We start from the raw sequence: 43,324 nt of genomic DNA, 5'->3' as shown, positions 1-43,324 counted from the left end.
CAAAACGCTCAGGCAAGTGTGCTTCTTTCTATGGATGGAGGGCGCCGGCTCGATGAGGAAAATATCGCGGCAGTTGTTAATCTTGTCGCCGCAGCAGTGCCTGGATTGGATGAACATAATATTTCGCTGATAGATAATCGTGGTCATGTCCTTCTTAAACAAGGAGAAGGAAACGCAAATGGTGCTCAGTCTTTAGAAGAACAGCGTCAGATTATTGAGCAGCGCATTACACATGAAGTTGAGGATTTGTTGGGATCATCATTGGGACCTGGGCATGTTCGTGTGGAAGCGAATGTTACGATGAATAATGATCATATTCGTGAAACACAGGAAAATTATGATCCGGATCAGCAAGTTTTGCGCTCTCAGCAAATCAAAACAGAAAAAAATATTAATACTCAAGGAACTTCGAATACAACAGTCTCGAATAACCTTCCAAATGCGAATGCAGGCCAACAGCAAAATGGCAGCCAGAGTAACAGACAAGAACAAACTAACAATTACGAGATAAGCAAGACAGTTCGGACTTTAATTCAGGACCAACCACGGATCGCGCGTATTAGCATGGCCGTGATGGTCGATGGCATTAGTCAAACTGATGGGGAAGGTAGATTATCTTGGCAGCCGCGTAATGAAGAAGAGCTATCTCGCCTGACGGCATTGACTAAAAGTGCGGTTGGTTTCGACCAAAAACGAGGCGATGTTGTTACCGTTATGTCCATGAAATTTACGGATATAGGGACTGAAATGAAGCCTGAAATTTCTAATTGGGGTAGGTTTCTCGACCGCCCCCATCAGATGGCAGTTGTAAAATTGGGCTTATTTTTGGTTTGTCTTACAATGGTATTATTTTTTGTTGTTAGACCAATATTAAAACCTATTGAATATAGTACACCTAAGGAAAAAATAAATAGTTCTGGAGATTTTGATAATTTAGAATCAATAAATTTTAATAATAACAAACTAGATAATCAATCCGGAATGAAAGAAAAGAAATTTTTAGAAATTTCAGATGCTAGTTCGAATTCAGAGAATGAAGAAACCGTTTTTGTCAATGGTGTTCAGGGGAAAATTAGAGCATCATCTGTGCAAAAAGTTGTAGAGCTTGTTGGAACACACCCATCCGAGAGTATTTCCTTGTTAAGAGGATGGTTAATTCCAGATCAAGAGGGAGTATCTAGATAATGGATATAGAAAAAAATATCACAGGAATACAAAAAGCGGCAATTTTAATGATGGCTTTGGGAGAAGATAATTGTTCTAGATTGTTTGAACAAATGCACGAAGAAGAGATTAGAGAAATTTCTTTAGAAATGACACGGCTTGGAATCATATCGTCACATGTTGTGGAAAAGGTGTGTCACGAATTTAGTCAAGGATTAGGAGCAGTCGAGGGTGTAGTAGGAGACCTCGAGAGTACGGAAAGGTTACTGAAAAACACACTCCCTGCCAATCGAGCTGCAGCTATTATGGAGGAGATTCGTGGTCCTGCTGGTCGTACAATGTGGGATAAATTAGGGAATGTGTCAGAAGTAGTACTTGCCAACTACTTAAAAAATGAATACCCACAGACAGTATCCGTTATTTTATCTAGGATAAAATCTTCGCACGCAGCTAAAGTTCTGGCCATTTTACCTGAAGATTTTTCTTTAGATGTTATGGTGAGAATGTTAAAAACTGAAAATATACAAAAAAATACAATACAGAGTATAGAAAAAACTTTGAGGTTAGAGTTTATTTCTAATGTCCCTAAGGGAATTAATCGTAATAGTCATGAAGTTTTAGCAGATATATTCAATAATTTTGATAGAAAACTTGAGGGGCGCTTTATGAATGCCTTGGAAGAAAGAAGTCATGATGATGCTGAACAAATTAAGAGTCTTATGTTTACGTTTGAAGAGCTTACAAATTTATCCGGTGAGAGTTTAGTAGTGCTTTTGAATCAAATTTCACGTGAAATTCTTCCGCTGGCACTTAAAGGAGCAAGTGATAGGCTGCTCCAGGCGTTTTTGGCATCAATGTCTGATCGTGCAGGGCGAATTCTTTTAAACGAAATTGAAGACCTAGGGCCTGTACGGGTTAAAGATGTTGATATAGCTCAGAATGAAATTCTTGTTATAGCTAAGGATTTAATTGCTCGTGGAGAAATTGATGTGATCGATAAAGAACAGCCAGGGAATGAGATGATCGTTTAATGAGTAAGAAATTGTGGGAAAATCATAAAAAAACAGGAATTTTGTATTTTGAGAATTTTGAGGAAGTCCCAATAGAAAAAAACTTAAAAATTGAAAATGAATATATCCCAAGTAAGGAAAAAGAATTTGATGATAATGTTTTAAATTATTTTTATGAAAGGGGAATTTCAGAAGGAAAAAGAATAGAAAAAGAAGAGTGCAATAAAAATAAAGAGATAATTTACAATCGAAACAAATTGTTGTCTAATTCTCTATTATCTATAGAGAAACAAATAATTTCAGGAAAAAGGCAAATTTCTGAAGAGATATGTGGTATAATGATAAATAGTTTATCAAATTTATTCCCAAGTCTAATAAAAAAATATGGGGAAAAAGAATCAGAAATTATATTAAAAAAAATATCTAAAGTTATAGATCAAAATTCGTGTTTGAATTTAAATTGTTCTAAAGAATTTTTCTGTAGAATAAAAAAACTATCACCAATTTTTTCTGAAAAGAGGATAAATTTTAATTTGGATGAAAATCTAAAAAATGGAGATTTTGAGTTATTTTGGGATATGGGATCTCTATCCCGAAGCGCGAATAAAGAAATAGAAAAAATAATCTCCGAAATGTTTTTCTCAAATCAGGAATAGTAAAATGCCAGAAGAAAATAAAGGTATTTATGATCTGGAGCAGGACGATTGTTCAGCTCCAGATAGTATTGATTTTGATATTTCCTCCGATTTAGAAGCTATTTATAGTGTTCCAGTTACTATTAGTGCAGTATTGGGTAAGGCTGTTATGCCTATAAATCAGCTTCTTAGGTTGGGTCGAGGTGCTGTTGTTGAATTGGATCGCAAAATTGGTGATCCGATTGATATTCTTGTCAATAATCGCTTAATTGCGAGAGGAGAAGTCGTTATGGTTGATGAAACTCGTTTAGGGGTTACGATGACTGAAATCATAAAATCTGAAAAATAAAACTCATAATAATATGTATAGATTTTGAGAGATTTGGAAAGCGTGGATTATACAAATAAAAATTTTTCTATTAATTTAGAATCAATATTTAATTTCTTTAAAACTTCTCCATCCTTGACGTTTATGCAAAAAAAACTTCCAGGATCTGATGTGGGCCTTGCACTTTTTGTTGCAGGCCTTCTTTCAATACTTATTTTTCCTCTACCTACATTTGCTCTAGATATGGGCTTATCAATCTCTGTTACATTATCTATATTGGTTTTGATGGTAGCATTGTTTTTAAAAAAACCATTGGATTTTACGTCTTTTCCAACGTTGTTGTTGCTAACAACATTGTTACGCCTATCTCTCGAAGTGGCAACTACCCGCTTGATATTAAGCCATGGATACCAAGGCCTATATTCTGCAGGACATGTTGTCGCAGCTTTTGGTGGTTTTCTGATGGGAGGAGACGTAGTTATTGGAGCTATATTATTTTCGATACTTCTTGTTGTTAATTTCATGGTTATTACAAAAGGCTCAGGTAGAATTGCTGAAGTTTCTGCAAGGTTTTTTTTGGATTCTATGCCAGGAAAACAAATGGCTATTGATGCTGAGCTATCTTCTGGAAGTATTAATGATATAATTGCAAAAAAAAAACGAAAAGAACTTGAAGAAGAAAGTGCTTTTTATGGAGCAATGGATGGAGCATCCAAGTTTGTCCGTGGAGATGCTATCGCTTGTTTAATAATAACTGCTATTAATATTATTGGAGGGTTAACAATAGGCATTATCCGTCATGGAATGTCTGTATCTGATGCAGCCACAGCATTTACAACTTTGACAATAGGTGACGGACTTGTATCGCAGATACCCGCTCTTTTGGTGTCTGCTGCTTCAGGTATTGTTGTAACGAAGGGGGGGACAGAGGGCGGTGCAGATGTTGTTCTGATAGAACAATTAGGTGGAAATGCTAAACCGCTCGCTTTGGTTTCAGGTTGCTCATTACTTTTGGCAGTAATGCCTGGATTGCCAGCTTTCCCGTTTCTTTTTTTGGCAATTTTATCTGCTTTCGCAGCTTGGTTCAGGTATGCTTTTCCAGTTTCTTCTAACGAGAATGATTTGATCTCAGTTCCTGAGACAAATAATCAAATTGAAACTCCTATTTCCAGTATATTAAAAATTGATTTATTGAAATTGGAATTGGGATTTAATTTGCTTTCTATAGCCAACGTAGATAGTAGCATTTTAACGGATAAAATCAAACTATTAAGAAGAACAATTGCTTCTGATATGGGATTTGTATTGCCTCCTGTTCGGATTCAGGATAATTTACATTTATCATCTGATCATTATGTAATATGCATTAAAGAAATTCAAGTTGGAGGTGGTGAGGTTAGGGTCAATAAGCTTTTAGCTATGAACCCCCAAGGCGGAGATCCTAATATCGAGGGTGAAAAAACTAAAGAGCCTGCTTTTGGTTTGCCTGCATCGTGGATAGACCAAAATTTACGTGAAAATGCTATTATTCAAGGATATACAGTTGTAGATCCATCTAGTGTTATTATTACGCATTTAACTGAAATAATTAAAGAAAATATGGCGGATCTTCTTTCTTACTCAGAAACGCAAAAGTTGCTCGATGGAATTACTGGAGATCAACAAAAACTCATTGCTGACTTGGTTCCGTCACAAATTTCCGTAAGTAATATACAAAGAATATTACAATACCTTCTTGATGAAAGAATCTCTATCAGAGATTTGATTGGTATTTTGGAGTCTATACAAGAGGGATGTAGCCAAGGATTAAAAACGGTTCCATCGTTAGCGGCTCATGTCAGAATTAAGTTGGCTCGTCAAATCAGTTTCTGTGCTATGAATAGCCAAGGATATATTCCGGTGATATTACTTAGCCCTAACTGGGAAGAAATTATATATAATAATTTATCTTCTTCAAATGAAGGTGGTCAAATTAATTTTTCTCCGTCTCAAATGAATAAATTTATTTCTAGTTTGAGGGGCGCTTTTGATAATGTTTCTAAAAAAGGAGAGTTGCCTATAATGTTGGTTTCTAATAATATTAGAATTCCCATTAGAAGAATAGTTGAAAGAATACAGCCTTCTGTATCTGTTTTGGCTCAAGAAGAAATTTTCCCTAGAGTAAAAATTAAAAATATAGAAGTTGTACTATAGAACTATAAAAATAAATATCCCCTAAATACCTATAGCAATAGTATTTATTAAAAATATGTTATTTAGGATCTGGGATTATTTTTTATTTAGACTGATGTGTACTTGAAGGGCTCCAAAACCTATTTGTTTTGCTTGCTTCTGTGTGATTTCATTTCTCCTGTGTTGATTGGTTCTGAAGGAAGATGAAGCTGCCGCGTTTTTTTAATGCTGAAGAGCGCTTTGCTCGGTTGAGCGAGCTTGGTGACCAACTCGAGGCCTTTTCCCGAATTATGGATTTTAGAGTGTTTCTCTCTGATTTGACCAAGCATTGTTTTCTTCAAATGGGAGCCAAAGCGGCCGTCCGCCGTTTGATTCATTACGGTATACAGAATACTAGTGATCTAGATATTTAACAATCTGTCTGGCGGGCACATGGAATATTTGATCAACTACCGCCTATATTTCATGCGTTTCCTTGGTCTGGGCGAAGCCTGCAAGGTTCCGGCGAAACGTAGTATCGGTTGGATACAGGCGGAGGGCTGTCTGACTGCGGGTTAGATGCCAAAACTGTCTGGCTGTCTTGTGAGCGTCTGAAACAGGCGAGTGCGATTGATGCTATGTTCAACCGCTTTAATGTGACCCTGTAGAATGCCTGTTGTCTGCCGATATCAGACCAGATCTTGAACACGAAATTGGTAGCGGCTCCAAAGTAGCGCAACATCAACGCTGAGAAAGCGGATTCCTGGGCCGGATGTATCTCAAAGGACTGGCAGGGCCAGCCGTTGTAGCATTGGTTCTTCTTATGCTCCAAAGGAACGTATTCGAGTAACTAAATAAAGGATTTCAGTAAAATTTTTTGTCTTTTGTGTAGAACTTATGGGGTTCGTCGCATGGTGATTGGCGCATCAACAAGTAAAAGTGAGAGTAATCCAGATATAATCAACGCTGCTGAGCACATATACCATGCTATATCGAAACGTCCGGTGTAGGACACAATATAGCCTGTAACGATCGGTGCAAAAAGACCAAGAAAATTGCTGCAAGTTAGAGTTACGCCTGTCACCGTACCAATTTTGTCTCCGTCTTCAACCAGGTCTGTGAGCAAGGCTGTATTCGCGCCGTTAGCTGCTATTAAGCATGCGAGTGAGCCTCCGAGAATCAGGAGAATTGGTGTCATGGTATGAAATTTCGGCAGTAGGCCGATTGTGGCGGCACCCCCGAGGCAGATTGCAACGATTAATCTGCGACGTGACGGATGAATGTTATTTCGGAAGATGAACTGCTCGAGAGTGCGTCCGATGCCGATCGCGCCAACGGCAGCGGTAAGATAACAGAGGGCTGTACGCGTTCCTGTCCCAGTAATATCGATATGAAGTTCATGGATCAGGTAAAGTGGCATCCAGGACATTACCAGAAAATTCAGATAGTTCTGGGTACATTGAACGATAAGAATTCCCAGAAAAGACGAGGATCTGAAGAGATTCCTGATTGAACTGAACGAAAAAGGCACAGAGTTAGGGAGAGATGTCTTCTCGGCTGGAGCACGATAAACCATCCACCAGATTGCCGCCCAGACAAGCCCTATGCCTCCAAGCGCAATGAATTCGAAGCGCCAGCCGAAAAAGGCGATCAGATAAGCCCCGGCGATCGTGCCCCCAGCCAGTCCAAGCTGCATACCAGTCAGCAGGATCGTCATAACCGAGCCTCGTTCTTTTGGCAGCGCCCAGTTACGGACGACGGTCGCGCCGACACCAAAGGTCGGCGCTTCTCCGACACCGAGCAGAACACGCGTCATCAGGAATTGAGTGATGTTGTGAGCCATTCCTCCCAACAACATCGCAAACGACCATATCGAAACCGCCAGACTGCCGATCAGTCGCGCCCCTTTGCGGTCGAGGAGCATGGTTGAAGGAAGATTCAGCAGGAAATATGACCATAGAAAACTGGATGAGACCCACCCCATCTGTACGGGAGACAGCATGAATTCTTTCCCGAGCGTGGGCAGAGCGATGGAAAGGGCTGCGCGATCGCCGTAGCTGATGACGTACATCAGAAAGACGAGAAGAAAAAATATGTATCGAGGCGGAATGTTCCGTTTCCGGGACGTGAACGTTGTGGCTTGATCTTGAGTCATGCTGTCGTTCTCCGGAATTTCAGCTGTTGAGGATGATGATTGCTTTAAAAAGAACTGAAAATTCAGGAGCCTTCGGCGGTCTCAACCGTTGCGACGATCGCATCTCTGGCTTTCGAGGCCCGGTCATGGCGCAGCATCCAGACGCCTGATCCGATGATCAGAACTGCGCCAGCAGCCATGGCAGAGCTGGGAATTTCGCCAAAACCGAGCCAGCCGATCAGTGCGGCCCAGAGCAGACCCGTATAGGCAAATGGGCCGATGGCAGAGACCTGCGCCGAAGCAAAAGCCTCAGTTTGAAGAACCTGCGCGATACCGGCAAAACCGCCCACGATCACCAGACACAAACCGTCCTGCCACCCCGGTGTGACCCAGATGAAAGGGAGGGGCGCAGCGGTCATGACTGTCATGAGAATGGCCTGCCATAATGAAATCGTCGTACTGGCCTCGGTGGCCGAAAGTTGACGGATCTGCATGGTTGTCAGCGCACCGACTGCTCCTTGCGCCAGTGCCAGCAGATAGATGGCTGTGGACACCGATGTGGCGCTCGTATTGAGAAGCCCTTTTCCAAGTGCGACAACCACGACACCTGAAAATCCGATCAGAACTGCGATCCAGCGCTGAAGGGAGGGCCGTTCGTGCAGCAACGGGATTGAAAGCAGCACAAGAAATAGGGGTTGGGTGTAGGAAAGGACCTGCTGTTCTGCCAGCGGCAGACGTGTCACGGTGATGACAACCATGATCATGCTGATCAGTCCGACGACAGATCGGATCAGGTGACCACGAAAGTGATGCGTTCTGAGGATAATTCCTGTTCTGGAGGCGATCAGAAGTACAAAAGGCAGAGAAAAGAGATTGCGAAAAAATATGATCTCAAGAGCGGGAAGTCGTGTTCCTGTGAGCTTTTGAAGAGCATTGAGCGCCGCAACAAAAAACGTGGCTGATGCCAGAAGCAGGGCGCCACGTTTCAGATCATGCTTCATTTTAACTCATACCTCGATGCACGATACTGACGCAGCAATGTCTGAAGGACTGGTCAGAGGCATTATGATTGTCAGTCGTGAAGCCGGAACGCCGGTGTCAGGACTGCCCCGGTCGCTTCAATTTCTGAGCGGATGGCTTTTGCCAATTCCAGTGATCCCGGTGTGTCGCTATGCACCAGAATGGACTGTGCCTTGACCTGAAGCCTTGATCCCACAGAGGTCGTGACAGATCCGTCTTCCAGAAACTGTCTGACGCGCGCCCTGATGGCAGCCAGATCATGAATGACGGCGCCCGGCTGGTCGCGGGGAACAAGCGTCCCAAGGCTCGTATAGGCCCGGTCTGCAAGAAACAGAGTCTGAACACGAAGTCCTGCCGTCTCGGCTGCACGCTCCGTCAGCTGTCCGGGCATGCAGAAGACCGTCAGTTCACGATCCAGCGCGGCGATGGCGCGGGTAAGCCTCAACGCCAGACCGGCATCGGCATTGGCCATGTTTCCAAAGGCGGCGTGATAGCTGACATGGGTGACGCGATGTCCGTGCATGGCCGCCACGGCCTGAAGTGCGCCGATCTGGTAAACCATCATGGCTTCCATATCGGCGTCCGAAATGGACATGGAACGCCGGCCGAAACCGATCAGGTCCGGCAACCCCGGATGTGCCCCAATGCCGACGCCTTTTTCTTTCGCGCGCTGCACCGTCCGGTTCATGATGGCGTAGTCCCCGGCATGGAAACCACAGGCGATATTGGCTGACGAAATAACATCCATCAGCCCGTCATCATCAGCGATACGCCAACGGCCAAAGCCTTCGCCCATGTCGGAATTCAGGTCGATCTTCATGCTTTGCCTCGGGAGTTTGTGCCGTTTCGTGACTGACAGGAGGCGCGGTACTGGGCGACCATCAGGCGGAGATCATCAAGGTAGCTCTTGATGGGTTGTTCGGCCGCGATGCCGGTCTTGTGGTTGCATTCGACAAAGCGGATGGACGTTCCGATCCGGGCCTGTGCCAGACACCAGAGATCGGCCTCGATCACGGTTGCGATGCGCGGATAGCCGCCTGCGGTATTTGCGTCCGCGAGCTGGACGATAGGTTCTCCAGCCGGTGGAACCTGTATGATGCCCGGAATAATGCCGTATGATCGAAGTTCGGCCTGTTCGAGCATGGCGAGGGGTCTTCCGCTGAGACGATATCCTACGCGATTGCTCTGTGGCGTGATGCGCCAGCCCTGATTCCAGAAACGCTCGCGGGATTCAGGCGTGAAACGCGCGTAATCCGTGCCGGGAATGGCGCGCAGCAGAATGGTTTTATCGTCGACGGCATGATGATTGAGAACGCGCGCTGGCGGAACCGAACCATACCCTGAGAGCGGCTCGGTCGCAGGTTGAGTGGCAAGTTTATCCCCCGCTTCGAGAAACCGTCCGTCCATTCCCCCGAAACTGCCGCGAAGCTGGGTACTGCGTGACTCCAGAACCACAGGAACGTCAATGCCGCCTCCGACACAGACATATGCCCGGGCACCCGTTCTGGGAATGCCGACCCTGAGCATCTGCCCGGGAGCTGCGGTTTCCACGGACCATGCAAGAACGGGCCTGCCGTCCAGTGTCAGAGGTGCTTCAATTCCTGTAACGGCAAAGCTGGTTGGGGTGTCGAACCGGATTACGAAAGGATAAGTCTGAAGCTCTATGCAGGCGGCGTCCAGATCATTGCCCAGAAGAATATTGCCGATTTTCAGGGCGAGCGGGTCCATGACCCCCGAACTCCCGACTCCCAGATTGCGATAGCCGGGACGCCCCTGATCCTGAATCGTATTAAGCGGCGCGGTTTCCAAAATTGTGATCACAGCTCAATGCTCTCCGGGCGAAAACGGATACGATCGCCGATGGCGAACAAAGAGGGAGAGCTGCGATACGGGTCGAAAAGACAGATTTCGGTATAACCGATTGAATTCCAGCCATTGGGACCGGTCAGTGCGGAAATCCCGGCCTGCATCCCTCCGATCGTCACGGTTCCTGCTGGCATGTTGAGAGAGGGAACGGATTTTCGCGGCGTTGCGATACGCGGGTTTAGGCCGTGTAAATAACCGAAACCGGGTGCGCTTCCGATGGCGCAGACTGTATATTCACCCTCGTGATGAAGGCGGATCACCTCTTTGGGGGGCAGCCCAGTATGGGCGGAAACCGCTGCCAGATCCTCCCCCAGTGCGCCACCATAGCGAACATTCACTTCAAAGAGACGTCCCATGATCTGGCGCGGTGGAAGGCTTTCCCAGGTGTTGCGGAGCCAGTCAGCAATCTGTTCCAGATCTTCCGGGGAGCGATTGAAGATCAGGAGTAGGTTGGTAACGCCGGGGACGAGTTCCTGAATATCAGCGCGGTTTCCGGCATGATCCATGAGCGCCCAGATCCGCTGCTGTTGCTCCATGGTAAAGGCGCCGGGTGCTTCGAACAGTATGGCGCGTGTGCCCATCATGCTGATGACCGGAGCGTTGCTGGCGTGGTGCCGGTCAGAGGTGAGGAGCGTGTCTGCGGTCAAAACATGCAGTTCCCGGGCTGTGACGGATCCGTCTCATTGTCTCAAGAGCCGTTTTTGAGGCGGCATCGAAACGATATGACTGACATGGGAATGATGACCAGAGCAATTTGGCGTTTGAGGTCATTGGATAATCTTATGGCTGCCTCTTGGGGTGAGAGTGCCATCGGATAATGTTATGGGGCAAGAACGAACGGCTCTTGGTGTTTGCGCGGTAACTCCATTAGCGTCGGGGCTATATTTCTGTCTGATGCTCCGTTTCGCCGATGGGGCTGAGGGCGTTCTTTCATCATATTTCAGCAATGAGTCCCCTTCGCATGAGCAATACACCCTATCGCACAGCCCTCGTCACTGGTGCTTCCTCGGGCATCGGCGCTGCCATTGTCCGGCGCTTGAGCGAAAGCGGCATTGAAGTTCATGCTCTGGCGAGGGATGCGAAGCGCCTCGAAGCACTGGCAAGCGAAACGGGATGTGTCCCTCATGCTGTTAGCGTATCGGATCAGGCGGGCCTTGAAGCTCTGATCGCAGGGCTGGAAATTGACGTTCTGGTGAATAATGCAGGACAGTCCCGGACCGGCAACATCACCAACACGACGCCAGAGGATATCGATGCACTCGTGGATGTGAATCTGCGCGCCGTGCTGCAACTGACGCGTCTGGTGGTGCCGGGAATGATTGAACGTAACCGCGGGCATATCGTGAATATCAGTTCGATTGCCGGACATTACGCTTTTGCAGGGGGCAACACAGTCTATCATACGACAAAGGCTGGCGTGCATTCGCTGTCCCAGCAGTTGCGGTGCGATCTGTTCGGTCGTCAGATCCGGGTGACGGAAGTTTCGCCCGCTCGTGTGGAGACCGAGGTTTTCGGCCGTCTGATTGGTGACATGGCCGAAGCAAAGAAGCGGTTCTTCGACGAATATGACTCTCTGCTGCCGGAAGACATTGCCAACTCCGTGGCCTTCGCAGTTCTGGCGCCGCAGCGCATGAATGTCAGCTTCATGGAAGTGCTGCCGACGATGCAGGTCGTGGGTGGACTGAATTTTGCAAAGAAAACCTCTGTTTCGGGCTGATATCAGTGGATCTTTCACAGATCAGACGCCTGATCGATCTCATGGCACAGGCTCCGATTGCGGAGCTTGAGATTGAGGACAACGGCCGTAAAATCCGGCTTACAAGAGCCCGGAGTGATCAAGCGGTTCCGGTTATCTCTACCCCTGTAAAATCAGCGGAGACAGAGACGACAGGAACCTTACCTTCACCAACAGTCGTCGCAAACGCTCAGGAAACCATTACAGCGCCGTCTTATGGCGTCTTTCATCTGGCGCCTTCACCGGACGCACCGCCTTACGTGGCTGTCGGACAGCAGGTTGAGGCGGGGCAGCAGGTCGGGTTGCTGGAGGCCATGAAGGTTTTCAATCCAGTCCGTGCGAGCGTTGCAGGAACGATTGAGGCTGTTCTGGTGGCCGGTGGCACTGAAGTCGATATGGGAACGCCCCTGTTCCGTCTGGTATGAATGAAATGCAGCGTTTCAAAAGAGTTCTGATTGCCAATCGCGGGGAAATTGCCCTGCGCATCCAGCGCGCCTGCCGTCAGCTTGGGCTGGAAACAGTGGCAGTCTATTCGGAAGCTGATGCAGACAGCCGACATGTTCGTGAAGCGGATGTGGCTCTGTGTATTGGTTCGGCGGCGGCGTCGAAAAGCTATCTCGACAAGGAGGGGCTGCTTCTGGCTGCGAAAGTGACAGGGGCGGGTGCCATCCATCCGGGATACGGGTTCCTTTCGGAAAATGCGGATTTTGCCGATGCGGTTGAAGCGGCGGGGCTGACCTTCATCGGTCCGACCGGAGATTCCATTCGCATGATGGGGGACAAGATTACCGCCAAACGGGCCATGCGGGAGGCCGGAGTGCCCTGCGTGCCGGGTTCGGATGGTCCACTCCCGACTTCTGCGGATGAGATTCGTTCCATCGCGCTCGAGGTTGGTTTCCCTGTGATCGTCAAGGCCTCTGGCGGCGGCGGCGGTCGCGGCATGCGGGTCGTGCATGGTGTGGATGAACTCGAAAATGCCGTCGCGCTGACGGCCAAAGAAGCGCAGCAGGCTTTCGGAAACCCGACGCTGTATCTTGAAAAATACATGCAGAAACCGCGTCATGTGGAAATTCAGGTCCTGTGCGATACGCATGGAACGTCGCTCTGGTTGGGCGCGCGGGACTGCTCCTTGCAGCGGCGCCATCAGAAAATTCTCGAAGAAGCGCCAGCGCCCGGCATTCCGCCAGAGACCATCGCCGAGATCGGAGCGCGTTGTGTTCAGGCCTGTCGCCAGATTGGCTATCGCGGGGCAGGGACGTTCGAGTTCCTGTATGAAGACGGGGTCTTCGCATTCATCGAGATGAACACGCGCGTGCAGGTCGAGCATCCCATTACGGAAGAAACGACCGGTATCGACATTGTGGCCCAGCAGATTCGGATCGCACAGGGTGAAGCACTTGGCCTGCATCAGGACGATATTCTGATGCAGGGCCATGCGATTGAGTGTCGCTTGAATGCAGAAGATGCCGCAACATTCATGCCGTCCCCCGGCACGTTGACACGATGGGATCTGCCGGGTGGTCCGGGTATTCGCGTCGATACGCATGTGGTGAGCAACTATACGGTTCAACCTTATTATGACTCGCTGATCGGAAAGATCATCAGCTACGGCGCGACACGGGAGCAGGCGATTGCCCGAATGCGGGTGGCGCTGTTCGAAATGAAAGTTGAGGGTATTTCAACCAATATCGCCCTTCATCAAGCACTTCTGGCCGATCCGCAGTTTCAGGAGGGAGGCGTGGATATTCACTATCTGGAACGCTGGCTCGCAGAGAGGTCTGCATCATGAAGACTGTGGACAATCAGATTCCGATGTTTGAAGGCATCCCGTCTCCGGACGATCTGGCGCGGCTTGCGGATTTGTTGCTGGAGGCCGGGCTGGAGACGATCGAGCTTTCAGATGGCAAGGGCGCGCGCTGTTTTATGCGCATGACTGCTCCTGTCACGCGACCGGATGTGCAGATTGCAGAGGATGCTGCGTCTGCCACAGAAGCCACGAGCCGTCTTGAAATCCGCGCGCCTTATTTCGGTACGTTGGTACTGACAGATCTGGCAAAAGTCGGAACGTCGGTGGCGGCGGGGGCAGTCGTGGCGCAGATGCAGATCGGAGTCTTGCAGATCCCGGTTATCGTACCGGTTGCGGGAACGGTTATGGACGTTGTCGGTGAGGATGGCGCGCTGACGGGGTACGGCGCTTTGATTGTGCAGGTTGAACCCGCCAACTGATCGTTACGATACCTGTTGGCATGAGAGAAGCGGGGAAAGTTCGTGCTTCCCCGCCGTTTTGTCAGCGAAGGGAGGTCACGAACTCTGCGATGCGTCGGCAGCCTTCCTTGAGCGTTTCCCGGTCGGTTGCGTAGGAAATGCGGAAGAACGGGCTCATGCCGTAAGCTCCCCCCTGAACAGATGCGACCTGCTGTTCTTCCAGCAGAGCCATGACGAAGTCGGCATCCGTTGCGATATGGCGTCCTTTGGGCGTGGTCTTGCCCAGGCAGGCACCGATTTCGGGATAGACGTAGAATGCGCCCTGCGGCGTGTGGCATGTCACGCCCGGAATGGCATTCAGCAGACCAACAACCAGATCCCGTCGGGACTGATATTCGGCCGCACGCTCTTTCAGAAAATCCTGCGGGCCTTCAAGGGCGGCAATGGCAGCGGCCTGCGCGATGGTGTTGATACCGCTGGTTGACTGTCCCTGCATGTTGTTCATGGCGGCGATCAGGTCCCGCGGGCCGCCGCAATAACCGACGCGCCAGCCCGTCATGGCATAAGCTTTGGAGACGCCATTGACCGTCAGAACGCGGTCTTTCAAGCGTGGTGCGACTTCGGCAATGGTGCAGAAGTCGAACCCGTCATAGATCAGGTGTTCGTAAATATCATCCGTCATGATCCAGACATGCGGATGCTTCAGGAGAACGGCCGCGATTTCTTCCATGTCTTCACGCGGGCAACAGGCCCCGGTCGGATTGTTGGGGAAATTGAGCAGCAGCCATTTGGTGTTGGGTGTAATGGCGGCATCCAGCGCTTTGGCAGACAGGCGGAAATTGTCTTCGGCCGGGCAGTTGATCTGCACGGGTCTGGCACCACACAGACGGGCGATATCCGAATAGCTGATCCAGTACGGAGCGGGGAGGACAACCTCGTCGCCTGTATTACAGGTCGCCATCAGGGCATCGAAAATGATCTGTTTGGCGCCATTGGCGACGAGAATTTCGTCAAGCGCGTAATCGAGATGGTTTTCGCGCAGGAACTTGGCCTGAATGGCTTTCTTGAGCGCGGGCTTTCCATCCTGCGGCGGATATTTCGTATCGCCGCCACGGGCGGCCACTATGGCGGCGTCCACGACGTGATCGGGAGTCGGGAAATCGGGCTCACCGGAAGAGAGGCTGACGATTTTGAGGCCTTCCGCCTTGAGTTCGCGGGCCTTGTCGGTCATGGCGGCAGAGGCCGAAACGCCAATTCCATTCAGTCGATCAGCAAAACCGGGCATTGATGTCTCCATTGCCGCATAAGGGTAACGCATGCGCGAATAGCGGCATCGTAAATCGTTTCGCAGGCGTCGAGATACTGCCGAAAATTGTCTGACCCTATACCACAATCATATGGGGTTGAATCGAAGTCGCAATAATAGGCTCGGGGTCTATCACAGCTCTGGATACCCGAAATGACGACATCCGCATCCCGGTCCGACGTTGCGGCAGGCATGATGCCACCTCTGAATGACTTCAGGGTCGAGAAAGACCTGCTGGGAGAGGTTCGCATCCCGAAGAACGCTCTGTGGGGTGTCCATACCAGCCGGGCGGCGGAGAACTTTCCCATCAGCGGGGAGCCGGTAGGGGCGTTTTCAGAGTTTATCCGCGCTTTTGTTACAGTCAAACAGGCAGCTGCACGAACGAACAGAGCTCTCGGTTATCTGGATACAGAGCGGGCTGACCTGATCGAGGCTGCGTGCCAGGCACTGCTGAAGCATGACGATTATCGCAGCTATTTCATTGTGGATGCCATGCAGGGTGGTGCCGGGACGTCCACCAACATGAACGTCAATGAAGTCATCGCCAATGTCGCGCTGAAACTGGCGGGACACAAACCCGGTGATTACCAGATCCTGCATCCCAACGACCATGTGAACATGGCTCAGTCCACGAATGATGTTTATCCGACGGCCTTGCGACTGGGACTGTTCACGGCGACTAAACCTCTGCTTGGAGCACTTGAAGAACTGGCCCGGACTTTCGAAGAAAAGGCCGATGAATTCTCGGACATCCTGAAAGTCGGCCGCACGCAGTTGCGGGATGCCGTGCCCATGACGCTCGGGCAGGAATTCAGGGCGTTTCAGCATGCGATAGAGACGGAAATTCATCATATCCGCAGCCAGTCCGAAGCTTTTCTGACTGTCAATCTGGGCGGGACGGCGATCGGAACAGGTCTGAACACGGACCCACGTTATGCGAACACTGTCTTGCAGGAGTTAGGACGGCTGACAGATCTGGCCGTGAAAGGAGCTTCTGACAGGATCGAGGCGACTTCGGATGTCGGTGTTTTTGTGCTGTTTTCTGGTGTTCTCAAACGGCTGGCGCTCAAGCTGTCCAAAATCGCAAGCGATCTACGCCTGCTGTCGAGCGGCCCTCGGGCTGGCATCGGAGAAATCACGCTCCCATCCGTTCAGGCAGGGTCTTCCATCATGCCGGGCAAAGTCAATCCGGTCATTCCTGAAGCTGTCAATCAGGTGGCGTATCTCGTTGCGGGTTATGACGTCACGCTGAGCATGTGTGCAGAGGGGGGACAGTTTCAGCTTAATCCTTTCGAACCGATGATCGGATACTGCCTTTTCTCGTCCCTCAAAACATTGATCGCTGCCGTCACGCTTCTGACTAAAAAATGCGTTCAAGGAATTACAGCAGACGCCGAGCGGTGCCGTTTTCTGTTTGAAAGGAATATCGGTATCGTCACGGCACTGGTCCCGCTTCTTGGATACGAGACCTGTTCCCGGATTGCCCGCCGGACTCTGGATGAAAACCGGAGCGTGCCGGAGCTTGTCCTTCAGGAAAAGCTGTTGTCTCAAGAAGTACTTTCAAATCTGTTGCGCCCGGAATTTCTGACGCAGCCCAATGTCGGGCTGGTCGAAACGGCTTTTAAGTAGAGGCCTGCGTTCCGGGCCAGTTGCGTGAGGACGCCATGGCCCGGGCAAGGTCTATGAGGCGCTCCCGGACGGCCACTGACGCCTCTGTCTCAGGAACAAGCTCCGGGATGCAGAGAGAGACATTTTCGCTGATGACGGGATTACGCAGGGCATAGATGCGTGACTGGTCTTCAACGGCAATCCTGCTGGCTACCGACCAGGGGAGAATGGTGCTGCCGATCCCCTCCTGAATGGCACCCTGAAGTGTTGTCAGAGCTTCGATTTCCGCAACGATCTTAGGCTCCAGCCCTTTGCGCATAAACGCCATATCGATCGCCTTGCGGACAAAGTTGTGCTTTGGCGGCACAAGCAAAGGAATATCCGTGATATCCGCGAGCTGAACTGTATTGTCGCCGTCGTGAGGAATGGTGAGGGCCTGCGGGGCGAGCAGGAAGAATTCTTCCTTCATCAGAGGCGTGAAGCTGACGCCTTTCATGGGACCAGAACCATGAATGACGGCCATGTCCAGTCGGCCTGTCATGACAAGTTCGCTGTAGATGTCGTCAAAACTCTCGGTCAGGTGCAGGATGATGCCGGGAAGTTCCTCTCGGATACGGCGCAGAAGCTCGACCGATAGCGTCGAGCCTGCGCTGTATGGAGACAGGCCGACCGAAACCTTGCCAACAAGCGGGCCAGCGCCTTGAGTAATCTCGACCATGGCCCGGTCGAACTGCTTGCTCAGGATCTGGACGTGACGGTACAGAACAGAACCGGCAATGGTGGGCGTGACCCCGCTTTTGCTCCGGATCACCAGTTTCTGACGGAATGCGCTTTCAAGGGCTGCCAGTTGCTGGCTAAGCGCGGGCTGGGCGATGTTCAGCAGATCAGCGGCGCGTGAAATACTGCCGAGATCAATGATCTTCACGAAAGCCTGCAAACGCCTGATATCCAACTGGCCGATCTCCTGATGTGACAGACTGTGAATCCAATACTCTGCCGATTGGGAAAAATGGTCAATCAATCCATTGGAATGCGATTGAGCCAGAAGCGGCGATTATGCGAAGAGTTCCTCGAAATTCTCGTTGCGAAATTGGAATATAAATAATCCATATGACGCCAAAACATAACGCATCCGTACCATAAACCCATGCTTCGTATCGGAATTCCGGCGACTTGAGAGGGATGCAATGTTGATTGGGTCAAATTGGAAACTCTGTCTGGTCGCAGGAGCTGCACTGGGCGCATTTATGCCTGACAGGGTTCTTGCGGCATCCGCTTCAGCAGCGGCTCCCGTGAAACATCATCGCGTCGTTGTCAAAAAAAGAGCAGGCGCTGCTCCCGCCAAGAGCGCGCCGCCAGTCCATCATGCTCCGACATCGCTTCAGGCGACATCGACTGAAAGTATTCAGGTCGGTGGCCGACAGACGAATTCGGTCTTCTCTCCGGTTGCGGCGCGCCATAGTACGGCCCAGGTGACTGTGGTGACCGGGGCTGAACTGCTCAAAACAGGTCAGACGAACGTTCTTTCTGCACTGGCGCAGGCTAACCCGGCCATTACAACGGCCGCACTTCCAGGTGGTGGAGCAAGTGCATTCGTTCAGACGATGCAGCTTCGTGGCCAATCTCCTGATGATACGCTGATCCTTGTCAACGGCCATCGCCGCCATATCGGAGCCAACTTCAACTCGAATGCCGGTACGAACTGGGGCAGTGAACCAAGCGACATTTCGCTGATCCCGGTCTCCGCCATTGACCATATCGAGGTGATTACGGAAGGGGCATCTGCGCTTTACGGACAGGATGCCATTGCGGGTGCGGTTAATATCGTCCTCAAACGAGACACGCATGGCGGCAGCATTAATTTCAAGAACAATGGCTATTACGCTGGCGATGGGCAGGGTCTCGATGGATCGGCCAATTATGGCATGGCTCTGGGGAATAATGGCGGATATCTTGATCTTGCCGCGCAGGTCACTCATCAGCTTCCCACAACACGTGGTGGGGATTTCTATGGCACGCTTTTCAGCGATTCCCGAAACGAGACGGCCAATCGCGATGTGCAGCGGGGATTAGGTCTTCCCAAATCGACGCTAGAGACATTAAGCGAGAACATGTCCCTGCCGCTTGGGCACGGTTTCAGTGCCTATAGCACCTCAACATTCTCGCATCGCCGCGCCAATGTCGCCGAGACGTATCGCAGTGCGGCCGATACGGATACCTGGATCAACACCAATCTGTATCCTAACGGCAACCAGCCCTATATCACGATGGACCAGTATGATTTCGAGACGGACAACGGCATCCGCGCTCACAAGTTTGGATTTGCTTGGGACGCGTATGTCACATTCGGTCGGGATGAACAGAAATACGGGACCAAGGATTCAGAAAATGTTTCCATCCCCGACAGCACACAGACGTCGTTCTATGATGGAGCGTCCATCGCCACAGAACTGACGAGCGGCATTCGCGGTTCGCGCTCGTTCCAGACGGGCTTTCTGCCGCGGCCGGTTGATCTGAAATTCGGTGCGGAATACCGCCATGATACGTTCCAGATGACGGAAGGTGAGACAGCATCCTGGGAAGGGCTGGGAGCCACTGACCACCCGGGAAACGTCCCAATGGCCGTCACCAACCAGAACCGTGATATTTACGAGGGTTTTGCAAATCTGGGATTCTACGTCACAAAGAAGTGGGAATGGACGCTGGGTGGCCGCGTCGCGAGTTACAACAACCTCGCGACTGTCGAAACGGGCTCGGTCGGCACACGATACAATTTCAATAAACGCTGGGCTGTGCGCGCCAATGTCAATACCGGTTATCGTCCGCCGACGCTGGGTGAGATGTCCTATTTCTATTCCGCGCCTTACCCCGGTTACACGGTAGATCAGGTTCCGGCTAACAGCAGTATCGCCAGATATCTGGGGGCAGGTAATATGAAAGGCGAGTATTCCCGAAGCTATAGCATTGGTATTGATGCGACGCCGGTGAATAATTTTCATGTCACCGGCAATCTTTACTACATCGCCATCAACTCCCGTCTGGGAAGCACCAAGACCTATAGCGTTGATAAAAACGATTCCGTTCTCATGAATCTGCTTGCGCAGAACAATCTTGAGAGCGCGACATCGCTTTCCTATTACGCAAATCTTTATAATACCCAGACATTTGGTGGCGATTTCAGCGCCGACTATACGCTGCATACACAACGCCTGGGGCAGTTCCGGTTTGCGATGGGGATCAATTTTTCGGATACCGAAATCCGTTCCGCGAAAGAGAACTTCGTCAACGAATACACCAAGGAAATCGTTCTGCACGCGGCTCCAAAAAACCGCGAGCAGATCAGCGTGAACTGGACTTATGGCAAATGGTCCGCCTTCGTGCAGGAAATGCGCTACGGCTCAATCATCTACATGGCCGCTCCGACAGGGCCGGGCAGTGTGCCGTTCATGCAGAACCCGGCCCTGCTGACCAATCTGGAAGTGGATTATAAAATTCTTCCTCACTGGAGTATTGGAGTGGGGGCTAACAATGTCGGAAACAAGTATCCGACGCGTGTACCTTCTTCGATATCGCATACGCAGCAGGGTTTGACGAAATATGCCTCTTATTCACCATACGGATTCAATGGCGGCATGTATTATGTTAAAACGGCGATCGACTTCTGAGTCGCCAAAACATGCTCGATACGGCCTTGCTCCACAAATAATGGAGTGGACGGGCCGCATCTCTTCCAAGTAGATGGGTCTTTGTTCTCCCTGAAGAAAACGAAGCTTCCGTCTATTTCCTGACTTTGGAAAACTGCTTTCCGAGCAGGGCTTTAGCCACGAGTGTGTGAGATATGCGTGCCGGATATTTCCCCGAATACTGAAATTTCGCCGTTGCCGCCGTACTGATGATTGTTGTGAAACAAGCCGATGGGGTCGCCGTCACGTAGATCGTCGTAGCTGGAAACATGCGGATTGTTCGATAGCAAGGCTTGGCCGTTCATTATACTGTCTGATCCCAACGCCGTCAGGGTTGAGGCATCGTTGATCGGCTTTGTATCGAGCCGTCCGCCCGAGGCCGGGAGATGATAATGGGTGAAGGGTAGGTCGAGTTTGTAGAGATGACTTCCTCTACCAGACGAACCCGGAATGGCTTGTGCTTCATTCAAAGCTGTGGAGATCTGATGGGGCGCCAGATCTTCCCCCCCACGTTTCACAATGACTGCAAGGTCTCTGAGCGGATTTGCTGGCAGTCGTCCGGTGCTCGGATTTCTGAGGTTCTCGATCTTGCTTTTGAGCAGGCCTGTAGGCTGCATGTTTTTAGGCCATTGGAAGGGGATCATGCCTTTACCGTCGGGACCTGCAATCTCATGCGGCGGACGGCTGTCGGTCCTGTAAACACTGAGCTTCCCTGACGAGATACCTTCCGTAACGGGAGCGGTTGCGGAGGTGGCACCGACATGGTGCGATTCCGTTGACATCGTGCCCAGCAATGTTTGCTGAGCGTGCGTTGCCGCTATTCCCTGCAGATGAGCTGGTTTGGGTGGGACAGGGGGCTTTGGTTTCGCTTTGATCATTGCCTGATCGAAGGCGCTTGCGTCTGCTCTGGGAGCAGCTGCCCTATCCTCGCGCAAAGACGACTCTGAGGCATGAGTGGTGGATGCGGGAGGCAGATGGCCAATCATGTTTGCAAGGTCTCTTCATGCGATTGAGCTGGACCTTATAGCGAGCCTTGCTGTTCTAAACCTGACGTATCGTAGTCGGTTCTGTAGCCCTATACCGCCTTCTTTTAAACCAACAGAAATTATCATAGGACGTCTGCCAACGCGACCTGAAGGCCGGAACCTGTTAAGGTTCGTGCTGACTTTGGATTGATATGGCTCCACTATGAAAATTCATTTTGTTGCGTCTTCTAGCGACACTGCACAGTCAGCACTGGAGCGGCTTTCAGAAAAGTACGGCAATGCCCACCTTCACAATGCAGATTTTGTTGTTTGTCTGGGTGGAGATGGCTTCATGCTTGAGGCACTTCACAAGGTTCTGGATCGAAGTATCGCCATCTATGGCATGAATTACGGAACTGTCGGGTTTTTAATGAATGCAGCCAATGAGGGGGATCTTTTGCGTCGCCTTGAAAATGCTCAGCCCTCAGTTCTTCATCCATTACACATGACGGCGACGACTTCCACGGGAATCGTTAGGAGCGCATTGGCGTTCAACGACGTTTTTCTTTTCAGGCAAACGAGGCAGACATCCCGAATAAAAATTGAAATTGATGGTCGGGTGCGTCTTGAAGAACTGATTTGCGATGGAATTATTGTTTCCACTCCGGCGGGGTCTACAGCGTATAATCTTTCAGCTCATGGACCTATTGTTCCTTTGAGCTCCAATATTCTTCCTTTAACGCCAATCTCCGCTTTTCGTCCTCGTCGCTGGAGAGGGGCACTTTTGCCCTCCAGTGCTGTGGTGAAGCTGACGCTTCTGGATACGGAGAAAAGAGCGACAGCAGCCGTAGCGGACTTTACGGAAATTCGTGATGTGGCAGAAGTTGTGGTGCGTGAAGATCGCACCCGAAAGGCCACGATCCTGTTCGACCCGGACCATGGCCTTTCGGAGCGGATCATTGCCGAACAGTTCGTGGCATAAGCTTATACGACGGGAGTGAGGAGCGTTCCGTCGGTGAAATAGGCAATCAGATTATTCACAACCAGATTACCCATGGCTGTTCTGGTTTCGACTGTTGCTGATGCCTGATGGGCTTGCAGAACGGTATTTGTGAGCGCGAAAAAAGCCGGGTTTATATCAGGTTCATTCTGAAAAACGTCCAGTCCTGCGCCAGCGATGCGCTTTTCTTTCAAGGCATCCAGAAGGGCGTTTTCGTCTACGACTGTACCCCGGGCGATATTGATCAAGAAACCGTCTTTTCCCAGCGCCGTCAGGATGTCGTTATTGATCATGTTTGCGGAACGTGCTCCTCCGGACACTGCGAGTATTAGGACATCGCACCATTCTGCCAAGCTTTTCAGGTCAGGCTCGAAGCGGTAGGGCGTGTCAGGCTTTGCATGAGAGTTGAAATAGGCAATCTCCATATCAAAAGCTGAGATACGCTTGGCAATGGCCTGCCCTATGTGACCGAACCCTGCAATCCCGACCCGTTTTTTTGTCAGACTGCGGCTTAGGGGGAGGGGGGAATGAGGCCAGCTTCCCGCCCGGACGAAGTGGTCATTATTCACGACATCCCGCATAACGGTCATCATCAGGACGACGGCCATATCGGCCACATCTTCTGTCAGGGTATTCTGGGTTGTCGCAACGCCGATATTCCGGCGTTTTGCTTCCTGCAGGTCAATGCGATCGGTGCCTACGCCATTGACCGAAATGACTTCTAGATTGGGCAGCGCGTTCATGATCTCGGCTGGAACTCCAGAGGCGCCTCCAGTCGTGATGCCGCGGATGCTCGGAGCGAAGCGCTGCAGATCTTCAGGTGTGGTGTAGGGATGGAGTTCAAAAGATTGCTCCAGCCGCTCTCTCATAAATGGAAGAATGGGATCGATCGTCAGAATGCCGGGTCTGGATGACATGAAATTCTCCATTACTGATTTATGGGGGCGTCACTCTTTGGTGCGTCGTCCGAGGGTTGCGTTTGCGAGCGCAGCACAGGCGGCTTCAACGTCTTCCCAGGTTCTGACGAAGCCTTCGTCAGGTCCATAATATGGATCAATGACGTCCTGTCCCATGCGGGTCGGAATATGATCCAGCATGAGCGAAAGGTGCGATTTTGAAGCGCGGGGCTGCATTTTCTTAAGGACTGTCAGATGGGAGCGATCCAGAGCGACGATATGATCAAAGCGGCTGAAATCATCTACCGTGACAAGACGTGAGCGGAGTGTTGAAGCGTCCAGACCTTGTCGGGACGCGATGACGCATGCGCGTGGATCCGGTGCTTCGCCCAGATTCCACCGCCCAGTGGCGGCAGAATCAATATCCAGTTCCAGCCCTCGTTCGCGCGCTTCCCGGCGCATGGCCAGTTCGGCCAGAGGGGATCGACAGATATTGCCTGTGCAGACAAAAAGGAAACTACTCATGCGCCTGTTAGCCAAATGAAAAATGCCATGGTGAAGATGGAGGATAACGTTCCGAAGAACAGAACGGATGCAATTTCACGTTCCAGAACATGATATCGCATGGCAAGGATAACGTTGATGGATGCGCTGGGAATGGCCATCGTCAGGACACTCTCCTGAAGCGCAGGTAAGGGCAGATGCCACGCGCGGGCCAAGGCATAGATGATACCGGGAATGACAACGTTCCGGACACTGACAATGACCCCCACCAAAGGGCCGAATTTTACCTGACGGGTGAAAAGAACCACACCTGAGGCGAAGAGCGCCGCGCCGCCTGTCGCCCTTCCAAGAAGCTGAAAAGAGCCTTTGAGGAACTGCGGGAGGAACGCACCTGCGCTGACCAAGACAAGCGCCATCATAGGCACCCAGACCACAGGTTCGCGGCAAGAATGGATTAGATGTCCGAACAGTTCGCGGACGTCACTCCGCGCCTGGTTGTTATTCCCGACGCGGTGATCTGTGCCACGGTCATGCCCCATCAGGATCAGTGTGATCGGGAGTTGCACCAGATTCATCGCCAAAGATGCGATTGAAATCGGCACGGAACTGGCGGGCCCGAAAATCTGGCCCAGAACAGGAATACCAATGAAGGGAACGGACGGACCGGTGATGGTCATCGCGATCAGTGCGGCTTCTCCAAGGCGGCGTTTGAGCAGGCCGCGCAGGATGGCAAAGATCAACCCATACCCACCAATCATGGCCAGCAGGATGAGCGCGGCGACTGGCCCTGCAGCCAGAACCTGACCTCGCGGCGTACTGAGGATTGAAACCAACAACTCCAGTGGGAGCGCGTACAGCATGACCAGACGTGTCAGAACACCTGCCTGCTGGGCGTCAAAATCTTTTCTGTATGCCGCGAAATAGCCAAAGCCCAATGTCACGAGAATCGGGAGAATGGACTGAACGATCGTCAGCAGCAGGGCAGGCGAATTCGTCATAAATGACCCATGAAAACAGAAATCCGGTCAGGAAAAGATCACCTTTCGTAACGGTCACCCTCACATTCGTCTATCCCCACAGCAGATGACAGTTGACCAAAGCTACGGAGAATGGCTTTGTGGAGTGATCTTGTCCTCTTTCTGTTGGTGCCAGCTTACGTGATGCAATCCATACTCGATACGTTGTGGGGTCTGATCCTGGGCCTGCTGGGCGTTGTGGTGGCCTGCGTGGCGATCATCGAGGTCATGGCCCGTTCGGTGCTGAACAGCCTTGGAATACAGGGACAGATTCAGACGGCTCTGTTGTTTCTGCTGTTGGGCGGGCTGATTCTCGGGGCCTTCAGAGTTTTCGGAAAACTGTTTGCCGTTCTGCTGGTCGCCGCGTTTTCCGTCTATTTCGTGCATGTCGTCTTCGGCGTTCTGAGCGATGCGCTCATCCCGGTTCAGACATCGAGCGCTACGACCGATATCTGAACGCCGCCAGTGCGGACCAGTCAGTCCGCTGGCGTCTGGATGATGCGGATCAGCGTCTCCACGATTTCGGGATCGGCGAGGGTGGACAGATCGCCAAATCCTTCAGTCTCCCCACAGGCGATCTTGCGGAGCAGACGGCGAACGCTTTTCCCGGAACGGGTCTTGGGCAGATCCGGCACGACATGGATGCGCTCGGGCGCCGCATAGCGACCCACTTTTGACGTAATCGCTTTTGCAGCCCGGACATGTAGATCGTCGGGAGCATTGTCGCGCGGGACGACGTAAACGACAATTCCCTGTCCCTTGAGATCGTGCGGGATACCGATTGCGGCACTCTCCGCAATGGTCAGCACAGTCGCCAGTGCATCTTCGATTTCAGCAGAGCCGATCCGGTGTCCCGAGACATTGATGACGTCATCCACTCGTCCGGTAATCCAGTAGTACCCATCTTCGTCACGGCGAGCGCCGTCTCCCGTGAAATAATATCCGGCATAGGGCTGAAGATAGGTGCGTTCGAAAAGACCGTCATCGTTCCAGATGGAGAGCGCGCGACCGGGCCAAGATCCCTTGAGGCAAAGCACGCCTTCTGTGGCTCCTTCGCGAGGCAAGCCCTGTTCGTTCAGAAGAACCGGATGCACGCCGGGGAGGGGAAGCGTTGCTGAGGCAGGCTTTTCACGAACGGCCCCCGGAACGGGAGAAATCATAATGCCGCCGCTTTCCGTCTGCCACCACGTGTCAACGAAAGCGCAGCGCCCGCCACCGACATGATCGTTGAACCAGGACCAGGCTTCCTGACTTATGGGCTCCCCCACAGTTCCCAGAACGCGCAGAGAAGACAGGTCATAACGCTGCACGACCTCATCGCCTTCCCGCATGAGCGCACGAATGGCGGTTGGAGACGTGTAGAATGTCGTCACCTTGTGATCCTGGATCACATTCCACCAGCGCCCCGGCCCCGGATAGGACGGCATTCCCTCGAATAGCAGAACCGTACCGCCGTTCAGAAGAGGGCCATAAACTCCGTAAGTGTGCCCCGTGATCCAGCCAATATCGGCCGTGCACCAGAAGATGTCTCCGTCCTGATGATCAAACACCAGTTCATGGGTGTAGGACGCCCAGACCAGATATCCACCCGTTCCGTGCACGATGCCCTTGGGCTTGCCGGTACTGCCCGACGTATAAAGCAGGAAAAGCGGAGCCGAGGAGGGCATGTTCTGAGGCGTACAATCTGAGGCGGCTTGGTCCAGAAGGGGTGCAAGCCATCTGTCGCGCTCAGGCTTCATACCCACCTCGTCGTCCGTCACGCCCACGACAAGAACAGTGTTGATGGCAAGGGTGTCCGGCCGGAGGTCAAGCGCCGCATCCAGTGTGGCCTTGAACGGAATTCTTCTAGGACCCCGTCGCCCGACATTGGCCGTGATCACCAGAACCGCCCCGCTGTCAGCCAGTCTGTCCGCGATCGCCTCTGGAGAAAATCCGCCGAAAAGAACCACATGGATCGCGCCGATCCGCGCGCAGGCAAGCATGGCAATCAGGCCTTCAGGAACGGAAGGCAGATGAATGGCAACCCGATCCCCCGCCTGAATGCCTTGCTCTCGCAGAACATTCGCCATGCGGCAGACATGTTCATGAAGGGTTTTATAGGTGAAAGTTAGGACGCGCCCGGCGTCCTCAGCCTGCCAGATCAGGGCTTTCTGATCGCCGCGGGTTTCGAGGTGGCGGTCCAGGCAATTGACACTTGCATTGAGCATGCCACCGGCAAACCAGCCTTGTTGTTCGCTCTGGGCGTGAGGCGGCACCGTGTTCCAGGAGAGCCTTTCGCTCTCGCGCATCCAGTAAAGCTCGGGCTCGGCAGTCGCCCGTTCCACCAGAGCGTTATAATCCGTCGGTGTCAGGCGGAATGAGTGAGAGTGAGAAGAGGAGGGCATGAACCTGAAACCTTACGCACAAAAAGCAGACGCCACAGAGTGGGCTGTTGTTATATTTGGCTTGCAGGTTCTGAAACAGAGAGAATTTTTTCATCCTTATAAAAAGCCCAGTTAGGGAGTTGGGTACTCGCGACAGGTAGTCGGAGAATTTTTTGCTCCTTGGGTACGGGTGAGAAAACGCGAATACGCTATGGAGCTCTCAAATCAGCAGTTCGATACATATTGTCAGCGCGTCTCGAACTGCTGAACAGCTAGAAGCCCGGATAGTCGTGCCAGAGCCGTCACTTCATACGAGCGTCTCTCCGCTCAAGCCTGTCCATGCTTTCGTATTCGGGTTCCACATCGCCATGACGCCCTGTGAACCAGAGCCGATGGCTTTGTCTGTGACAACGGCACGCTGCCACGCGACAGGGGAGGCAGGGAGCGTTGTGAATGTGTAGGCGTTATAAGCCAAGATAACTGGCTCGGCAGCCAAGGTTGCCTGATTTGTAGCCTTTGAAATCGATACGGCAGGAGTTGATAGATATTTGGTATTGTCTGAATTGGACGCGGTGATGTCGAATGTTGCCGCCGCATTCTGGGTGGATGTGGAAGGACAGGAGATCTTCCAGTACACTCCACTATCGGAGTCCTTCTCGACCCACATTATTCCACTTTCGCCCCAGGTCCCGTCTATTCCGAACCAGGGAGAGGCTAAAGAGTTATTTCCACTAACGGTTTTTAAGAATAAATATCCACCATATCCGTAGTTATCTTGCAGTGTTAGGCAAGGTGGGAAATTATCTTTTGATAAGATGGTAAATCGATTATAGTTATTGTTAGATGTAAATCCAATATTAATACCATGCTCTTTGGTTGCATCTACCATGCTAAATAGTGATGGATCAGAACCTGCATCAGACGGGTGACTTAGGGTTGGGATATTGGAGATGGATGCCATCTGTAATGGCAGGTAATCAGTCCCATTCGCGGCCGTATAACCGAGGGCTGTATTGATCGCCGCCGCCGTAAAATCCGTTGCGCCGCCGCCTGCGCCGGGAGGGGCTTGGAAGGAAACCCCAGGTGCAGTTGCACCATTGGTCATTGTCGCTGTGAGGGTAACGGTGGAAGGCTGACCCGCTGTGACGGGGCTTTGGCTCACGGCGACAGATGCGATCCCTACGCCGGCAGGTCCAACCTGGCCGTCTTTGCCGTCCGTTCCTGTTGCGCCGGTATTCCCTTGCAGGCCCTGTGTGCCGGGAGATCCAGCTGGGACATCGAACGTGACAGGGGCGGTTGTGGTGCCATCGGTGAGGGTTGCGATCAGCGTTACCGTCGACGACTGACCTGCCACGACAGCACCTTGTGTCACGTTGATTGCTTTGATCTCGACGCCCTGAGTCCCGCCCGAGGATAGTGCCGCGATCCATTGCCCGATGGTTTGGATCTTGGCGCTGCTAATGACATTCAGTCCCGAGCCATCGCCGGAATAAGTCCCTGCTGTCACGCTTTCAAAAGAGGGCGTGCCAATGGGGGCCGCGGCTTCAGTGGCCATCACGACGCGACCGTTCGACGAATAGCCCGACGGTAGAGTTTCCGTGTCGGCGATCAGAACTTTACCGTTCGTCAGGGTATCAGCCGTGAAGTCCGATGGAGGTGCAGTTGCACCGGTCAGTGCCGTGATCTGAAGGACAGCCATTACGGAATAGACGCGGCCCTGCTGGGTCGTGATCTCGAAAAGGATTTTTTGTGTCGTGTCGGGCTGCCCGCTTGCAAGAAACACCACCACCATTGTCCCCGATACGGCACTCCACATGGCCTTGAGCTCGTAAGCGTCACCCGTGGCGGTAAGTGTGGTTGACTTGATTGTGGCTGGTGTATCATCCGTTCCAGCCAGAATCGCCGAAAAGTCCAGCGTATAGTCCAGGCAGTCAGCGGATGATTTGGGGGACAAGATAACCTGTGAAACGGTTCCGTTGCGCCCCTGTAAAACGATCGTACGCAGCGGGGAAGGTGTGAGATTATGGATTGTGGTCATGCAGTCCTCACATCGGTCAGAAACGCGTCAAAATCATAATTTTTTGGTATTGTTGCAGGAGTATCCTGCCTTTTCTTCCGCGACAGCAGACCATACGCGTTCAGACGGGTGCGTGTTTGTTTCAGCAGCAGCCCGATACGGTGCCAGACCTTTAACCTTGTCCAGAAAACTCACCCTAATGTACGGTTATAAAAATATGGACTGATAGCGCAGTTCGGAAAGCTTCCTCATAAAAAGACAAACGCGCGCGCACCGAGGAAAATGATGTGTCAATCTAATATTTCAAAAAGATTATTATTTTTTGAGGGATGAAGTCCGAGACAAGTTCTGCCAGAAAGGTAGCGCGAAGCGTTGGATATCGATACGCATACTACCATGTTCGGTTATTCAATATTTATATAACAAGTAAGTGAGAATAGAGTCACTTCATATTCATGGTAATTTTATTGGATTGACGTCGTAAACGGCAAATACTGCGTGACTGATTCGCATTTATGCTGGTCATTAGAAGGTCGTTCTAAAATGTACCCTCTGAATTATAAAACATCAGGGCAAAACGGTAGTTTTGTAAGGATGTTTTGTCTGTATGGTGTCCGCGAGAGGATTCGAACCTCCGGCCCCAGGATTCTTACCACTTCGGCTTTCGCCGCCATGCCGCAAAGCATGTTTGTGGTCTGGACTGTCTCTTCACCACAACTACGAGAAACGCAGTCAAGGTGTTGCCCGTACAGTCTCTACACCTTCGTTCCGGCGCGCCGGAACGCTTGGCTCGGGATTGGCACGATCAAGATGATCAGAGCGTTCCCCGAATTTGAGCAAATCCACCATACGGTTTCCCATCATGGCGCCCAATTCTAAAGCCTTAGGAATCCTGTGCTCTATCCTGCTGAGCTACGCGGACAAACCTCTTTTACCCTATTGCGGGTTCTCTATTTTTGCAACCATCTCTGCGCTACAAAGACATCGTATATATTCTAAAGCTTTAAATCGTTAATGGAAAATCCGAAAAACTGAGCCTTACGGGGTTGAGGTGCGTGGACGAAAAGAGAATGGTAGAGTTTGTTTAAGCTATTTAAACTTTTTCTGGGTATTCTTGCTGCTAAGGCTTCTGCTACGGGTTTGTGCTACGCCCTTTTTTATCAAAGGGTGATGTATTTTTCTGGTAGTGCCAAATCCTGAGTGGGATAGATCACGTTCGCGTCCGTCATCCCAACACAATATCTCTCTGGTCAGGAGGGGCAGGTTTGACTGGGTTGAGAATCGCCATGATCTGCGTTGCTTGTGGTGTTGCGTTGAAACGGTTTGAAAGCTCTATGCTTTCGGGGCGGGGGTGCTGATCGTGGGAGCAATAAAGATGATGGATAGTTTATCCCGTCAGGTCAGAGAGACTGACCCCACTCTTCTGCGTCTGAAGCTGATTGGGCAGATGGAGGCGAAAACACTCATGGGAGACAGCGTGCTCCCTGTCGGTGGAAAGACGCGTGCTCTTCTGGCGATTCTGGCTCTTTCCGACCGTAAGCCTGTTTTGCGATCCCGTCTTGCTGAGTTGTTATGGAGCCAGAGGCCGGAAGATATGGCTCGCGCTTCTCTTCGGCAAGAAATTCATCGTCTTCTGGATGCTCTGAGCCCTTTGGGTGTGGATGTCATTGACGTTCAGCGCCATTCACTTGCACTCAAGCCAGCCCTAACATCTGTGGATGCTGAAAGACTGCTGACAGCTAGTCTTCGAACGATTGACAGTGTGGTCTGGTCAGATGAAACACTTCTCGGTGAGTTGATTGGCGTTGATCCGGCGTTAGACGAATGGATTACCCAGCAAAGAGAACGACTCACCGGTCATCTTCAGCAACTTTATGAAAGCGCCGTCCGAGAGTTTACGGATCCGGATCAGGTTGCAGAGATGGCTGAGCGCCTTTTGAAGTTCGACAACTTCAGCGAAGTTGCATGGCGCACTAGAATACAAACGGCTCTTCACCGTGGGGATCACGTCCGCGCAGCTGCGCTTGTTGAACAGATGACGAGTGTACTCGGGAATGTCGAAGGACATACCTTTGCCCCGGCCACACAGGTGCTGATTAATGGCATCGGAATAGAGGGTGTCAGTGGAGGGCTGTCGAGAGATGTCTCTCAGACTGCCTCGCCTCCCCCCAGTTCAGATGCGTCTTTTTCCGTCTCTATGCCCCGGCCAGATCCCATGCTGGCCTTGCCGCTGCACTATATGACCCGTAATCCTTCCGGCATACAGTCTCGAAAGATCTCCCTGATTTTTCAGGCGCCGGTATGTTTCGACGAAAAGCTTTTGCAATATGGACAGCTTTTTCGAGACAAGTTGGAGCTCATGTTTGTAAGCATGGGAACCTTTGATATCGTCGCGGCTCCTGATATTTCCCTTTTGGACTCCGTTAGCGCCATGATGGCGTATCAGGCTCTTGGAGCAGACTACGTCATCTCTACAAGTCTGCGTAGCGGGGAGAGCGGTACTGAGAGTCGTCTTATTCTTCGCGTTCTCGATGCACGAAGGAACGGCGTTATCATTTGGGGAACGCATTACGATTTCCCCTCTTCAGGGTCTGATCAGACCCGAAACAGTATGCTGACACCGGCACAGGCCATGCAGTGGAGTATTTTTGTTGCCGAAGCCCGGCGAATTGCAGGACGTCCTGACACGGAGCTGTCGCCATTGGGTATGGCGCTGCGGGCTTTTACGCTCCTTTTGAAGTATGATTCTTCGTTCTTTAAAAGAATCGACTTTCTGCTGAATGATGCGGAAGGTTTTGAAAAGGATGATGGAGCCATCGCTCTGATTGATGCGATGTACTGCTATATACGTTTTCAAAATGAATGGAGTGCGGAAGCAGACGCTCTCTTTGCCCGGGGTCTGCGTAGTGTCCGGGCTGCGGCCTCGCTTCTGCCGGATACGCACGCAGTTGAAGTCCTGCTGGCTGCGTATCTGATGTATGATTCTGCAAGTCGCAGTACGGCTGTATCAGTCGTTCGGGATGCTATTGAGAAAATCTCCCGCAATGAGGGAAATCAAAAAGATTCTCCTGACAGCCTAATGGCTCATATTATTTTGGAGCTTCTTCAGGGAGAGACAAAATCAGTTGTTCGTAACGTAAAAATTCTTCTGCAAAATGGATGTCGTTCGCAGTTCCTTGAACTCTTGCGACCGGCTTTCATGATGATTTTGTTGTTGGGTGAAGAGTATCACGAAGTTATTTCAATGGGACGGTTGATGTCTGGCCTATATCCGTCCTGTCCGAGTGCCTTGGTATACTATCTGGTCGCGTTGACTGAAGCGGGGGCTTTTCCAGATGAGGCTCAGCAGGTTTGTCGTCACCTTCTGCGTCTGGTGCCTGACCTAACGGTTTCCAGAATTGTCAGCCGCTTCGTATTTGCAAAACCTGTGCAACAGGCAAGATTGGCTGAGGTGCTGAGTAAGGCGGGTGTGACTGCAGGATAGGAACATCTTCCGTCAGGTGCTTGGCCTTGCGCCTTCGGCGCGATATGAACACTCAAGAAGTTGCCGGCTACAGGCCTCGCCAGTCTGTATCCTTGCTTGTGACCGGCCCTGGCGCGGCCCGCAGGACCACCCATGATGTCTCGCATCCCGTTGACCGTTCTTCGACCTTTTCACAGACCAGTGGCCCGTATTGCCATTGGATGTCTGGCTCTCAGCGCGCTTTCCGCCTGTGGTGGTGGCCGCGATCCCAGCACCCTGACTGCTCCGCGCAATCATCTTTTGGGTGTGGACCGGGGAGCTGAGGGCGGTGCCGACGAGCTTCGTGGTGGGGTCAATGCTTATCTGTGGCGCGGCGCGATCGATACGCTGTCGTTCATGCCGCTGGCGTCTGCCGATGCCGTGGGTGGCGTCATTCTGACGGACTGGTATAAGCCTTCCGCCACTCAGAATGAGCGTTTCAAAATTGCAGCCTACGTCCTGGACCGTCGCTTGCGTTCGGATGCTCTGCGGGTTTCCGTTTTCCGGCAGGTTCTTCAGGATGGTCAGTGGGAAGACACTCCTGTTTCCGCGACCACAACCTCCGATATCACCACCCGTATCTTGACGCGTGCGCGTCAGCTGCGCGCCGAAAATGGCGAGCGGGACAACTGAGTCAAATATGAACGATACCCCAGCCCCCGCATTCGATTTCCAGAGCCGCGAACCCTTCTGGCAGAAAGAATGGAAGCGCCGGAACACTTTTTCCGTTCCTGATGTTCCTCCGGCCGACCGCCCGAAATATTATGTGCTAGAGATGTTTCCGTATCCGTCCGGACAGCTTCACGTCGGGCATGTGCGGAACTACACGCTTGGGGACGTGGTGGCGCGCTACAAGCGGGCCCGCGGATTTGTGGTCATGCATCCGATGGGCTGGGATGCCTTCGGCCTTCCGGCGGAAAATGCGGCCCGTGAGCGGAATGTTCATCCCGGCAAATGGACGATGGACAACATCGCAGCCATGCGCGGCACGCTCCAGCGCCTCGGTTTCTCACTGGACTGGGATCGTGAGATCGCAACCTGCCTCCCCGAATATTACGGCAAACAGCAGAAACTGTTCGTCGACATGCTGGCAGCTGGGTTGGTTGAGCGCCGGGACTCTCTGGTCAACTGGGATCCGGTCGATGAGACGGTTCTTGCGAACGAGCAGGTCGTCGACGGACGTGGCTGGCGCTCGGGGGCTCTGATCGAGAAAAAGAAGCTCTCCCAGTGGTTCCTGAAGATTACGAAATTTGCCCAGCCACTGCTGGATGACCTCAAGACGCTGGACCGGTGGCCCGAGCGCGTCCGCACGATGCAGGAACGCTGGATCGGCCGCTCCGAAGGCGCACGGGTGCGTTTTGCCCTTCATCAGCCTCCTGTGGGCTATGATGCGGATCTGGACAGTATCGAAGTCTTCACGACGCGCCCTGATACGCTGTTCGGTCTCAGCTTCGTCGGGATTTCGGCGGAGCATCCTCTGGCGCGCAAGATTGCCGAGAGCAATCCGCAGGCCGCTGCGTTCATTGAGGAATGCCGTCGCCTTGGAACCTCGGAAGAGGTGATCGAAGCTGCTGAAAAACGTGGCTTTGATACCGGACTGCGTATTGCCAATCCGCTCGATCCCGAAAAGACGGCTCCTGTCTGGATCGCCAATTTCGTCCTGATGGATTACGGGACCGGCGCCGTTTTCGGTTGTCCCTGTGGTGATCAGCGCGACCTTGATTTTGCCCGTAAATACGATCTGCCGGTTCCGCAGGTCTTGCTGCCTGCGGGACAGGATGCTGAAACTTTCGTTCTGGGCAAAAAGGCCGTTTCGGGCGATGCAACCCTGTTCAATTCAGGCTTTCTGGATGGACTGGATCCCGCGACTGCCCGCACGAAGGTAATCGAACACCTTGAAGGTCTGGGCGCTGGAAAAGGCGTCGTGAATTGGCGCCTGCGCGACTGGGGCATCTCTCGTCAGCGCTACTGGGGCTGCCCGATCCCCATTATTCACTGCGAGACCTGTGGTCCGGTTCCTGTTCCCGACGAGCAGCTTCCCGTTATCCTGCCGGAAGACGTGACCTTTGACCGACCCGGGAATCCGCTCGACCATCATCCGACCTGGAAGCATGTAAACTGCCCGCATTGCGGCACGCCAGCTGTCCGGGAAACTGACACCTTCGACACCTTCGTTGACAGTTCCTGGTATTTTGCCCGCTTCACAAGTCCCCATGCCGAGACCCCGACGGTCCCGGCTGCGGCGAATGGCTGGCTCCCCGTTGATCAGTATATCGGCGGTATCGAGCACGCGATTCTGCATCTGCTTTATGCACGGTTCTTCACCCGCGCCATGCACGAGACCGGTCATCTGGATGTGGACGAACCGTTTGCCGGTCTTTTCACGCAGGGCATGGTGACGCATGAAAGCTATCGGGACGAGAGCGGGTGGCTTTATCCCGAAGACGTCGAGCGTCGTGGTGACACTGTTGTGCGTCGGGACACAGGAGCGCCGGTGCAGATCGGCCGTTCCGAAAAAATGTCCAAGTCCAAGCGTAATACGGTCTCGCCTGTCGATATCATTGAGCATTACGGCGCTGACACGGCCCGCTGGTTCGTTCTGTCCGATAGTCCGCCTGAAAGGGATATGGAGTGGACGGCCTCCGGCGTGGCAGCTTCTGCCCGCTTCGGCCAGAGGCTGCATCGGTTGGTTGCATCGGTTGCAAGCCGTGATGCTGCCGAGAGCATCCACGGTCCCGTCGGGGAAGACCTGCGTCGTGTGACCCATAGGGCCATCGTCGCTGTAGGTGAGGCGCTTGAAGCCTTTACGCCAAATGTTGCCGTGGCGCGTCTGCATGAACTGACCTCGGCACTGGCCGAGGCCGAGCGTCTTGAAGGAGACGGCATTGCGGCAGCCCGCCGTGAGGCGGCACAGGTCCTGTGTCTGCTGACGGCACCTATGATGCCGCATCTTGCGGAAGACATGATGGCGATTCTGGAGCCGGGCAGTGCATTGGTCGTGGATCGTCCATGGCCGGAAGCCGAAGAGCAGTGGCTTGCCGTCCAGAGTGTGACGATTGGCGTGCAGATCCTCGGTAAGCTGCGCGGGACCATTGAGGTCCCGCCGGATGCACCGAAGGAGCAGGTGCTTGCCGCAGCCAAAAGCGAGCCAAACGTGGCCCGTCTGCTTGAAGGAAAGCGTCTGGTGAAGGAAATTCATGTTCCGAACCGGATCGTCAACTTCGTGGTTGCCGGGTGATGTCTGACCGTCGCGGCACTTTTCTGCTCACGGCTTGTCTTCTGTTGGGGGGATGTGGTTTCTCACCCCTCTACGGAAAGCTGACCCCGAAATCCGACATGTCGGAAGAGTTGGCCCAAGTTTATGTGGACAACATTCCGGGGCGTTATGGCCAGTTGCTGCGTCTGGCTTTGCAGAAGAATCTGGCGGGCGCCGGACCGGAAGATCCTCACAAATACATGCTGAAAGTCTATTCCAGCATGAATGAGGAAGCTGTCGACATCCATGAGGATAACACCTCGGGCCGAACGCGCAGTACGGGTTCGGCGCATTGGGTGCTTATAACAGTGGAGCAGAATCCGCGTATGCTGGCGCAGGGTGATGCGACGACGCTGGATGGTTTCAATACGACTTTCGAGCAGTATTTTGCTCAAACCCTGAATGATGAAACCCTTCAGGCGCGTGTTTCCGATACGCTGGCACAGAGCGTGACACAGCAGCTCGCGATCTGGTTCCGCAGTCATAACATGCCCGAGAAAGCGGCGCCTGATGAACTGCCGCGCTATCTGAACACAGATCGGATGCCTGACGACAACGGGAACGCAGCGACGGATCGAACGGGCGTTGACGGCTTCCCGGCATCTGCCACCGGCCGTCTGTCCCGTAGCACGACCAGCACATCCGCCCAGTAAGTGGTGAAAATCGACGCACGGAATATCGCGCGAACACTGGACAATGCCGGCTCCTGGCGGGCTATCGTGCTTCATGGAGAGGATACCGGCCTCATTCGGGAACGGGCCGCGCAGGCGGTCCGGCGGGTTGCCGGCACGACGGATGATCCGTTTCAGGTGGCGCAGCTTGACCGGGAAACGCAGGATCGTCTTGAAGAAGAGGCCACTGCACTCTCCCTGATTGGGGGGCGGCGTGTCGTCTGGGTAAGGGACGGGCAGGAGAGCCTTGCTCCCCTGTTCAAGCGGGTGCTGGACGCGGACACGGACGCTCTGGTCGTCCTCGAAGCTCCGGGGATTACAGCACGCTCGAAGCTGCGTGCTCTGGCTGAGGCCCACAAACAGGTTGCCTCCATTGCCTGCTACCCCGAAGAGGGGCGCGCTCTTTCCCAGACCGTGACGGAAGCACTTGCTCAGGCGGGCGTCACCATCGATCGCGATGCCCTTATCTGGCTTCTGGGCGTGCTGGGGTCTGACCGCAGCGGGGTGAGGGGGGAAGTTGAAAAACTTCTGTTGTATGCCGGTCCGAATGGTCGTCTTGATCTATCGTCCGTTCAGGACTGCGTTGGCGATGCCGGTGGCAATTCTCTGGAAGATGCAGCGTTTTCGGCTCTGTGCGGAAATCGCATGATGGCCGATCAGGCGCTCGAACGGGCCCTGGCAGATGGGGCAAATCCCGTAGCGGTGGCGCGTACGGTTCTGGGTGTGCTGGTGCGGCTTCAGAAAGTTGCTCAGGCTGTGCAGGACGGGCAGGGGCGGGCCGAAGCCATGAAGTCCCTGAAACCCCCTGTATTCTTCAAACGTACCGCGGCTTTCAGTCAGGCACTGGATCGTTGGCCTCTCCCGGCGCTCGCACTGGTAGCACGCGAAACGCAGGCTTTCGAACTGGCCTGCAAGCAGAGCGCTTCGCCCGATATGGCGCTATGCAGACGCCATATCGCGTCGCTTTGTACGGTTCGAAAAGCCTGATTTAACAAGCTGGTTTGGGACATGCGCTACGCTTCGCATGTCCCAATACGGCTTAGAAACGCGCCGAAACGTCCAGGTAGTAATACCCGCCATTCATGCCGAGCTGCGATGTGCTCATGTAGTACTTGGGTACGCCAAGATAGCGGTTTCCTTCAGGCACCACAGACGGGAATTTGGCGAAGATATTGTTCCCCCCAATCGTGGCGCTCCATTTGGGACTGATATTGTAGGTCACCGAAGCATTCGTCGTCCATTTCGGCACATTCTGGAACTCCAGATAGTGGCTCGTGGAATAGGCGTAGGGCCCCGTGTAATAGGTGAGCTGAGATGTCGTCTCGCCGTAACGGATTTCATGGACGGAGACCGCCCATTTGTTGCGTGCGGAATGCCAGGTCCCGCCGAAGATGATCTTGCTGCGCGGATATGCTGTGGTGATGTAGGCGATATACTGCGCCGTCAGAAGCGGCGCTCCGGTCGTGCTGGTGGCCTGATGGCGCAGGCGCGTGCGGTTCAGGTTGATCGCAACATCCCAGTCCGCATGACCATAACGTCCAAAATCGGTCGGATAGGTCGCACTCAGATCAAGTCCTTGCGTCCTCGTATTGGCGACATTGGCAAACCAGTGCGTGGCAAGCTGGCTGCCCGTCCAGCTTCCAGATCCTGGAGGAAGATTGAACCCGTCCATCTCAAGCGCGCTATGAGCCTGAGATCCGTAGATGGACCCACCCGGCATAATCCGGTTCCGCAGGTCGATCTGATACACATCGACAGTGACGTGCAGCTTCTTGACCGGCTCGACGATGATACCGCCTTCGGCGCTTGTGGAGGATTCCGATTTCAGGGCCGAGGCACCGTTGGCGAGTGCTCCGGGGGAGTTTGCTGCAATAATGCCGCTCGCAGCGGTCGGCGAGACGGATAGCGCGGAATAATGCTCCTGCGCCAGCGTCGGGGCATGGAAGCCATTGCTGAACGTGCCACGGATCGCAAAGCGCGGGCTGAAATCGTAACGGGTCGAGACCTTGCCGGTCTTGGTGTTGCCGACATCCGTATAGTGCTCGACGCGTCCGGCCAGATCGACCTGCCAGTGCTTCATCAGGTTGGTGGAGATGTCGAGATAGCCTGCCGCAACGTCACGAGACCATTTTCCGGCATTGGCCGGGTTGGTGCCGGGAAAGCCGTCCGAGCTGGAATAGTTATAGCTGGCCGGAGAGCCGGTTCCGATTGCATAGGCCTCATAGCGATAGGACGCACCGCCTGCGACGTTGATGGCATATGGCCAGAACGACGTACGGAACTTGCGGCTCAGATCCACGCTGTTTGTCCACTGCGTGTTGTTATAGGACTGCGCTGCGAACGATGTCGGGGTCTCGCCCGTCGCTGTGTACAGCCCCACATTCGTGGTGCTGTTGGCGTTCAGGGCATCGTAATCGCGTCCGAAAACGGACGATACATCCCAGTGCCAGCCTGCCAGAGTGCCTTTCAGACCAGCCGTCAGCTCGTAATCGTCTTCTTCCAGAGCCTCGATGGGGGAATAGCCATAAGGATAGATTGCCGCGTAGCCCGGATATTTGGCGAGCGAAGTGGGCAGGCGGTAGTTCTGGTAGGATTCCGCATGACGATGCGCATAGGTCGCACCGGCATAGGCCTGGATATCATCGGTGATGTCATAACCCGCATTGATGGCGACGCTCTCACGCGTCTGTTCGGGCTGACCCAGAAGCTGGTTGACGTCGGTGTTGGTGCGGTTGTCGTTCCCTGAGCGGAAGGTGTGGTCCTGATGGACGAAATCGCCGCCGATATGAACAAAGCCGCGATTGTTCAGATTCAGGCCGCCATCAATGAACACACCCTGCTGGAAACCATCGCCTTCGCTCGTGATCCCGGTGTTCGAGCGCATGGTCAGACCATGGTTCTGCTTCTTGAGGATGATGTTGACCACACCCGCAATGGCGTCAGACCCATACTGGGCAGACGCACCGTCGCGCAGGACTTCGATATGGTCGATCATGGCCATGGGGATCATGTCGATATCGACAGGTGTGGACCCCTGTGCCGGTCCGCCATCGGCGTAGATATTGGCCGTGGTGTGCCGCCGCTTGCCATCCACCAGCACAAGCGTCTCATTGGGGTTGAGGCCACGCAGCGAAATGCTGTCGGTCAGGGCGCCGGCATCGAAGCCGCCTGTCGGAACGGTCAGGGAGGGCAGCAGCAGGGCCAGAGAGTCACGCAGTGTGGGCTGACCTGTCCCTGTCAGCTGACGATTCGTCACGATATCGACCGGGGCAATCGAATCCCGCGCCTTTTTGCCGAACTCGCGCGTTCCTGTAACGACAAGCGCTTCTGAGCCGCCTGAAACCTCGGTCTCGTGTTTTGGCGTCTGAGCGTGCTTTGCCTTTTTGGACGCAGGAGTCGGGTGAGTTTGTGTGTGTGCGGCCGGAGCAGAGTGTGCCGACGCAGGCTGCGGCGTTGCAGCCCGGCTTTCCGCCGTCATGAGAACGAACGTGGAGCCAAGGAGGGACGTGCCCAGAAGGGTCAGATGACGAAGGGAAAGCTGGGTCAGCACTTTTACCACGCAATAGGTTAGTATTTTATATGAGCCACAAAATTGGTTCGTATTTGCGGAAGGTCAACATAATTTTCCGGTTCCAGAAAAATTCCGATCACATTTTGCAGGGCCTGTGGCGTTCCTTACACGGATCGGGCGTTATGGAAACGGTTTGTTTTGAAAATGAATTTCGGAGAGTGCACATGAAACGACGTCATTTCCTGCAGGCAGCGTCGGCAGCCCCGGCATCTCTTGCAGTCACGGCAGCGCTGCCAACCTCTCAGGCATGGGCCGCCGGAAACGAGGATAACGGAACCGGCCCCTATGGCGCGCTTGATGTCGTCGCCGAATTTGACGGCCCCGGTCCCTCCGGGATCGTCGTGCTTCCGAATGGCCGGACCTTTGTCGGTTTTCCGCGCCATGCGGTGGATCATAAGGGCGCAACGCTTGGCGAACTGGTGGACGGAAAGGTCGTGCCATACCCCAACGCCGAGATGAGCCTTCCGGGCAATGTTCCGGCAGAGTGCCTTGTCTCCGTCCACGGCATGACCACGGATCGTCAGGGCCGCCTCTGGGTGATTGATGACGGCAAGCGCGCCGGGCATCCCCTTCAGCCCGGAGCCGCCAAGATTGTCTGTATCGACCCGACGACAAATCGTGTCGTTCACAAAATCATTCTCAAAGCGCCAGCCCTGTTGCCGGACAGTCACATGAACGACTTGCGTGTGTCACTGTCGCACGGCGCTCAGGGGACGGTCTTCGTGACGGATTCGTCTTTCGGAACAAGCCCTGCTCTCGTGGTTGTCGATGTCGCCACCCAGCAGGCACGGCGACTTTTGACCAAACATCCCGCCATTCTGCCGGAAGCCGGTTTCATGGCCATCGTGGAGGGTGAGCCCCGTCGCTACATTCCCGGACATCCCCAGCTGGTCTCTGGTGGCGTGGATGGGATTGCCCTGACGAAAGACGAAAAAACTCTCTATTTCGCGCCGTTAACCAGCCGTCGGCTCTACAGCCTGCCTGTGGACCTTCTGGCAGATTCGACATCGGACGACACGGCCTTGGCACCTGCCATCCGCGACGAAGGCGAAAAGGGGGTGGCGGACGGACTGGCGCTGGATGACCATGACCGGCTTTACACGACGAATTATGAGCATGACTGCATCCTGAGGCGCGATCAGGATGGCTCTTTCAAAATGATGCTCCGTGATCCACGCGCCCTGTCACCCGACGGCATTTTTGCAACTGCGGACCATGTTTATTGCACGTTCGGGCAGTGGAACCGTCTGGCGTCGTTCAATGACGGCAAGGATCGGCGTGTCACACCCTATCTGCTGATCCGTTTTCCGATCGAACAGAAGCAGCCTTATGATGCGGTACCAGACGGTCAGAAAATTTGAACCCAAACGCAAAACGCCCCGGTGGACAGGTTCCACCGGGGCGTCTGAAAGCCTGTAAGCCGAAACTGAATGTCAGGCCGTCGTGGACGGTGCCTGACCTTCGGGTGTGTGCTGGTCGACAGCAGCCGGGAGAAGCTGTGCCAGCGCAGGCAGGATCGTTCCGGCAGGCAGGCCCGTCTTGGCGACGATCGTCTGGATCTGCTGGTCCGTCAGCAGGCTGCGCAGTTCGTCAGTGCTGATGGGCAGGTTCTCGCCATTGCCGATCCAGGAATGGATCTTGTCGGTCAGACCGGCGCTCTGGGCCTGGCTGATGAGCATGTTGAGGCCATCGCCCTTGAGAAATTCGCCAATGCTGCCGCCGAACTTGTCGCCAAGCTGCCCGCCGATCGCGCCCACAGCCTGGTTCATGAGGTTTCCGAGAAAGCCGCTCATCCGTGTTGTTCCGTTCTTTCAGACGCGGCGTTTCGGGCCGCAGTTGTGTTACGAAGTCCGCTTGCCGCTGAGTTCCTGTGGAACTTCGACGTCGATTTCGAGCATGGAACAGCCACTGCCACGATCAACCTTGATCTGGACCTTGTCCTGATCGACGGCGACATGGCGTGCGATGACTTCCATGATTTCCTTGTGAAGCTGGCGGATCAGATCGGACTCGCCGCTCTCACCGCCTGCGCTGCGTTCATGGGCGAGCAGGATCTGGAGCCGATCCTTGGCGACGCTGCTGGACTGCTGGCGACGCGCGAAGATGTTTGCGAGAAAACTCATGAACTCATGCGTCCCTCTTGAAAAGCCAGTCAAGGAAACCGCGCTTTTCGACGGGTACCGAGACTTCGAGCTTCTCGCCGCTCAGGCGACGGGCTGCTTCGAAATAAGCGCGGGCAGGAAGGCTTGTGGGCGCAGCCAGAGTGACGGGCGCACCGACATTGGAGGACTTCAGCACGTCCTCGCTCTCCGGAACGATGCCGAGCAGGGGAATGGAGAGGATCTCGAGCACGTCCTCGACACTCAGCATTTCTTTTCGTGCCGCGCGCGCCGGGTCGTAGCGGGTCAGGAGCAGATGCTTGTCAACCTTCTCACCCTGTTCGGCCTTCTTGGTTTTGCTGTCGAGCAGGCCGATGATCCGGTCGGAGTCACGCACCGAGCTGACTTCGGGATTGGTGACGATCACGGCCATATCGGCGTGATACATGGCAAGCTGCGCGCCACGTTCGATGCCGGCCGGACTGTCGCAGATCACCCAGTCGAACTTCTCGCGAAGCTCATCCATCACGCGGGCAACGCCCTCGGAGGTCAGAGCGTCCTTGTCCCGGGTCTGGGACGCGGGAAGGATCGACAGGGTTTCACAGCGCTTGTCGCGGAT

37 protein-coding genes and 1 pseudogene (1 of these 38 cut by a window edge) are annotated in these 43,324 nt (G+C 53.0%); 20 read left to right on the top strand and 18 right to left on the bottom strand.

The window, feature by feature from the left end; all coding sequences use genetic code 11:
• The 6 genes and pseudogenes from GKO01_RS10080 to GKO01_RS16290 all read left to right on the top strand — a co-directional run.
• Positions 1–1,185 (top strand): flagellar M-ring protein FliF C-terminal domain-containing protein (locus GKO01_RS10080; protein ID WP_099286984.1); only part of this gene is annotated, 1,185 nt, incomplete at its 5' end.
• Positions 1,185–2,195, top strand: a complete 1,011-nt coding sequence (locus GKO01_RS10075) for a flagellar motor switch protein FliG (RefSeq protein ID WP_167383460.1) — start codon at positions 1,185–1,187, stop codon at positions 2,193–2,195. The genes GKO01_RS10080 and GKO01_RS10075, both read left to right, overlap by 1 nt.
• The gene (locus tag GKO01_RS10070; protein ID WP_099286957.1) at positions 2,195–2,830 is read left to right on the top strand and encodes a hypothetical protein; all 636 of its coding nucleotides are present in this window, start codon (positions 2,195–2,197) and stop codon (positions 2,828–2,830) included. Before GKO01_RS10075 ends, GKO01_RS10070 begins: the two co-directional genes overlap by 1 nt.
• 4 nt (positions 2,831–2,834) lie before the next feature.
• A complete protein-coding gene (gene fliN, locus GKO01_RS10065; RefSeq protein WP_099286956.1) occupies positions 2,835–3,158 on the top strand; it encodes a flagellar motor switch protein FliN in 324 nt (107 codons plus the stop codon).
• A 123-nt stretch (positions 3,159–3,281) separates the two neighbouring features.
• The gene (gene flhA, locus GKO01_RS10060; protein ID WP_099286955.1) at positions 3,282–5,330 is read left to right on the top strand and encodes a flagellar biosynthesis protein FlhA; all 2,049 of its coding nucleotides are present in this window, start codon (positions 3,282–3,284) and stop codon (positions 5,328–5,330) included.
• Between the two features lie 182 nt (positions 5,331–5,512).
• A pseudogene (locus GKO01_RS16290) lies at positions 5,513–6,091 on the top strand (transposase); the annotation flags it as partial.
• A 92-nt stretch (positions 6,092–6,183) separates the two neighbouring features.
• Here the strand turns inward: GKO01_RS16290 and GKO01_RS10050 are convergent.
• From GKO01_RS10050 to pxpB, 5 genes are all read right to left on the bottom strand, one after another.
• The gene (locus GKO01_RS10050; protein WP_099286953.1) at positions 6,184–7,443 is read right to left on the bottom strand and encodes an MFS transporter; all 1,260 of its coding nucleotides are present in this window, start codon (positions 7,441–7,443) and stop codon (positions 6,184–6,186) included.
• 62 nt (positions 7,444–7,505) lie between these two features.
• Positions 7,506–8,423 carry a DMT family transporter gene (locus GKO01_RS10045; RefSeq protein ID WP_099286952.1) on the bottom strand — a complete coding sequence of 306 codons (918 nt, stop codon included), beginning with the start codon at positions 8,421–8,423 and terminating at the stop codon, positions 7,506–7,508.
• 71 nt (positions 8,424–8,494) lie between these two features.
• A complete protein-coding gene (locus GKO01_RS10040) occupies positions 8,495–9,262 on the bottom strand; it encodes a LamB/YcsF family protein (protein ID WP_099286951.1) in 768 nt (255 codons plus the stop codon).
• Positions 9,259–10,263 (bottom strand): 5-oxoprolinase subunit C family protein, encoded by a 1,005-nt coding sequence (locus GKO01_RS10035; RefSeq protein ID WP_099286950.1) that lies wholly within the window; start codon positions 10,261–10,263, stop codon positions 9,259–9,261. Before GKO01_RS10035 ends, GKO01_RS10040 begins: the two co-directional genes overlap by 4 nt.
• Entirely contained in the window at positions 10,260–10,892 is a 633-nt protein-coding gene (gene pxpB / locus GKO01_RS10030; RefSeq protein WP_099286983.1) for a 5-oxoprolinase subunit PxpB, read from the bottom strand. Before pxpB ends, GKO01_RS10035 begins: the two co-directional genes overlap by 4 nt.
• Before the next feature lie 377 nt (positions 10,893–11,269).
• Here pxpB and GKO01_RS10025 point away from each other — a divergent pair, with 377 nt between their 5' ends.
• The 4 genes from GKO01_RS10025 to GKO01_RS10010 are packed head-to-tail and all read left to right on the top strand — an operon-like array spanning position 11,270 to position 14,269.
• A complete protein-coding gene (locus GKO01_RS10025; protein WP_099286949.1) occupies positions 11,270–12,025 on the top strand; it encodes an SDR family oxidoreductase in 756 nt (251 codons plus the stop codon).
• A 5-nt stretch (positions 12,026–12,030) separates the two neighbouring features.
• Positions 12,031–12,468: an acetyl-CoA carboxylase biotin carboxyl carrier protein gene (locus tag GKO01_RS10020; protein WP_099286948.1), complete on the top strand. Its 438-nt coding sequence runs from the start codon at positions 12,031–12,033 to the stop codon at positions 12,466–12,468.
• Entirely contained in the window at positions 12,465–13,832 is a 1,368-nt protein-coding gene (accC, locus tag GKO01_RS10015) for an acetyl-CoA carboxylase biotin carboxylase subunit (protein ID WP_099286947.1), read from the top strand. The genes GKO01_RS10020 and accC overlap by 4 nt, the downstream gene beginning before the upstream one ends.
• The gene (locus tag GKO01_RS10010; protein ID WP_099286946.1) at positions 13,829–14,269 is read left to right on the top strand and encodes a biotin/lipoyl-containing protein; all 441 of its coding nucleotides are present in this window, start codon (positions 13,829–13,831) and stop codon (positions 14,267–14,269) included. The genes accC and GKO01_RS10010 overlap by 4 nt, the downstream gene beginning before the upstream one ends.
• A 61-nt stretch (positions 14,270–14,330) precedes the next feature.
• Here the strand turns inward: GKO01_RS10010 and GKO01_RS10005 are convergent, their stop codons facing one another.
• Entirely contained in the window at positions 14,331–15,533 is a 1,203-nt protein-coding gene (locus GKO01_RS10005; protein WP_099286945.1) for a pyridoxal phosphate-dependent aminotransferase, read from the bottom strand.
• A 174-nt stretch (positions 15,534–15,707) separates the two neighbouring features.
• Between GKO01_RS10005 and GKO01_RS10000 the strand changes: the two genes are divergently transcribed.
• A complete protein-coding gene (locus GKO01_RS10000) occupies positions 15,708–17,183 on the top strand; it encodes an aspartate ammonia-lyase (protein ID WP_099286944.1) in 1,476 nt (491 codons plus the stop codon).
• Here the strand turns inward: GKO01_RS10000 and GKO01_RS09995 are convergent.
• A complete protein-coding gene (locus GKO01_RS09995) occupies positions 17,176–18,114 on the bottom strand; it encodes a LysR substrate-binding domain-containing protein (protein WP_099286943.1) in 939 nt (312 codons plus the stop codon). The genes GKO01_RS10000 and GKO01_RS09995 overlap by 8 nt on opposite strands.
• A 295-nt stretch (positions 18,115–18,409) precedes the next feature.
• On the opposite strand from GKO01_RS09995, the gene GKO01_RS09990 reads away from it, so the two are divergent.
• Positions 18,410–20,827 carry a TonB-dependent receptor plug domain-containing protein gene (locus tag GKO01_RS09990; RefSeq protein WP_373319079.1) on the top strand — a complete coding sequence of 806 codons (2,418 nt, stop codon included), beginning with the start codon at positions 18,410–18,412 and terminating at the stop codon, positions 20,825–20,827.
• Between the two features lie 152 nt (positions 20,828–20,979).
• Here the strand turns inward: GKO01_RS09990 and GKO01_RS09985 are convergent, their stop codons facing one another.
• Positions 20,980–21,831, bottom strand: coding sequence for a hypothetical protein (locus GKO01_RS09985; RefSeq protein WP_099286941.1), 852 nt, complete (start codon positions 21,829–21,831; stop codon positions 20,980–20,982).
• Positions 21,832–22,033: 202 nt separating this feature from the next.
• Here GKO01_RS09985 and GKO01_RS09980 point away from each other — a divergent pair, with 202 nt between their 5' ends.
• Complete coding sequence (locus tag GKO01_RS09980; protein ID WP_099286940.1) at positions 22,034–22,792, top strand: NAD kinase; 759 nt, start codon at positions 22,034–22,036, stop codon at positions 22,790–22,792.
• Between the two features lie 2 nt (positions 22,793–22,794).
• On the opposite strand, the gene GKO01_RS09975 is transcribed toward GKO01_RS09980, so the two are convergent.
• Genes GKO01_RS09975 through GKO01_RS09965 form a run of 3 tightly spaced genes read right to left on the bottom strand, consistent with a single transcriptional unit; the run spans position 22,795 to position 25,208 of the window.
• A complete protein-coding gene (locus GKO01_RS09975) occupies positions 22,795–23,727 on the bottom strand; it encodes a 2-hydroxyacid dehydrogenase (RefSeq protein ID WP_099286982.1) in 933 nt (310 codons plus the stop codon).
• Positions 23,728–23,757: 30 nt separating this feature from the next.
• Positions 23,758–24,231 carry a low molecular weight protein-tyrosine-phosphatase gene (locus GKO01_RS09970; protein ID WP_099286939.1) on the bottom strand — a complete coding sequence of 158 codons (474 nt, stop codon included), beginning with the start codon at positions 24,229–24,231 and terminating at the stop codon, positions 23,758–23,760.
• Positions 24,228–25,208, bottom strand: coding sequence for an AEC family transporter (locus tag GKO01_RS09965; protein ID WP_099286938.1), 981 nt, complete (start codon positions 25,206–25,208; stop codon positions 24,228–24,230). The genes GKO01_RS09970 and GKO01_RS09965 overlap by 4 nt, the downstream gene beginning before the upstream one ends.
• A 162-nt stretch (positions 25,209–25,370) precedes the next feature.
• Here GKO01_RS09965 and GKO01_RS09960 point away from each other — a divergent pair, with 162 nt between their 5' ends.
• Positions 25,371–25,682: a hypothetical protein gene (locus GKO01_RS09960; protein ID WP_099286981.1), complete on the top strand. Its 312-nt coding sequence runs from the start codon at positions 25,371–25,373 to the stop codon at positions 25,680–25,682.
• Between the two features lie 20 nt (positions 25,683–25,702).
• Here the strand turns inward: GKO01_RS09960 and acs are convergent, their stop codons facing one another.
• The 3 genes from acs to GKO01_RS16475 form a co-directional block, all read right to left on the bottom strand.
• On the bottom strand, positions 25,703–27,610 hold the full coding sequence (gene acs / locus GKO01_RS09955; protein WP_099286937.1) for an acetate--CoA ligase: 1,908 nt from the start codon (positions 27,608–27,610) through the stop codon (positions 25,703–25,705).
• Between the two features lie 286 nt (positions 27,611–27,896).
• Positions 27,897–29,627, bottom strand: a complete 1,731-nt coding sequence (locus GKO01_RS09950; protein ID WP_099286936.1) for a phage fiber-tail adaptor protein — start codon at positions 29,625–29,627, stop codon at positions 27,897–27,899.
• A gap of 711 nt (positions 29,628–30,338) precedes the next feature.
• Complete coding sequence (locus GKO01_RS16475) at positions 30,339–30,470, bottom strand: hypothetical protein (RefSeq protein ID WP_264815858.1); 132 nt, start codon at positions 30,468–30,470, stop codon at positions 30,339–30,341.
• A gap of 511 nt (positions 30,471–30,981) precedes the next feature.
• On the opposite strand from GKO01_RS16475, the gene GKO01_RS09945 reads away from it, so the two are divergent.
• The 5 genes from GKO01_RS09945 to holA all read left to right on the top strand — a co-directional run bounded on the left by GKO01_RS09945 (position 30,982) and on the right by holA (position 38,022).
• Positions 30,982–33,090 carry an AfsR/SARP family transcriptional regulator gene (locus GKO01_RS09945; protein WP_174694279.1) on the top strand — a complete coding sequence of 703 codons (2,109 nt, stop codon included), beginning with the start codon at positions 30,982–30,984 and terminating at the stop codon, positions 33,088–33,090.
• Between the two features lie 132 nt (positions 33,091–33,222).
• On the top strand, positions 33,223–33,741 hold the full coding sequence (locus tag GKO01_RS09940) for a DUF3576 domain-containing protein (protein WP_244901407.1): 519 nt from the start codon (positions 33,223–33,225) through the stop codon (positions 33,739–33,741).
• Between the two features lie 7 nt (positions 33,742–33,748).
• The gene (gene leuS, locus GKO01_RS09935; protein ID WP_099286934.1) at positions 33,749–36,346 is read left to right on the top strand and encodes a leucine--tRNA ligase; all 2,598 of its coding nucleotides are present in this window, start codon (positions 33,749–33,751) and stop codon (positions 36,344–36,346) included.
• Positions 36,346–37,017, top strand: a complete 672-nt coding sequence (locus GKO01_RS09930; RefSeq protein WP_099286933.1) for a hypothetical protein — start codon at positions 36,346–36,348, stop codon at positions 37,015–37,017. Before leuS ends, GKO01_RS09930 begins: the two co-directional genes overlap by 1 nt.
• A 3-nt stretch (positions 37,018–37,020) precedes the next feature.
• Positions 37,021–38,022 carry a DNA polymerase III subunit delta gene (gene holA / locus GKO01_RS09925; protein WP_099286980.1) on the top strand — a complete coding sequence of 334 codons (1,002 nt, stop codon included), beginning with the start codon at positions 37,021–37,023 and terminating at the stop codon, positions 38,020–38,022.
• A gap of 52 nt (positions 38,023–38,074) precedes the next feature.
• On the opposite strand, the gene GKO01_RS09920 is transcribed toward holA, so the two are convergent.
• On the bottom strand, positions 38,075–40,513 hold the full coding sequence (locus tag GKO01_RS09920; protein WP_174694285.1) for a TonB-dependent receptor plug domain-containing protein: 2,439 nt from the start codon (positions 40,511–40,513) through the stop codon (positions 38,075–38,077).
• 257 nt (positions 40,514–40,770) lie between these two features.
• On the opposite strand from GKO01_RS09920, the gene GKO01_RS09915 reads away from it, so the two are divergent.
• Entirely contained in the window at positions 40,771–41,967 is a 1,197-nt protein-coding gene (locus GKO01_RS09915) for an SMP-30/gluconolactonase/LRE family protein (protein ID WP_099286932.1), read from the top strand.
• Between the two features lie 72 nt (positions 41,968–42,039).
• On the opposite strand, the gene GKO01_RS09910 is transcribed toward GKO01_RS09915, so the two are convergent.
• The 3 genes in view from GKO01_RS09910 to minD are tightly spaced (at most 48 nt apart) and all read right to left on the bottom strand, a layout consistent with a single transcriptional unit that may run on beyond the window.
• Entirely contained in the window at positions 42,040–42,399 is a 360-nt protein-coding gene (locus tag GKO01_RS09910; RefSeq protein WP_099286931.1) for a YidB family protein, read from the bottom strand.
• Between the two features lie 48 nt (positions 42,400–42,447).
• A complete protein-coding gene (gene minE, locus GKO01_RS09905) occupies positions 42,448–42,729 on the bottom strand; it encodes a cell division topological specificity factor MinE (protein WP_099286930.1) in 282 nt (93 codons plus the stop codon).
• A 4-nt stretch (positions 42,730–42,733) separates the two neighbouring features.
• Positions 42,734–43,324 carry the 3' portion of a septum site-determining protein MinD gene (gene minD / locus GKO01_RS09900; protein WP_062027254.1) on the bottom strand. The gene runs 222 nt beyond the window's last position, so only the last 591 of its 813 coding nucleotides appear in the window; its start codon lies beyond the right edge, outside the window; the stop codon is at positions 42,734–42,736.

The organism is Gluconobacter kondonii (assembly GCF_002723995.1).
Classification (GTDB): Bacteria; Pseudomonadota; Alphaproteobacteria; order Acetobacterales; family Acetobacteraceae; genus Gluconobacter; species Gluconobacter kondonii.
Note: the sequence above shows the minus strand (reverse complement) of the source record. Positions and strands in the feature narration are given on the sequence as shown.

Bases quoted from the DNA above. Each gene is read 5' to 3' on its own strand.
- GKO01_RS10075 (WP_167383460.1), top strand. From the start codon at position 1,185: ATGGATATAGAAAAAAATATCACAGGAATACAAAAAGCGGCAATTTTA.
- GKO01_RS09990 (WP_373319079.1), top strand. From the start codon at position 18,410: ATGCCTGACAGGGTTCTTGCGGCATCCGCTTCAGCAGCGGCTCCCGTG.
- GKO01_RS09930 (WP_099286933.1), top strand. From the start codon at position 36,346: ATGTCTGACCGTCGCGGCACTTTTCTGCTCACGGCTTGTCTTCTGTTG.
- GKO01_RS09945 (WP_174694279.1), top strand. From the start codon at position 30,982: ATGATGGATAGTTTATCCCGTCAGGTCAGAGAGACTGACCCCACTCTT.
- leuS (WP_099286934.1), top strand. From the start codon at position 33,749: ATGAACGATACCCCAGCCCCCGCATTCGATTTCCAGAGCCGCGAACCC.
- GKO01_RS10000 (WP_099286944.1), top strand. From the start codon at position 15,708: ATGACGACATCCGCATCCCGGTCCGACGTTGCGGCAGGCATGATGCCA.
- GKO01_RS10045 (WP_099286952.1), bottom strand. From the start codon at position 8,423: ATGAAGCATGATCTGAAACGTGGCGCCCTGCTTCTGGCATCAGCCACG.
- GKO01_RS09920 (WP_174694285.1), bottom strand. From the start codon at position 40,513: ATGACGGCGGAAAGCCGGGCTGCAACGCCGCAGCCTGCGTCGGCACAC.
- GKO01_RS09950 (WP_099286936.1), bottom strand. From the start codon at position 29,627: ATGACCACAATCCATAATCTCACACCTTCCCCGCTGCGTACGATCGTT.
- GKO01_RS09980 (WP_099286940.1), top strand. From the start codon at position 22,034: ATGAAAATTCATTTTGTTGCGTCTTCTAGCGACACTGCACAGTCAGCA.
- minE (WP_099286930.1), bottom strand. From the start codon at position 42,729: ATGAGTTTTCTCGCAAACATCTTCGCGCGTCGCCAGCAGTCCAGCAGC.
- GKO01_RS10010 (WP_099286946.1), top strand. From the start codon at position 13,829: ATGAAGACTGTGGACAATCAGATTCCGATGTTTGAAGGCATCCCGTCT.
- GKO01_RS09975 (WP_099286982.1), bottom strand. From the start codon at position 23,727: ATGTCATCCAGACCCGGCATTCTGACGATCGATCCCATTCTTCCATTT.
- GKO01_RS16475 (WP_264815858.1), bottom strand. From the start codon at position 30,470: ATGATGGGAAACCGTATGGTGGATTTGCTCAAATTCGGGGAACGCTCT.
- accC (WP_099286947.1), top strand. From the start codon at position 12,465: ATGAATGAAATGCAGCGTTTCAAAAGAGTTCTGATTGCCAATCGCGGG.
- GKO01_RS09915 (WP_099286932.1), top strand. From the start codon at position 40,771: ATGAAACGACGTCATTTCCTGCAGGCAGCGTCGGCAGCCCCGGCATCT.
- GKO01_RS09940 (WP_244901407.1), top strand. From the start codon at position 33,223: ATGATGTCTCGCATCCCGTTGACCGTTCTTCGACCTTTTCACAGACCA.
- GKO01_RS10050 (WP_099286953.1), bottom strand. From the start codon at position 7,443: ATGACTCAAGATCAAGCCACAACGTTCACGTCCCGGAAACGGAACATT.
- acs (WP_099286937.1), bottom strand. From the start codon at position 27,610: ATGCCCTCCTCTTCTCACTCTCACTCATTCCGCCTGACACCGACGGAT.
- GKO01_RS10005 (WP_099286945.1), bottom strand. From the start codon at position 15,533: ATGCCCGGTTTTGCTGATCGACTGAATGGAATTGGCGTTTCGGCCTCT.
- GKO01_RS09960 (WP_099286981.1), top strand. From the start codon at position 25,371: ATGCAATCCATACTCGATACGTTGTGGGGTCTGATCCTGGGCCTGCTG.
- GKO01_RS09965 (WP_099286938.1), bottom strand. From the start codon at position 25,208: ATGACGAATTCGCCTGCCCTGCTGCTGACGATCGTTCAGTCCATTCTC.
- GKO01_RS09970 (WP_099286939.1), bottom strand. From the start codon at position 24,231: ATGAGTAGTTTCCTTTTTGTCTGCACAGGCAATATCTGTCGATCCCCT.
- fliN (WP_099286956.1), top strand. From the start codon at position 2,835: ATGCCAGAAGAAAATAAAGGTATTTATGATCTGGAGCAGGACGATTGT.
- GKO01_RS10070 (WP_099286957.1), top strand. From the start codon at position 2,195: ATGAGTAAGAAATTGTGGGAAAATCATAAAAAAACAGGAATTTTGTAT.
- GKO01_RS09910 (WP_099286931.1), bottom strand. From the start codon at position 42,399: ATGAGCGGCTTTCTCGGAAACCTCATGAACCAGGCTGTGGGCGCGATC.
- pxpB (WP_099286983.1), bottom strand. From the start codon at position 10,892: ATGATGGGCACACGCGCCATACTGTTCGAAGCACCCGGCGCCTTTACC.
- flhA (WP_099286955.1), top strand. From the start codon at position 3,282: ATGCAAAAAAAACTTCCAGGATCTGATGTGGGCCTTGCACTTTTTGTT.
- GKO01_RS10025 (WP_099286949.1), top strand. From the start codon at position 11,270: ATGAGCAATACACCCTATCGCACAGCCCTCGTCACTGGTGCTTCCTCG.
- GKO01_RS10040 (WP_099286951.1), bottom strand. From the start codon at position 9,262: ATGAAGATCGACCTGAATTCCGACATGGGCGAAGGCTTTGGCCGTTGG.
- GKO01_RS09985 (WP_099286941.1), bottom strand. From the start codon at position 21,831: ATGATTGGCCATCTGCCTCCCGCATCCACCACTCATGCCTCAGAGTCG.